The 54,326-nt window shown below is 70.4% G+C and carries 58 protein-coding genes and 1 pseudogene (2 of these 59 running past the window's edge); 34 read left to right on the top strand and 25 right to left on the bottom strand.

What is annotated here, in order from left to right; all coding sequences use genetic code 11:
- The 3 genes in view from ACFYZ8_RS37665 to ACFYZ8_RS37655 are tightly spaced (at most 35 nt apart) and all read left to right on the top strand, a layout consistent with a single transcriptional unit that may run on beyond the window.
- Positions 1-1,191, top strand: partial view of a putative T7SS-secreted protein gene (locus ACFYZ8_RS37665; RefSeq protein WP_388539958.1) — the 3' portion only. It extends 552 nt beyond the left edge of the window; only the last 1,191 of its 1,743 coding nucleotides appear in the window; its start codon lies off the left edge, out of view; its stop codon occupies positions 1,189-1,191.
- Positions 1,188-1,598, top strand: coding sequence for a hypothetical protein (locus ACFYZ8_RS37660; RefSeq protein ID WP_359038036.1), 411 nt, complete (start codon positions 1,188-1,190; stop codon positions 1,596-1,598). Before ACFYZ8_RS37665 ends, ACFYZ8_RS37660 begins: the two co-directional genes overlap by 4 nt.
- A 35-nt stretch (positions 1,599-1,633) precedes the next feature.
- The gene (locus ACFYZ8_RS37655; protein ID WP_388539960.1) at positions 1,634-4,207 is read left to right on the top strand and encodes a type VII secretion system-associated protein; all 2,574 of its coding nucleotides are present in this window, start codon (positions 1,634-1,636) and stop codon (positions 4,205-4,207) included.
- Between the two features lie 31 nt (positions 4,208-4,238).
- On the opposite strand, the gene mshD is transcribed toward ACFYZ8_RS37655, so the two are convergent.
- Positions 4,239-5,165, bottom strand: a complete 927-nt coding sequence (gene mshD, locus ACFYZ8_RS37650; RefSeq protein ID WP_388539963.1) for a mycothiol synthase — start codon at positions 5,163-5,165, stop codon at positions 4,239-4,241.
- Between the two features lie 156 nt (positions 5,166-5,321).
- On the opposite strand from mshD, the gene ACFYZ8_RS37645 reads away from it, so the two are divergent.
- The 5 genes from ACFYZ8_RS37645 (at position 5,322) to ACFYZ8_RS37625 (ending at position 10,718) form a co-directional block, all read left to right on the top strand.
- Entirely contained in the window at positions 5,322-7,121 is a 1,800-nt protein-coding gene (locus tag ACFYZ8_RS37645) for a bifunctional metallophosphatase/5'-nucleotidase (RefSeq protein ID WP_359038042.1), read from the top strand.
- Positions 7,122-7,215: 94 nt separating this feature from the next.
- Positions 7,216-8,325, top strand: coding sequence for a DUF2993 domain-containing protein (locus ACFYZ8_RS37640; RefSeq protein ID WP_388539967.1), 1,110 nt, complete (start codon positions 7,216-7,218; stop codon positions 8,323-8,325).
- A 155-nt stretch (positions 8,326-8,480) separates the two neighbouring features.
- Positions 8,481-8,603 carry a hypothetical protein gene (locus ACFYZ8_RS37635; protein WP_359038046.1) on the top strand — a complete coding sequence of 41 codons (123 nt, stop codon included), beginning with the start codon at positions 8,481-8,483 and terminating at the stop codon, positions 8,601-8,603.
- Positions 8,604-8,700: 97 nt separating this feature from the next.
- Complete coding sequence (locus ACFYZ8_RS37630; RefSeq protein WP_388539970.1) at positions 8,701-8,823, top strand: hypothetical protein; 123 nt, start codon at positions 8,701-8,703, stop codon at positions 8,821-8,823.
- 110 nt (positions 8,824-8,933) lie between these two features.
- Positions 8,934-10,718, top strand: coding sequence for an ABC transporter ATP-binding protein (locus tag ACFYZ8_RS37625; protein WP_359038050.1), 1,785 nt, complete (start codon positions 8,934-8,936; stop codon positions 10,716-10,718).
- A gap of 47 nt (positions 10,719-10,765) precedes the next feature.
- Here the strand turns inward: ACFYZ8_RS37625 and ACFYZ8_RS37620 are convergent, their stop codons facing one another.
- Positions 10,766-12,529, bottom strand: a complete 1,764-nt coding sequence (locus ACFYZ8_RS37620) for an immunity 49 family protein (RefSeq protein ID WP_388539973.1) — start codon at positions 12,527-12,529, stop codon at positions 10,766-10,768.
- A 91-nt stretch (positions 12,530-12,620) separates the two neighbouring features.
- Positions 12,621-14,666, bottom strand: a complete 2,046-nt coding sequence (locus tag ACFYZ8_RS37615; RefSeq protein WP_388539976.1) for a pectinesterase family protein — start codon at positions 14,664-14,666, stop codon at positions 12,621-12,623.
- 314 nt (positions 14,667-14,980) lie between these two features.
- Here ACFYZ8_RS37615 and ACFYZ8_RS37610 point away from each other — a divergent pair, with 314 nt between their 5' ends.
- From ACFYZ8_RS37610 to ACFYZ8_RS37595, 4 genes and pseudogenes are all read left to right on the top strand, one after another.
- Positions 14,981-15,550, top strand: a complete 570-nt coding sequence (locus ACFYZ8_RS37610) for a peptidoglycan-binding protein (RefSeq protein ID WP_388539979.1) — start codon at positions 14,981-14,983, stop codon at positions 15,548-15,550.
- Positions 15,445-15,735: pseudogene (locus ACFYZ8_RS37605) on the top strand (ABC transporter permease); the annotation flags it as partial. The gene ACFYZ8_RS37610 and the pseudogene ACFYZ8_RS37605, both read left to right, overlap by 106 nt.
- Positions 15,736-15,882: 147 nt before the next feature.
- Positions 15,883-16,392, top strand: coding sequence for a SigE family RNA polymerase sigma factor (locus ACFYZ8_RS37600; RefSeq protein WP_388539982.1), 510 nt, complete (start codon positions 15,883-15,885; stop codon positions 16,390-16,392).
- A 55-nt stretch (positions 16,393-16,447) separates the two neighbouring features.
- Entirely contained in the window at positions 16,448-17,476 is a 1,029-nt protein-coding gene (locus ACFYZ8_RS37595) for a hypothetical protein (protein WP_388539985.1), read from the top strand.
- 22 nt (positions 17,477-17,498) lie between these two features.
- On the opposite strand, the gene ACFYZ8_RS37590 is transcribed toward ACFYZ8_RS37595, so the two are convergent.
- From ACFYZ8_RS37590 to ACFYZ8_RS37565, 6 genes are all read right to left on the bottom strand, one after another.
- Entirely contained in the window at positions 17,499-18,938 is a 1,440-nt protein-coding gene (locus ACFYZ8_RS37590; protein ID WP_388539987.1) for a sensor histidine kinase, read from the bottom strand.
- On the bottom strand, positions 18,935-19,669 hold the full coding sequence (locus ACFYZ8_RS37585) for a response regulator transcription factor (RefSeq protein WP_388539990.1): 735 nt from the start codon (positions 19,667-19,669) through the stop codon (positions 18,935-18,937). Before ACFYZ8_RS37585 ends, ACFYZ8_RS37590 begins: the two co-directional genes overlap by 4 nt.
- 107 nt (positions 19,670-19,776) lie before the next feature.
- Positions 19,777-19,971, bottom strand: a complete 195-nt coding sequence (locus tag ACFYZ8_RS37580; RefSeq protein ID WP_388539993.1) for a hypothetical protein — start codon at positions 19,969-19,971, stop codon at positions 19,777-19,779.
- A 29-nt stretch (positions 19,972-20,000) separates the two neighbouring features.
- Entirely contained in the window at positions 20,001-21,053 is a 1,053-nt protein-coding gene (locus tag ACFYZ8_RS37575) for a trypsin-like peptidase domain-containing protein (protein WP_359038069.1), read from the bottom strand.
- Positions 21,054-21,184: 131 nt separating this feature from the next.
- Entirely contained in the window at positions 21,185-22,207 is a 1,023-nt protein-coding gene (locus tag ACFYZ8_RS37570; protein WP_388539996.1) for a LacI family DNA-binding transcriptional regulator, read from the bottom strand.
- A gap of 119 nt (positions 22,208-22,326) precedes the next feature.
- Positions 22,327-23,094, bottom strand: a complete 768-nt coding sequence (locus tag ACFYZ8_RS37565; protein WP_359038073.1) for a response regulator transcription factor — start codon at positions 23,092-23,094, stop codon at positions 22,327-22,329.
- Between the two features lie 118 nt (positions 23,095-23,212).
- Between ACFYZ8_RS37565 and ACFYZ8_RS37560 the strand changes: the two genes are divergently transcribed.
- Genes ACFYZ8_RS37560 through ACFYZ8_RS37550 form a run of 3 tightly spaced genes read left to right on the top strand, consistent with a single transcriptional unit; the run spans position 23,213 to position 25,531 of the window.
- Complete coding sequence (locus tag ACFYZ8_RS37560) at positions 23,213-24,085, top strand: alpha/beta fold hydrolase (RefSeq protein ID WP_359038075.1); 873 nt, start codon at positions 23,213-23,215, stop codon at positions 24,083-24,085.
- A gap of 37 nt (positions 24,086-24,122) precedes the next feature.
- On the top strand, positions 24,123-24,377 hold the full coding sequence (locus ACFYZ8_RS37555) for a MoaD/ThiS family protein (protein WP_007382997.1): 255 nt from the start codon (positions 24,123-24,125) through the stop codon (positions 24,375-24,377).
- Positions 24,378-24,379: 2 nt separating this feature from the next.
- Positions 24,380-25,531 (top strand): hypothetical protein, encoded by a 1,152-nt coding sequence (locus ACFYZ8_RS37550; protein ID WP_388540000.1) that lies wholly within the window; start codon positions 24,380-24,382, stop codon positions 25,529-25,531.
- Between the two features lie 249 nt (positions 25,532-25,780).
- Here the strand turns inward: ACFYZ8_RS37550 and ACFYZ8_RS37545 are convergent, their stop codons facing one another.
- From ACFYZ8_RS37545 to ACFYZ8_RS37520, 6 genes are all read right to left on the bottom strand, one after another.
- A complete protein-coding gene (locus tag ACFYZ8_RS37545) occupies positions 25,781-26,041 on the bottom strand; it encodes a DUF3099 domain-containing protein (RefSeq protein WP_359038079.1) in 261 nt (86 codons plus the stop codon).
- A gap of 78 nt (positions 26,042-26,119) precedes the next feature.
- Positions 26,120-26,407, bottom strand: coding sequence for a DUF1416 domain-containing protein (locus tag ACFYZ8_RS37540; protein WP_020122955.1), 288 nt, complete (start codon positions 26,405-26,407; stop codon positions 26,120-26,122).
- A 62-nt stretch (positions 26,408-26,469) separates the two neighbouring features.
- A complete protein-coding gene (locus ACFYZ8_RS37535; RefSeq protein WP_388540003.1) occupies positions 26,470-27,309 on the bottom strand; it encodes a sulfurtransferase in 840 nt (279 codons plus the stop codon).
- 109 nt (positions 27,310-27,418) lie between these two features.
- Positions 27,419-27,499 carry an Ms5788A family Cys-rich leader peptide gene (locus ACFYZ8_RS37530; protein WP_350751515.1) on the bottom strand — a complete coding sequence of 27 codons (81 nt, stop codon included), beginning with the start codon at positions 27,497-27,499 and terminating at the stop codon, positions 27,419-27,421.
- A 200-nt stretch (positions 27,500-27,699) separates the two neighbouring features.
- Complete coding sequence (locus ACFYZ8_RS37525; RefSeq protein ID WP_359038085.1) at positions 27,700-28,428, bottom strand: DUF2993 domain-containing protein; 729 nt, start codon at positions 28,426-28,428, stop codon at positions 27,700-27,702.
- Between the two features lie 132 nt (positions 28,429-28,560).
- Positions 28,561-28,923: a DsrE family protein gene (locus ACFYZ8_RS37520; RefSeq protein ID WP_356597652.1), complete on the bottom strand. Its 363-nt coding sequence runs from the start codon at positions 28,921-28,923 to the stop codon at positions 28,561-28,563.
- A 218-nt stretch (positions 28,924-29,141) separates the two neighbouring features.
- Between ACFYZ8_RS37520 and ACFYZ8_RS37515 the strand changes: the two genes are divergently transcribed.
- The 6 genes from ACFYZ8_RS37515 to ACFYZ8_RS37490 all read left to right on the top strand — a co-directional run bounded on the left by ACFYZ8_RS37515 (position 29,142) and on the right by ACFYZ8_RS37490 (position 33,884).
- Positions 29,142-29,861 carry a hypothetical protein gene (locus tag ACFYZ8_RS37515; protein ID WP_388540007.1) on the top strand — a complete coding sequence of 240 codons (720 nt, stop codon included), beginning with the start codon at positions 29,142-29,144 and terminating at the stop codon, positions 29,859-29,861.
- Positions 29,858-30,703 carry a hypothetical protein gene (locus ACFYZ8_RS37510; protein WP_359038090.1) on the top strand — a complete coding sequence of 282 codons (846 nt, stop codon included), beginning with the start codon at positions 29,858-29,860 and terminating at the stop codon, positions 30,701-30,703. The genes ACFYZ8_RS37515 and ACFYZ8_RS37510 overlap by 4 nt, the downstream gene beginning before the upstream one ends.
- Entirely contained in the window at positions 30,700-31,641 is a 942-nt protein-coding gene (locus tag ACFYZ8_RS37505) for a hypothetical protein (RefSeq protein ID WP_388540010.1), read from the top strand. The genes ACFYZ8_RS37510 and ACFYZ8_RS37505 overlap by 4 nt, the downstream gene beginning before the upstream one ends.
- A 225-nt stretch (positions 31,642-31,866) precedes the next feature.
- Complete coding sequence (locus ACFYZ8_RS37500) at positions 31,867-32,442, top strand: FABP family protein (protein WP_388540013.1); 576 nt, start codon at positions 31,867-31,869, stop codon at positions 32,440-32,442.
- Between the two features lie 28 nt (positions 32,443-32,470).
- Entirely contained in the window at positions 32,471-32,908 is a 438-nt protein-coding gene (locus ACFYZ8_RS37495) for a transcriptional repressor (protein WP_359038096.1), read from the top strand.
- A gap of 10 nt (positions 32,909-32,918) precedes the next feature.
- On the top strand, positions 32,919-33,884 hold the full coding sequence (locus tag ACFYZ8_RS37490; protein WP_359038098.1) for a folate-binding protein: 966 nt from the start codon (positions 32,919-32,921) through the stop codon (positions 33,882-33,884).
- 3 nt (positions 33,885-33,887) lie between these two features.
- Here ACFYZ8_RS37490 and dtd read toward each other — a convergent pair whose 3' ends face one another.
- On the bottom strand, positions 33,888-34,313 hold the full coding sequence (gene dtd / locus ACFYZ8_RS37485; RefSeq protein ID WP_359038100.1) for a D-aminoacyl-tRNA deacylase: 426 nt from the start codon (positions 34,311-34,313) through the stop codon (positions 33,888-33,890).
- A gap of 169 nt (positions 34,314-34,482) precedes the next feature.
- Here dtd and ACFYZ8_RS37480 point away from each other — a divergent pair, with 169 nt between their 5' ends.
- Positions 34,483-35,106, top strand: coding sequence for an aerial mycelium formation protein (locus tag ACFYZ8_RS37480; RefSeq protein ID WP_388540017.1), 624 nt, complete (start codon positions 34,483-34,485; stop codon positions 35,104-35,106).
- Between the two features lie 357 nt (positions 35,107-35,463).
- On the opposite strand, the gene ACFYZ8_RS37475 is transcribed toward ACFYZ8_RS37480, so the two are convergent.
- A complete protein-coding gene (locus ACFYZ8_RS37475) occupies positions 35,464-35,649 on the bottom strand; it encodes a hypothetical protein (protein ID WP_007382983.1) in 186 nt (61 codons plus the stop codon).
- Positions 35,650-35,834: 185 nt separating this feature from the next.
- Here ACFYZ8_RS37475 and ACFYZ8_RS37470 point away from each other — a divergent pair, with 185 nt between their 5' ends.
- A complete protein-coding gene (locus ACFYZ8_RS37470; protein WP_388540020.1) occupies positions 35,835-36,752 on the top strand; it encodes a winged helix-turn-helix domain-containing protein in 918 nt (305 codons plus the stop codon).
- Between the two features lie 52 nt (positions 36,753-36,804).
- Here the strand turns inward: ACFYZ8_RS37470 and ACFYZ8_RS37465 are convergent, their stop codons facing one another.
- Entirely contained in the window at positions 36,805-36,993 is a 189-nt protein-coding gene (locus tag ACFYZ8_RS37465; RefSeq protein WP_037710989.1) for a hypothetical protein, read from the bottom strand.
- 178 nt (positions 36,994-37,171) lie between these two features.
- Here ACFYZ8_RS37465 and ACFYZ8_RS37460 point away from each other — a divergent pair, with 178 nt between their 5' ends.
- Both ACFYZ8_RS37460 and ACFYZ8_RS37455 read left to right on the top strand, forming a co-directional pair.
- On the top strand, positions 37,172-38,053 hold the full coding sequence (locus ACFYZ8_RS37460) for a winged helix-turn-helix domain-containing protein (protein ID WP_359038107.1): 882 nt from the start codon (positions 37,172-37,174) through the stop codon (positions 38,051-38,053).
- Between the two features lie 29 nt (positions 38,054-38,082).
- Positions 38,083-38,796 (top strand): HAD-IA family hydrolase, encoded by a 714-nt coding sequence (locus ACFYZ8_RS37455; protein ID WP_359038109.1) that lies wholly within the window; start codon positions 38,083-38,085, stop codon positions 38,794-38,796.
- Here the strand turns inward: ACFYZ8_RS37455 and ACFYZ8_RS37450 are convergent.
- A complete protein-coding gene (locus tag ACFYZ8_RS37450) occupies positions 38,793-38,924 on the bottom strand; it encodes a hypothetical protein (RefSeq protein ID WP_359039635.1) in 132 nt (43 codons plus the stop codon). The genes ACFYZ8_RS37455 and ACFYZ8_RS37450 overlap by 4 nt on opposite strands.
- A 234-nt stretch (positions 38,925-39,158) precedes the next feature.
- Here ACFYZ8_RS37450 and ACFYZ8_RS37445 point away from each other — a divergent pair, with 234 nt between their 5' ends.
- Positions 39,159-40,025, top strand: a complete 867-nt coding sequence (locus ACFYZ8_RS37445) for a GntR family transcriptional regulator (protein WP_359039637.1) — start codon at positions 39,159-39,161, stop codon at positions 40,023-40,025.
- On the opposite strand, the gene ACFYZ8_RS37440 is transcribed toward ACFYZ8_RS37445, so the two are convergent.
- Positions 40,012-40,785 (bottom strand): HAD family hydrolase, encoded by a 774-nt coding sequence (locus ACFYZ8_RS37440; RefSeq protein ID WP_359039639.1) that lies wholly within the window; start codon positions 40,783-40,785, stop codon positions 40,012-40,014. The genes ACFYZ8_RS37445 and ACFYZ8_RS37440 overlap by 14 nt on opposite strands.
- Positions 40,786-41,027: 242 nt before the next feature.
- Here ACFYZ8_RS37440 and ACFYZ8_RS37435 point away from each other — a divergent pair, with 242 nt between their 5' ends.
- From ACFYZ8_RS37435 to ACFYZ8_RS37420, 4 genes are all read left to right on the top strand, one after another.
- A complete protein-coding gene (locus ACFYZ8_RS37435) occupies positions 41,028-42,125 on the top strand; it encodes an aminoglycoside phosphotransferase family protein (protein ID WP_388540025.1) in 1,098 nt (365 codons plus the stop codon).
- Positions 42,126-42,405: 280 nt separating this feature from the next.
- On the top strand, positions 42,406-44,490 hold the full coding sequence (locus ACFYZ8_RS37430) for a phosphotransferase (RefSeq protein WP_388540028.1): 2,085 nt from the start codon (positions 42,406-42,408) through the stop codon (positions 44,488-44,490).
- A gap of 29 nt (positions 44,491-44,519) precedes the next feature.
- A complete protein-coding gene (locus tag ACFYZ8_RS37425; protein ID WP_388540031.1) occupies positions 44,520-45,128 on the top strand; it encodes a TetR family transcriptional regulator in 609 nt (202 codons plus the stop codon).
- Positions 45,129-45,184: 56 nt separating this feature from the next.
- A complete protein-coding gene (locus ACFYZ8_RS37420) occupies positions 45,185-47,230 on the top strand; it encodes a HelD family protein (RefSeq protein ID WP_388540035.1) in 2,046 nt (681 codons plus the stop codon).
- Positions 47,231-47,256: 26 nt separating this feature from the next.
- On the opposite strand, the gene ACFYZ8_RS37415 is transcribed toward ACFYZ8_RS37420, so the two are convergent.
- The gene (locus ACFYZ8_RS37415) at positions 47,257-48,099 is read right to left on the bottom strand and encodes a nitroreductase/quinone reductase family protein (protein ID WP_388540038.1); all 843 of its coding nucleotides are present in this window, start codon (positions 48,097-48,099) and stop codon (positions 47,257-47,259) included.
- Positions 48,100-48,262: 163 nt separating this feature from the next.
- Here ACFYZ8_RS37415 and ACFYZ8_RS37410 point away from each other — a divergent pair, with 163 nt between their 5' ends.
- On the top strand, positions 48,263-48,886 hold the full coding sequence (locus ACFYZ8_RS37410; protein ID WP_359039651.1) for an RraA family protein: 624 nt from the start codon (positions 48,263-48,265) through the stop codon (positions 48,884-48,886).
- A gap of 193 nt (positions 48,887-49,079) precedes the next feature.
- Here the strand turns inward: ACFYZ8_RS37410 and ACFYZ8_RS37405 are convergent, their stop codons facing one another.
- From ACFYZ8_RS37405 to ACFYZ8_RS37390, 4 genes are read right to left on the bottom strand one after another with little or no spacing between them, the layout of a single operon-like run.
- Entirely contained in the window at positions 49,080-49,472 is a 393-nt protein-coding gene (locus ACFYZ8_RS37405) for a hypothetical protein (protein WP_359039653.1), read from the bottom strand.
- Between the two features lie 23 nt (positions 49,473-49,495).
- A complete protein-coding gene (locus ACFYZ8_RS37400) occupies positions 49,496-50,236 on the bottom strand; it encodes a VOC family protein (protein ID WP_388540042.1) in 741 nt (246 codons plus the stop codon).
- A gap of 54 nt (positions 50,237-50,290) precedes the next feature.
- Positions 50,291-50,776, bottom strand: coding sequence for a hypothetical protein (locus ACFYZ8_RS37395; RefSeq protein ID WP_388540045.1), 486 nt, complete (start codon positions 50,774-50,776; stop codon positions 50,291-50,293).
- 25 nt (positions 50,777-50,801) lie between these two features.
- On the bottom strand, positions 50,802-51,368 hold the full coding sequence (locus ACFYZ8_RS37390; protein ID WP_388540048.1) for a TetR/AcrR family transcriptional regulator: 567 nt from the start codon (positions 51,366-51,368) through the stop codon (positions 50,802-50,804).
- 154 nt (positions 51,369-51,522) lie between these two features.
- Here ACFYZ8_RS37390 and ACFYZ8_RS37385 point away from each other — a divergent pair, with 154 nt between their 5' ends.
- The 3 genes from ACFYZ8_RS37385 to ACFYZ8_RS37375 form a co-directional block, all read left to right on the top strand.
- On the top strand, positions 51,523-52,992 hold the full coding sequence (locus ACFYZ8_RS37385; RefSeq protein ID WP_359039661.1) for an MFS transporter: 1,470 nt from the start codon (positions 51,523-51,525) through the stop codon (positions 52,990-52,992).
- Positions 52,993-53,415: 423 nt separating this feature from the next.
- Positions 53,416-53,973 (top strand): helix-turn-helix domain-containing protein, encoded by a 558-nt coding sequence (locus tag ACFYZ8_RS37380; RefSeq protein WP_359039663.1) that lies wholly within the window; start codon positions 53,416-53,418, stop codon positions 53,971-53,973.
- Positions 53,974-54,089: 116 nt separating this feature from the next.
- Positions 54,090-54,326, top strand: partial view of a hypothetical protein gene (locus ACFYZ8_RS37375; protein WP_359039665.1) — the 5' end (the start) only. It continues 438 nt past the right edge of the window; 237 of the gene's 675 nt are visible here — the first part of the coding sequence; it begins with the start codon at positions 54,090-54,092; its stop codon lies off the right edge, out of view.

The following is a 54,326-nucleotide window of genomic DNA, read 5'->3' as shown; positions in this document are numbered from 1 at the left end:
CTCGCTCTCCAGGTCTCGGGTCTGTCCGGCGGCAAGGACGGGCAGCGGCCTCCGCAGGAGCCGGGACCGTTCGACGACCCCGGGGCCGAGGGCCGCGACATGGCGGAGCACCTGCTCAAGGCGGCCCGCAGGGAGCGCGACAGTGAGGGCGCCCAACTCGCCGAGAAGCTCGCCCGCGGCACGGACCAGGCGCCCGCCGAGCCCGAGGGCCTGGACCGGCTCAAGCGCGAACTCGGCAACACGCTGAAGAACCAGGTGGTCGGAGCCGAGCACAAGCTGGGCGGCGTCATCAAGACCGGCACCGGGATGCTGCGCCTGGCCCGCACGGTCAACCCCCTGGACCCGTACAACCTGACGCACCCGGCCGACTACGGCACCAACCTCACCGGCGTCGCCCGCGGCCTGGTGCACTCCGCCAACCACCCCACCGAGCTGGTCAAGGGACTGGTCGGCGAGGGCTGGAGCACCGACCGCAACCAGGCCATGGGTGCCTTCGCGACCAACTTCATCGGCGGCGGGGGCGCCCTGGGCAAGGCCGGCGCCAGGTCGGTGGCCCACGGTATGGAGGGCGCGGTCGCCCAGGACACGGCCAAGACCCTCGGCCAGGACCTCGCCGAGGACGCCGCCGGAGCCGTCAAGCATGTCGACGACGCCTCCGAGGCGGCCGGGAAGCTGGACCCGGACGACCCGCGCAGCCTTCCCGCGGCCGTCGAGAAGAACATCGACATCGACGGCATGACGCACAAGCCGGTGTGGCGCGAGACCCACGAACCGCTGTACCGCAACGACAACCGTCATCCCAGGGAGATCTTCGAGCACGGCTTCCATCCATGGGACCCGTCCAACAACGACCTGTTCGGCTACGTGGAGGGCAACCACAAGTCGGCCTTCGTGGGCACCACCACGGATCCGGACGCGAACTGGGTGAAGGACTACCGGTACGAGATCGACGCTCCCGGCGGAATCGACGTCAACCAGACCCTGCCGAACAACAAGTACGCCGACACCGACAAGGAGATCGCCTTCGCCGGTGGCATCGACCGCAAGCACATCAAGGGAGCCTGGGAGATCTTCCGCGACGGCACCAAGGGAGAATGGGTGCCCAACCCCCACTACGAGCCGCACGTCCCCCGGACTCCCACCCCCGAACCACCGCCCGCCAGTCGACTGCCCCAAGGATGGACCCGATGAGTGGCCTTGTTCCCGACCGCTTCGAGATCCTCGCCTTCAACGGTGCCTGGCAGACCGACGCGGTGCTGCGCTGGGAGGGCGACGACCGCGAGCACGACTACACCGTGACCGCCGAAGGCCCCTGGGGGCGGTTCTCCGGCCGGGCGGGTGACTGCTTCGAGGCGCTCGTCCGCGTCCGTGAGCAGCTCGAACCCCTGGGGTGGTTCCTGGGGGTCAACGGTTCCCGACGCGACACCTGGCCCTCCGGGATGTGCCGTGGCATGGGCGGTTTCCTGGTGTACCGCCTCAGCCTCGTCGCGCCGCTCACCAGCGCCGACCGCATCCAGACGTTCCACCCCGCACCCCGCGAGACGCTGGCCACCATCGCCGAGCAGACCGCCTTCGAGAAGTACTGGCAGACCCTGTGACCACTCCGCCCGCTTCCGCACCCGCTGTCCCTCCGGTGACCCCGGCCCTGCGCGCCCAGGCCGCACGGCAGCGCGGCGGCTACGTGTACGCGATCGACCCGTACTTCGACCCCGCCGGCGCGGTTCCCCCGTACGGCATCGTCGGCGGCTGGTCCGTCGACCACTCCGGGCAGCTCGTCTCCTTCACGCACAACCCGAAGTACCGCCCGTCGCCGGTCGCGCTGGAGTTCCCCGCCCCGCTCACCGCCCTGGACGCCGCCGTGCAGCGCGCGGTCACCGGATACGGCAGCGAGGCGGAACTGCTCGCGGCCTTCCACGACGCCACGCTCCTCCTGTTCGCCCAGGAGGGGCAGGACGGGCTCTACACGGTGGTCGACGACGACGGCAGCCGCTGCATCCCGGCCTTCACCCACCCCGACCACACCCCCGACGGCTGGCACCAGTGGCGGCAGGCCACCGGCCACTACCTCGCGGCCGCCGGCCTCCCGGTCAAACTCAACCCGGGACACCGCATCAGCCTGACCATCCCGGCCGAGGCCCAGGCCCAGGCCGGGGCTGAGGCCGGGAACGGAGCCGGTGTGGAGCAGGCAGGCCCCAACTCGTCGCCTCCCGCACCGCCGTCTCCCACCGCGCCCCCGTCGTCTCCCCCACCGGCGTCTCCCACCGCGCCCCCGTCGTCTCCCCCACCGGCGTCTCCCACCTCGTCCCCCGGTCTCCCCGACGCCCTCGTGGACGCGCCGCTGCTCGCCGCCGGTCTGCTCGCGGCGCTCGGCCGCCGACGCCGTACGGCCCTGTGGGAGTCCGCGATGAGCGCCGAGGGCCACCGCGCCCCGGAGCCTGCCCGGCCGACGGGTGCCGCCGCCGATACCCAGGACGCGCTGCTCGTCGCCGCCGACCCGCAGGCCGTACGCGATCTCGACCGTGCCCTGCGGGGACTGGCCGCCACTCTGACCGCGCAGTCCCGCAGCCTGCCGACCGTTTACGCCGCCTGGCTCACCGACAGCGAGCTCGACCTCCAGCTCGCTCAGCCGGCGCAGCAGCCCCCGGCACCATGGCAGCCCGGCCGGAACGACACGGTCTGGCGTCTCCACCTGGCCGACCTCCCGGCACACGAAACGGCCACCGGCGCCGCCGCCCCCTACCCCGGCCTGGTCAGCCTCGGCACCCACGGTCGGGCGCGGCTGCTGCTGAACCTCGAAGCCCTGCCCGGACTCGTCTCGCTGACCGGCGCTCAGGCGGACCGGACGGCGGTCCTCGCATCGGTCGCCGCGGAACTCGCCACCAGCGGCTGGGCGGACCGGATGACCCTCACCCTTGTGGGCCACGGCGCGGAACTCGCCGAGCAGGCCCCCACCCGGGTCCGCCAGATCGACGACCTCGACGACCTGCTGGAAGCCATGGCGGCCGAGACCGGCCGGCGACGCGACGCCCTCGCCATGGCAGGCCACGACTCGGTGCTCACCGGGCGCACCGGCCCGTCCCGGGACAGCTCGTGGGAACCCCACCTGGTTCTGCTGGCCGTCCGCCCGAGCGAGGACCAGGCGGCGAGACTCGCCGAACTCGCCGCGGACTCCGGCCGGCTGGGCATCGGCTACCTGGCCGCCACCGGGGACCAGGGCCTGCCGGGCACCTCCTGGGAACTCGAAGCCACCCCCGACGGACGCCTCCTCGCCCCACCGCTCGGTCTGGACCTCCAGGCACAGCTCCTGCCGCGGGACCAGTACGAGGCCGTGATCCGGCTCTTCGCGGACACCGTGCCCGACACCGCCGACCGCGCACCGGACCCCGGCCCCCCGCCGTTCCGGGTCGACCTCACCCCCAGCGGACAACCCGCGGTGTACGCACGGCTGATCGGCACCTACGAGATCATCGGCCTCGGCACACCCGACGCCGAGCACGGCCCGCTGCTCCACGAGGCCCTGGCCATGCTCCTGCTCCACCGCGAGGGAGTGCACCCGCGGGTGCTGGCCTCCGGCCTGTGGCCCCGTGGCGTGACCGAGGAGGTCCGCGACGCCTTCCTCGCACGCCTGCGCACCTGGCTGGGAACCGATCCCGACGGAAGCCCGCGGCTCGGCACCGGCACCACCGGACGGCTGCGCCTCGCGCCCTCCGTCGTCTGCGACCTCGACGTCCTGCGCACGCTCCACCACGAGGCCACCGCGGGCAGCGGATCGGGCGACGCCCGGCTACGGGAGCGCCTGCTCGACGACGCCCTGGCACTGGCCCGCGGCCCCCTGCTGGCCGACCGTCCGAAGGACCGCTACACCTGGCTCTCCCACGAGGTCGTGGAGACCCAGCTGTCCCTGCTGGTGGCAGACGTGGCACTGGCCCTGTCCGGCCACCACCTGGAGGCCGGCCACCCCGGACCGGCGCTCGACGCCCTCGACACGGCCCTGACCAGCGCACCGGCGGACGAGCGGCTCTGGCGCGAACTCCTGCGCGCCACGCACGCCACGGGCGACACGGCCAGGCTCGAAGCGAGGGCAGCAGCGCTCGTCGCCCGCCATCACGAGACCTGGGGCGGCGCCCGCGGCCTCCCTCCCCGCACCGAGGCACTGCTCGACACGCTCCTGCCGGACTGGCGTGAGGCCCGAGGCGCTACCGACTGACCCGCTCGCCATCAGCCGCGGGCCCGGCTCGTCACGTCTCCGTGCGGTACATGAGGTCCGTCTCGTACGTGGCGAACCCGAGCCGTTCGTACACCGACACCGCCGCCTTGTTGTCGGCGTCGACGTACAGCATCGCCGTCGGCAGACCCTGTGCGGCGAGATGGCGCAGCCCGATCGTGGTGAGGGCCTTGCCGAGGCCGCCGCCCTGGGTGCCGGGCCGGACGCCGACGACGTAGACCTCGCCGAGCTGCTCGGCCGCGTGGACCTTGGTCCAGTGGAAGCCGACCAGTTCGCCGTCCTTGAAGGCCAGGAAGAAGCCCGCCGGGTCGAACCAGGGCTCGGACTTGCGGTCGTCGAGGTCGCGCTGGGTCAGGGAGCCCTGCTCGGGGTGGTGGGCGAACGCGGCCGCGTTCACCGCGAGCCAGGCGGTGTCGTCCTCGCCGGGGACGAAGGTGCGGACCGTGACTCCCGCCGGGAGCACCGGGTCGGGCAGCTCCAGGCCGGTCAGGGGGCGCCGCATCTGCCGTAGCTCACGGAAGAGGGTGAGGCCGAGGACCTGGGCGAGATGGCGGGCGGCGCTGTGGCCGCCGTGGGCCCACACCCGCAGCCGCTTGCCGGAGGCGGCGAGCAGCGCCGAACCCAGCGCGCGGCCGTGACCGCGGCCGCGGTGGTCCGGGTGGACGACGAGTTCCGCCGCCGGGGCCTCCACCGGGTCGGTGTCCTCCAGCTGGGCGTAGCCGGCCAGTTCGCCGCCGACGTGCAGCAGCAGATGGGACACGCCCTCGCGGGCACCGCCGCGCAGCTGCAACCGGCCCTGCTCGGACACCGCTTGCCGGCCGTCGGCCTGCGCGGCCTCGGCGAGGAGCCCGAGGACCGCCTCGGTCTGGTCCGGGGAGAGTGCCGAGAGGGTCTCGATGGAGCGGGAGGTGCCGGGGCGTGCGATGTCGTCGCTGGTCATGGCTACGAGGGTAAGGGGAGGCGGGGGCAAAGCGGCGGCAAAGAAGCAACCAGGATGTAACCACGAAACCCCTGTCGCGCTACGCGCGTTGACCCTAGGCTGCGCCGGGAACGGAGCCACTCGCACCACTCTCACATCCGGAACTCAGGGGGGCGTATGCCAGCCATGTCCCAGCAGCAACAGCGCCACAGACGTATGTACCGACTCGTGGCCGCGGCCGCCGGTCTCGCCACCGTCGGCGCGCTCGCCGCCGCGCTGCCCGCCGGCGCGCACGACAACCAGCACGGCAAGCCGCTGCCGAGCCGCTACCAGGACGTCCAGCTGCTGTCCTTCAACGACCTGCACGGCAACCTGGAGCCGCCGTCCGGCTCCTCCGGCCGGGTCACCGAGCTCCAGGCCGACGGGACGACGAAGACGATCGACGCGGGGGGCGTCGAGTACCTCGCCACCCATCTGCGGGAGGCCCGCAAGGGCAACGCGTACTCCATCACCGCCGCCGGTGGTGACATGGTCGGCGCGTCCCCGCTCATCTCGGGCCTCTTCCACGACGAGCCCACCATCGAGGCGCTGAACAAGCTCGACCTGGACGTCACGAGCGTCGGCAACCACGAGTTCGACGAGGGGGCGCGTGAGCTGGCCCGGCTGCAGAACGGCGGCTGTCACCCCACCGCCGGCTGCTACACCGACGAGGGGTTCGCGGGCGCCGACTTCCCGTACCTCGCGGCGAACGTCCTGGACGAGAAGACCGGCAGGCCGATCCTCAAGCCCTACTGGGTGTGGAAGAAGAAGGACGTCAAGGTCGGCTTCATCGGCGTCACCCTGGAGGACACCCCGGGTGTCGTCTCCGCTGAGGGTGTCAAGGGCCTGAAGTTCAAGGACGAGGTCGAGACGATCAACAAGTACGCCCGGGTGCTCCAGAAGCAGGGCGTGAAGTCGATCGTGGCCCTCATCCACGAGGGCGGCCAGCCCGCCTCGGGCTCCTACAACTACAACTGCGACTCCCCGGGCGCAGGCGACGGCATCTCCGGCCCGATCGTCGACATCGCGAAGAACATCTCGCCGTCCGTGGACGCGCTGGTCACCGGCCACACGCACGCGGCGTACGTCTGCACGATCCCCGACCCGTCGGGCAAGCCCCGCATGGTCACCTCGGCCGCCTCCTTCGGCCGCCTCTACACGGACACCACGCTGACCTACGACCGCTTCACCGGCGACATCGCCCGTACGGCCGTGAAGTCCGCGAACCACGTGGTCACCCGGACCGTCGCCAAGGCGCCCGACATGACCCAGCTGATCAGCAAGTGGAACACTCTCGCGGCGCCCATCGGCAACCGCGCGATCGGCTACATCTCCGCCGACGTCCCGAACACCGGCACCGAGTCCCCGATGGGTGACCTGATCGCCGACGCGCAGCTCGCGTACGGCAGGAAGCTCGACCCGGAGACGGACCTCGCGCTGATGAACCCGGGCGGGGTCCGGGCGGGTCTGACCTACGCGGCCAAGGGGACCGAAGGGGACGGGGTGGTGACGTACGCCGAGGGCTTCACCGTGCAGCCGTTCTCCAACACCGTGAACCTCCAGGACTTCACCGGGGCGCAGTTGCTCAAGGTGCTCCAGGAGCAGGTGAGCGGGTCCAACGCGGCCTCGCCGAAGGTCCTTCAGCCGTCGGGGAACCTCACCTACACGCTGGACCTGACGAAGACCGGTGCCGAGCGGATCGTCCTCGACTCCGTGCGGCTGAACGGCGCGGCCGTCGACCCGGCGGCCACCTACCGCGTCGCGACCAACAGCTTCCTCGCGGGCGGCGGCGACGGCTTCACCACGCTGGGCCAGGGTACGAACGACCTCGTCGGCGGCGACGACCTCGCCGCGCTCGTGGAGTACCTGACGGCCAACTCGTCGGCGGGCAGCCCGATCGCGCCGCCGGTGGCGAACCGGATCACGATCGTTCAGTAGATCGTTCAGCAGATCGCCCGGTAGATCGTGAGCTGAGTCGCAGAGTCCCGGCACGGGTTGCGGGTGGGGGGCGTACGCATGATCGGATGGATCGATGCGCTCCCCCCACCACATACCCACGCATTCCTCCCCATTCGAAGCGCATCCGGCCCCGCCGACCACCCACCGCCGCACCCGGCGGAGGCGTCGGCGGGGCCGCCTCGCGCTGAAGGCCGTCGCCTCCCTGGCCGTACTCGCCGCCTTCCTCACCCTCGCCGACCGCTGGGCCGTCCTCTACGCCGAGCGGAAGGCCGCCGACACCCTCAAGGACCGGCTGCGGCTGACCGCGGCGCCCGAGGTGGAGATCGGCGGCTTTCCCTTCCTGCCCCAACTTGTCGGCAGGCGGCTGGACTCGGTGAAGGTGACCGTCCCCGACGTGGCCGCCGACCGGGTCACGCTGGCCGCGGTCTCGGCGACAGCCCAGGACATCCGGCTGGACGGCGACGGCCCGGTCTCCGTGCGCGGGGCGCGCGTTCCCGAGCTGCACGGTGACGCCCTGCTGTCCTTCGCCGACATGAACCGTGAACTCGGCGCGTCCCAGGTGACGTTCAGGGGAGCCGGCCGTGACCGGGTCGCCGTGCGCGGCACACTTCCGGTCGCCGGGCACGATCTGCGGCTGCGGGCCGACGTGCGCGTGGCGCGCGACGGGGAGCGGGGCGTGGACACCCGGATCGGCGGGATGCGCCTGGACATCGGGGACCTGGCGACCTACCGGCCCGGCAGCCGTCCTTCGGAGGGTCTGCATCTGTCCCGCGCGTCCGCCGACGCCCTGGCCCGCGAGACCCGCAGGGCGCGTGCCGTGCTGGCGGTCCCGTCCGTGGTCCGCGCGCTGGGCGTGCCCGACTCCTCCGTGCGCGAGGCACAGCGGTCCGACGCCGCGCTGTCCCGGCTGACCGGCCGCCCCGAGTTCGTACGGCAGGCCATGCGGCTGAACCTCCTCGATCTGGCTCTGGCCCATCCGGAGCTCCTGGACCGCCTCGGCCTGGACCCGGCGCTCCTCGAAGCGCTCTCCCACCTGACCCGCCCGGTGCTCGCCGACCGGCTCTTCCTCGGCTTCCAGCTGCCCGAACCGCCGAGCGGCGAACTGCGCCTGCGGGACGTGCGGGTGGTGAAGGACGGCATCCGGGTGCGCGTCGAGGGTTCCGGGCTGGCGGTCGGTCCGTAGATGTCCGCCCTTAAATTCTGTGTCAGCCTTTCGATTCTCAGGTGATGCATATCCAGTCTTATTGAGGTCTAAGGCGGAATGGCTTTTTTGGTCGCAGGAATGCCGTAGTGTTTTCCATGTCGACAGCGAACGACGCAAACGCAAAGGAGAGCACAATGAGTTTCCACAAGATCGTCCCCGTGAAGAAGGCCGCCAAGCCCGCCCCGGGTCCGGCACCCAAGAAGAAGGGGCACAAGAAGGCCGCGCCGAAGTGTCGTCCGGTCGCCCCCAAGGGCTGACACAGAATTCACTGAAGTAAATCTAATTCATTCATAAGTAACTGCAGCGGATCGGTAGAGGAACTGTTGCAGAACCATGACGGAGAAGGATGCAGACATGAGCTTCCACAAGATCGTCCCCGTGAAGAAGGCCGCGAAGCCCGCCCCGGGTCCGGCGCCCAAGAAGAAGGGGCACAAGAAGGCCGCGCCGAAGCGCCGCCCGGTCGCCCCCAAGGGCTGACGCCGCACGCCACGAGGCGGGGCCACCGGTCAGCGAGCGCGTCTCGCGCCGGGGGCCCCGCCCCGGCCGTCTCCGCCGCCCGGGACCGCCGTACCTGAAAGGGAGTCGTCATGAGGGAAGTCCGCGAGGCCTTCCGCCGTTTCTGGCCACTGACCCGCGGCGACCGCAGGTGGCTGGCGGCGATCATCGCGTGCGTGGTCGTGTCCGCGCTCGCCGAGACCGCCGCGATCCTGCTGTTCGCGGAACTCACCGACACCGCCCTGAAGGCCGGTTCGCTCGCCGCCTTCTGGGGCCCGGCCGGCGCCTGGCTGGGCGTGGCCGCGCTCGGCGCGCTCGTCGGTTACCTCGGCAACTCGCTGGCGACCTGGACCGCGGAGAGATTCGTGCTGCGGCTGCGCGCGAAGGTCTTCCGGCACATCCAGGACCTGCCCCCGCACTTCTTCCAGCAGCACCGCAGGGGCGACCTGGTCGAACGCCTCACCGGTGACGTCGAGGCCATCGAGCAGATGGTCGTGTCCGGCGTCGTCGGCACGGTCGCCGCCGCCTTCTCGGCCGTCTTCTACTCGGCTGCCGCCCTGTACCTGCGCTGGGACCTGGCGCTCGCCACCTTCGTCCTCGCGCCCCTGTTCCTGTTCGCCGCCCGCCGCTTCTCCGGCCGGATCAAGGAGGCCTCGCAGGACGAGCGGGTCGCGGACGGCGCGATCACCTCCGTCGTGGAGGAGTCACTGGGCAACGTCGTGCTGACCCAGGCGTACAACCGCCGCCGCGACGAGGAGCGGCGCCTGGACCGCGAGGCCCGCGCCTGGATGAAGGCGTCCGTGCGCGGGGCCCGGCTGAGCGAGATGTACGAGCAGTTCGTCGAGGTCGTCGAGACCCTGTGCGTCCTCGCCGTGATCGGCCTGGGCGTCTGGGAGATCTCGGCGGGCCGGATGACGCTGGGTCAGCTCCTCGCCTTCGCCGCCTTCATCGGCTACCTGTACCCGCCGGTCCGCAACCTCGGCCAGCTGGGTCTGACGCTCACGGCGGCCACCGCGGGCGCCCAGCGGCTGAACGAGATCCTGGACGCGCGCCCCTCGGTCGGAGACCCCGCCGACCCCGTCCCCACCTGGCCGGTCCACGGCTGGGTCGGCTTCCACGGGGTGCGCTTCCGCTACCCGGGCGCCCACCGCGACTCCCTCACCGAGGTGTCCTTCTCGGCCGCCCCCGGCGAACTGGTGATCGTCACGGGCCCGAGCGGCGCCGGCAAGTCCACCCTGTCCAAGCTCCTCACCCGCTTCTACGACCCCTGCGCGGGCGTGATCACCCTGGACGGCGTCCCGCTCACCCACATGGGCCTGGAGTTCCTGCGCGAACAGGTCGCCCTGCTCCCGCAGGAGACCCTGATCCTCAACGGCACGATCCGCGAGAACATCGGGACGGGCCGCCCCGGCGCGAGCGACCAGGAGATCGAACAGGCGGCCCGCGCGGCCGCGGCCCACGACTTCATCAGGGCCCTCCCCGAGGGCTACGACACCGAGATCGCCCCCGGCACCGCGGCCCTGTCCGGCGGCCAGCTCAAGCGGATCACCATCGCCCGCGCGATGCTCCGGGGCGCCCCCGTCCTCGTCCTCGACGAACCCACCGCCGGCCTCGACTCGGTGGCCGCCCGTCAGGTGATCCAGCCCCTGCGCCGCCTGATGTCCGGCCGAACGACCATCATGATCACCCACGATCTGAGTCTGGCCCCGGACGCCGACCGGATCCTGGTGGTGGACGGCGGACGCCTGGTGGAGGCGGGCACCCATGAGGAACTGGTGGCCCGCCGAGGCGCCTACGCCCGTCTGCTGGGCCCGCTCCCGGAGGACACGGTGATCCTGCGGACGCCGCCGGACGACACGATGATCCTCAGGCGCTGACGCGCGTGCCGTACGCCGCTCCGTGCCCTGCCGGGTCCCGGCCGGTGTCAGAACGGCTCCGCCGCCGCCACGATCCGCGCCGGCAGGTACGGCGAGCGCACTCTGATCTCCCAGCCCCTCCGGCGCGCGTGGCAGGCGAGGGCCAGGACGTCGAGGCTGAGGGCGGCCTCGGGGTCGGCCGGGCGGTCGGCGACGGCGTAGTGGTCGCGGTGGGCCGTGAGGGCGTCCAGGAGGGCCAGGTTGAAGCTCTCCTCGTCGCCCTCGACGAGCTGGGAGAAGAGCACCGCGGGCGGCGGCAGGAACCCCTGGTCACGGGCCTTGCCCGCGTCCCGCAGCGCCAGGTCCGTGGCGGGCTCGGGATCCTCGCCGCGCAGATAGTCGTGCAGGGCCCGGCGGTAGGAGGCCGAACCGGAACGGTCGGGGCCGACCCGCTCCGGCCCCGCCAGGACCAGCGGCGCCAGATGCTCCCGCCGGCCCGTGATCAGCGCGAGGTGCACCGCCCGGTGCCAGGCCCCCGGCCCGGCGTCCTCGTCCCGGCAGGCGGGGTAGGTCACGGTCCTGCCGTCGATCGTCACCGGCACGTCGGTGCCGGGCTCCGCCAGGGTCGTACGGAACAGCGCGGCCCCCAGCTCCGCGGCCAGCCGCAGGTTCTCCAGCTGGGCGTCGCTCGCGTCGGGCGAGTGCGCGGCGCGGGTGCGGAAGAGCAGCTCCTGGTAGGTGACGGCGTAGGCCAGCTCGAAGGTGGTGAGCGACTTGCCCGGCGTCGGGGTGATGGCGTCCCGGGTGTACCGCGCGAACTGCTCCTCGCTGTCCGGGTCCAGGGGACGCGGCTCCAGAGCCCGGCCGAACTCCACCACGCCCGCGGCGAGTTCGGCCGCCGCGTCCGGGCGGCGGTCCCGGCCGTAGGGCCCCACCCGCGGCGGGGTCGCCTTGAACCCGGTGACCAGCGCGTCCGGCAGATAGTCGCTGTCGGCGGCCGGCGGCCAGCCCTCGTCCCGGTACGCCAGCGCCGTCAGGGCGATCGGCAGGAGGGGGAGGAGACTGCCCGGCCGCGCTCCGGGGCCGGGGGTGCCGGTCAGCGGCCTCAGCAGGCGTACGACCGCCTCGCCGAACCCCTCCCGGTCGCCCGCGGCCAGCGCGCGCAGCGCCCGCAGGCCGATGCCGTACGGCTGGTCGGCGAGCTGCTCGCCGGTCTCCTTCTCCAGCGCCCGCACCCGGCCGAGCGCAGCGTCGAGCGCGGTGAGCTTCTGCTCGCGGGAGGGCGGTCGGCTGATGTCGTCGTCGCCGGTGTCGCCGATGACGTAGGCCATGAAGCCGTTGATCAGTTCGGCGTCGGGGCGTCCTGAGCGGTCCTGCTGGGCGGCCTCGCGCGCGAAGTGGAAGGCCTCGCCGTGCCATTGGGTCTTCTCGACGAGGATCGCCAGGCAGAAGGCGTCCAGCCACTTGGCGGCCGTGACCGGCTCCGGGGTGCCGCCGGGCTCGCGGTCGTAGACCAGGCCCCAGTCCGGGTAGGTGAGGAAGACCTCGAAGTGGTCGCGCGGGAAGTACGCCGCGTACGCCACCGCGCCGGCGGCGGCCTCGGCCGCGTCCTCCAGGACCGCCTTCGCCTCGGGGGAGTGGAGGTCGGGGGTCTCCACCGAGAGCGCGCCGAGGTACTCGACGAACTCCTGGGCGATCAGCCACCACTCCCACGCCGTCACCGGGCCGGCCTTGGACATGGAGTGGACCTGCGAACCGATCCTGTTCGCGAAGTCCTTCCGCACCGCCGAAACGGCCGCCTCGCCGACCCGATGCCTCTCGATACGCACCATTGTCCCGCTCCCCCGTCAGTCCTGCTCGATCAGTCCTGCTCGATCCGGACAACCAGCCTAGATCCAGGCACTGACAGGGGAGTGGGGCAGATCAGGACGCGCTCGGCGTCCAGTCGCCCAGCCAGTCCGCGACCTCCTGGCCGGCCGCCTGCGCGTCGGTCAGCTGCGGCCGGTTGGCGGAGGCGGCTCCCGATCCGGCCCCGGTGTTCTTGTACTCCGCGAAGCGGTCGTCCTTCCAGGAGAAGCCGCTCATGTCGGTCCAGGGAGCGGTCCTGATCGCGGCGCTCAACGAGGTGTTGCGCACCGTGGCCTGCGGGTCGAGGCTCGCGTCACCGCCCGCGTGCCAGGGGCGGCCCAGGTAGAAGCTCGCGGCCGACACGTCCCCGTTGACCGTCGAGTTGGTGATGAGGATGCCCTTGCGGTTCGCGGCGGTGCTGGGCGCGGTGATGTAACCGGCCGAGCTGCCGTCCCAGCGCTTCTTCAGCGTGATGACGGACTTGTCGATCACCGCGGTGGCCCGGCCGAAGATGAAGTCGACGTTGCCGACGACGTAGGAGTTCTTCATGTAGACGCGGCCCAGCTTGTCCTTGGACGCGGTGTCGACGAGCAGTGTGTCCTGGTCGCCGCTGACGACGACCCCGTCGAGGAACACCTTGTCGGCGGCGGTGCGCAGGGCGACGGCCTGCTGGGCGATGTCCTGGTGGGACTTCTCGTCGAAGTCGTTGGAGATCGACAGGTTGCGGGCCTGGAAGTCGTCGGCCTCCACGGCGACGGTGGCGCTGCCGCCCGTGCCGTACGTCCCCGAACCGTCCGGCTTCGGCGTCCCCGACGCGTTGTTGTAGACGATCACCGTGTCGTTGCGGCTGGAACCGGTGCCCTGGATGGTGACGTGCGGCTTGTTGGACGGCACCTTGACCAGTTCGCGGTACGTCCCCGGCTTGACCGAGATCACCACGCGGGAGGGGTTGTTCGCCGGTACGGCGTTCACCGCGGCCTGCACGGTCGAGTACTGGCCGCTGCCGTCCTTGGCGACGGTGAGGGTGGTGGCGGCCGCGGCCTTGGTCGACGCGGACGTGCTCGTCGTACCGATGGAACTACGGGGGCCCGCACCGGACTTGAGCAGGGCGGGGACGTTCGCGGTGGGGTCGAGCGTGTAGCTGTAGTAGCTCTTCGGATCGAACGCCGTCCCCCCGCTCTCGTTCCTGCCGCTCGTCCCCACGAAGGTGTTGCCCCTCTGGACGATGCTCGCGGTGCTGTCCTTGATGACCGGGTTCCTGAAGCCCTGGAAGTACGAGTTCTCCAGGACCATCTTCGTGGCGCCGCGCGAGTAGTTGCCGTAGGAGGAGGTGATGTCCGTCCCGGCCACGTCCTCGAGGAAGTTGTTGTAGAGGTGGGCGTGGGCGGCGTTGTCCGTCGACGGGTTCCGCTGCTCGGTCTCGCGGATCCAGTTGTGGTGGATGGTGATGTCGGTGACGACGTTCTCCGTCCAGCCGATGCCGAACGCCTTGTTGTCCTGGCTGAGTTTGTTCCAGGAGACCGTCACGTAAGTGCTGTCCTTGCGGACGTCGATGAGCCCGTCGGCCATGTGCCGCAGGTCGTTGTGGTCGATCCACACGTGGTGGGCGCCGTCCATCTGGATGGCGTCGAAGTCGTGTTCCTTGTCGTTCCACACACCTTGGTAGGCGTCCCGGATGGTGAGGTTCCGGATGATCACGTTGTGCACACCGGCCCCGAGGAAGAAGCCGCCACCGACGATCTGCCCGGAGGTCCCGGACCCGACGATGGTCTTGTCGCTCTGGACCTTGATCTCTTTCCCGACCGGGTTCATGTCGATGGTCGCGGCGACGACGATGACGTACGGCTCGCTCGCGGTCGCGTACTTCTCCAGATCGGCGAGCGTCCTCACGGTGACGACCTGACCGTCCCGGCCGCCGTAAGTGCCGTTCTGTCCCAGTGCGTTGACCGACGCGAACCCGTCCGCGGTGGCGGTGGCCCAGGCGGGGGCGGCGGTGGTGGCGGCGGAGGCCTTCGGCTGGGCGCCGGGGAGGAAGCCGTAGGCGAGCCCTCCGGCGGCCGTCAGGGCGAGCGGAACACCGAGGGCGAGTGCGGTGGTTCGGCGTCGACGATGCTGGGCCATGGGGTCATCCGTTCCGTGCGGGGGGGTAGGGACCGCAGTGCAGTCGCCGCCCCGGCCCGGAAGGTTGCCGCTGCCTGAGTGAAATCGGCCAAGCTTGCGGGGACTTGAGTCGCGGGGCGCATCCGCTCTCCAGCCCTCCTTGTCTTCCTCTTACCTTCCCCTCGTGGCGACCGAACAGGAGTTCGGTAATCCTGCGGGAGCCTCCGATTGGCGGCCATGCTTTACAGAGGTCGGCATTTGGTCAGCCGGAGTAACTGCCTTTCGATCAGGCAGTGTCCGAAGCAGAGCAGCCCGTCCCGACGTCGGGGTCCGAGATGTCCGAGAGATCCGGCCGATCCCGCCGCGCCGCGGACAACGGTCTCTCGCAGAAGCGCAAGTGGGTGGCCGCGGTGGCGGCGGCCGCGGTCCTGCTGACCGGTGCGGGCATCGCCGCCTCCTTCGTCGTGAAGTCACCGGCGCAGGCGGCGGCCGAGGCCGACCCGCCGCAGCAGGGTGTCCTGACCGCGCCGGTGGAGAACCGCGTGCTCAAGGACTCGGTCATCATCCGCGGCACCGTGGTCGCGGGACAGTCCGTGGACGTCGCTCCGTCCGGTTCGGGTGGTGAGGGCACGACCAGCGCGGTCGTCACCAAGGCACCCAAGGCCGTGGGGACGGAGATCAAGGCCGGGCAGGTCCTGGTGGAGATCTCCGGCCGCCCGGTGTTCGCGCTGAAGGGCCGGGTGCCGGTCTACCGGGACCTCAAGCCGGGTTCCACCGGCGACGACGTGGCGCAACTCCAGTCGGCGCTCGGCGCGTTGGGGCACGGCACCGGCAGCGACGCTCGTGGCACATCACCATCCAGTTCCTCGCCGAGTCCGGCTCGCTGGGTGCCCTCGGCGGGCTGATCGGCACCAGTCTCGGCACGCTCACGGTCGTGGGAGTCGCCGTGGCACGGGAGTGGACGCCCGTCGTGCATCCCACGACGGTGGCCGCCGCCCCGGTCATCGGATTGGTCACGGGACTGGTCGCCGGCCTCTACCCGGCCTGGCGGGCGTCCCGGATCCAGCCCGCGGAGGCGTTGCGCAGATGACGGAACCGGTGAACGACGACGCAGGCTCCCCGTTTTCGGGGAGCCTGCGTTCTTGTTCGCCTTTGTTCGACGCAGACGTAACGGAACCCAGGGCCCGAGGCGTCAAAGGCATGTGAGCGCGGGCGTGTTACCGGGAGGGGAACCCACATGGCCGGATCGGCACAACGGTCGGAAGAGATCGAGGAGTTCATGCAGTCGGTGAGTCCGCGTCTCTTCCGTGCCGCCCTGCTGGTCTGCGGTGACTGGCACCTTGCGGAGGACCTGGTCCAGACGACTTTGGGCAAGGTGTTCGTCTCCTGGAGACGAGTCCGCAAGGCCGACAGCCCGCACGCCTACGTGCGCACCATCCTGATGCGCACGTACCTCTCGCATGTCCGGCTGCATCGGACGTACGAGAAGCCCGTGGGCGAGCTGCCGGAGCAGACGGCCGCCGGTCACGACCCGGCCCTGCGGCTGGTGCTGGCCCAGGCGCTGGCGCGGCTTTCGCCGCAGGACCGGGCCGTGGTGGTGCTGCGCTACTGGGAGGACCGAAGCGTCGCGCAGACCGCGAAGGAACTCGGCATGAGCGCCGGGAATGTCCGCATCCGGAGCATGCGGGCACTGTCGAGTCTGCGCACGTCGCTCGGCGGCGAGCAGGACGTTCTCGCCGGTCGCTGACCGGCACCACATCATCGCCGCGGCACCGATCTCGGTGGGAAGGGCTGGAGAACTCATGGAGCACACAGGGCAGATGGAGCGGGACGAACGGGAGTTCGGCCCCCGCCTTGGCCGGATGCTGGACGCGTACGCCGACGTGCCGGCACCGGACCTGGTGAGCGGCGGGCTGGCCCGGGGACGGCGGCTCAAGCGGCGCAGGCAGACCCTGTGGGGAGCGGCCGTGTTCACCGTCGCGGCCGGGCTGACGGGCGGGATGGCCCTCACGGGGACGCTCCCGGGCGCCACAGGCGGCTCACCCGACGGCACGAAGAACCAGGCCACCGTCACCATCCCGGACTTCTCGCTCGCCGCGAGCGGGACCTCGGCACCGGACGGCAAGGCCGCCGTCACCGGCAGGGCGGCCGTGGCCACCCTGCGGGACCTGCTCCCGGGCAGGCCTCCCACCACCGGCTACCGGTGGTGGGACAGCAAGGAGGGCGCCGGCACGGTCAGCGCCGGGGGCCGCCTGCTCACGAGCGGCGGTAAGGCGGAGACGACGGTCAGTCTCCAGGGCACTTTCCAGCTCACCGCGTTCGACGCGCTGAGCAAGGACGCGGCGCGGGCGGCGGCCGAGGGCTCCGCGGGCGCGGACCAGGACAAGAGCGGCCAGACGGCACCGGACAAGTCCGCCGCCGCGAAGGAGGCCGGGGGATCGTCCAAGACCGGTACCGGCAAGGCCGGTTCGGAGAAGAAGGTGCGCCCCGCGACCAAGGCTGAGCTGGGGACCTTCTACTCCTGCGCAGGCCGGGCGGCGGCCGGGGCCAACCTGTCGTCCTGCTCCGCCCGCAACCTTGCCGACGGCTCCGTGCTGATCAGCTACGAGGAGAGGTCCGGCACCCTGACCCGCCGCACCGCCGACCTGCTCCGCAAGGACGGCACCCGGATCGTGCTCGTCACGGCCAACAGCGCGGACAGCAAGCGCGGCCCGGCCGACATCAGCGCCCCGCCGCTGACTCTGGCCCAGCTCGCCACCATCGCCGAGAGCGCGAAGTGGCAGCCGTGGGTGGAGCCGTCGGTGAACGACGGGGCGAAGAGCATCTCCTGAGGTCAGTCGTCCTCGGCCCGTTCTACGCCGTCGGCGTCTCCGGTGGCGGAGTCGGCGCCCCCGGCAGCCGTACGGTCGCGATCGTGCCGCCGCCCTCGGCGTGGTCCAGCGTCACCTGCCCGCCGGCCTGTTCGACCGTGCGGGCCACGATGGACAGGCCGAGACCGGAGCCCGGGAGGGCGCGGGCGCCGGGGGAGCGCCAGAAGCGGTCGAAGACGTACGGGAGTTCCTCGGCGGGGATGCCGGGGCCGTGGTCCCGGACGGTCAGCACACCGCCGCTGAGCCGCACCTCCACGGTGCCGCCCTCGGGGCTGAACTTCACCGCGTTGTCCAGGACGTTGACCACGGCACGTTCCAGAGCGGCCGGTTCGCCCCGCGTGAACCAGGGCTCCAGCGAGGCGTTGATCGTCAGCTCCGGGCCCCGCAGCCGCGCCCGGCGCAGCGCCGCCTCGACGGTGTCCTCCAGCGAGACGACCTGCACGCGTTCGCCGTGCTGGCCCTCCGAGCGGGACAGCTCCTGCAAGTCCCCTATGAGAGCGGCCAGTTCGGTCATCTGGGCCTTCACCGACGCGAGCAGAGCCTTGCGGTCGGCCTCGGGGAGGGGGCGGCCGGTCTCCTCGCTGCGGGTCAGGAGTTCGATGTTGGTGCGCAGGGAGGTGAGAGGGGTGCGGAGTTCGTGACCGGCGTCCGCGATCAGCTGCTGCTGGAGCTCGCGGGAGTTGGCGAGGGAGGAGGTCATCGAGTTGAACGACCGCGACAGCCGGGCCACTTCGTCCTCGGCGTCCTCCTCCACGGGGATGCGGATGCCCAGGTCCTCCGTCCGGGCCACGTGCTCGACGGCCTCGGTGAGCTTGTCGACGGGACGCAGCCCGGCGCGGGCGACGAAGAGACCTGCGGCCCCGGCGCCCAGGACTCCGATGCCGGAGACGAGGAGGAGGATGAGGGCGAGTTCGTTGAGGGTGGACTGGGTGCCCTTGAGGGGGGTCGCGAGAAGCAGGGCGACACCCCGGGAATCGTTCGTGTCGACGCCCAGGTACCGGGTCAGCACCCGCACGGAGTTGCCGTTCGTGTCGGTGCCGTTGCGGAAGTAGAGCGTGCCGTCGTTCGCGCGCTCGATGACGGTCTTGTCGGCGCCCGTCACCTTGACCGTGCCCGGGGAGGTCGGGTCGACGCAGGGGGCGCCCTCGGTCTTGATCGCCTGGACGTAGTTGTTCCGGCCGGGAAAGACCTGCGTGATCTTCTCCGGGGTCTGCGTACACCTCGCGATCAGCGAATCGACCGTGCCGGGCCTGCTCGCCATCTCCTTCAGATCACCGTCGACCTGGTCGTACAGCTTCCCCTGCACGATGAACCAGCACGTCACCGAGACCGCCGCCACCGCGAACGCCACCGCCGCCGCCACCAGCAGCGCCAGCCGGGACCTGAGCGGCAGGGACCGGTACCGCCGGACGAGCCTCTTCACTCCGCGCCACCCTGCCGCAGCACATACCCCACGCCCCGCACGGTGTGCACGAGCCGCGGCTCGCCGCCCGCCTCCGTCTTGCGGCGCAGGTACATGACGTAGACGTCCAGCGAGTTGGACGAGGGCTCGAAGTCGAAGCCCCAGACCGCCTTCAGGATCTGCTCCCTGGTGAGCACCTGGCGCGGGTGGGCCATGAACATCTCCAGGAGGGTGAACTCCGTACGGGTCAGCTCCACCGGCCGCCCGGCCCGGGTCACCTCACGCGTCGCGAGATCCATCCGCAGGTCGGCGAAGGTGAGCGCCTCGTCGTCCTCGGCGGCCGCCGCCGCTGCGGCCGCGTACGAGCTGCGCCGCAGCAGAGCGCGGACCCGGGCGAACAGCTCGTCCAGCTCGAACGGCTTGACCAGGTAGTCGTCGGCGCCCGCGTCGAGCCCGGTGACCCGGTCGCCGACGGTGTCGCGGGCCGTCAGCATCAGGATGGGGGTGGTGTCGCCCGCGCCGCGGATCCGCCGGGCGGCCGTGAGCCCGTCCATGCGGGGCATCTGGATGTCCAGGACGACCAGGTCGGGCCGGTACGCCGTCGCCTTGTCGAGGGCGTCGGCGCCGTCCACGGCGACCTGCGTGTCGTAGCCCTCGAAGGCGAGGCTGCGCTGGAGTGCTTCGCGCACCGCCGGCTCGTCGTCGACGATCAGGATGCGCTGGGGGTCACGGTCGCCTTCGGCGGGGCTCATGGCTGGGGATTCCTCGGGTGCGGTGGGTCGACAGGGGACTGCGGGAAGTGAAGGCTTTCAGCCTCGCACGGTTCCCTGCCGGCGCTGAAGGACGTGCTCTCAGGGGGTCAGCCGCGTACGGCACGGCGGCGGCCGCGGGCGGCGCTCACCGCGCGGCGGGCCCCCGCCGTGGACGCGGCCGCCGTGGCCGCCACCTCGGGCGCCCGTGCCATCGGCGGATGCAGCTCGTACGCCACCTCCAGGGCCAGGGCGAACCCGGCCGGGTCGGTGCCGTTCACCGTGTGCGAAACCTGCTCGATCATGACGTACTCCTTGCGAGGGTCCGGAGGTGTCAGCTGTCCGCGCCGCCGGCCCGCAGCGTGGCCAGGTCGGACTTGACGGTGTTGATCGGGATGGAGAAGCCGAGGCCCGCGCTTCCGGCCGTGGAGGAGTCCGAAGTGGCCGAGTACATCGCCGAGTTGATGCCGATGATGTTGCCGTTCATGTCGATCAGCGCGCCGCCGGAGTTGCCCGGGTTCAGGGACGCGTCCGTCTGGATCGCCTTGTACGTCGTCGTGGACGAGCCGGTGTCGCCGTTGAACTGCTGGCCGCCGAACTCGAACGGCCACTCACCGCGGCCGCCGCCCTGCTCCTGGCCCTGGCTCTCGTCCGTCGAGACGGTGACGTCCCGGTTGAGGGCGGAGACGATGCCGCTGGTCACGGTGCCCGTCAGGCCCTCGGGGGAGCCGATCGCCACGACCTCGTCGCCGACCTGGACGCCGTCGGAGTTGCCGAGCGTGGCCGGGGTCAGACCGGAGGCGTTCTCCAGCTTGATCAGGGCGAGGTCCTTCTTGCTGTCGGTGCCGACGACCTTCGCGGTGTACGTCCTGCCGTCGCTGGTGCTCACCTTGATGGAGTCGGCGCCGGAGATGACGTGGTTGTTGGTGATGATCTCGCCGCCGCTGGTGATGATCACGCCGGAGCCGGTGGACTCGCCGGCGTTGGAGGTGGCGTTGATCTCGACGATGCTCGGGCTGACCGCCTTGGCGACCCCGGCGACCGTGCCCTTGGCGGAGGACGGCACCACGTTGGTGCTGGTGCTGCTGCTGGTGGCGACGGTGTCGTTGCCGGTCAGCTCCTGGATGCCGTAGGCGGTGCCGCCGCCTATCGCCGCGGCGACGATCGCCACGGCGGCGAGCAGGGCGAGCGGACCGCGGGTGCGCCTCTTCGGGGGGAGGAGAGCGGTTCCGCCGCCGTCACCCGGCTGCGGGGGCGTGACCGGCGGCTGGGCCGGCGGGGGCGGCCACTCGGGGTTCACGGGCGACGAAGCGTGCTGCTGCTGGGCGCCCTGGTAGGGGTTCTCGTACTGCTCGTACTCGCCGTCGCGGCGGAAGCTCTCGGTCATGACACACAGCCTGTCCCGCGACCATGAGAGCTCCCTGAGTGCCGGCTGAGAAGCCCGGCAGAACCTCGTATGCCCGATATAAAGCCGCCGCTGGCCTCCGGCCGGGTGTTCTCAGACGGCTTTAAGGCACCTCACTCGCAGCCGCAGGACCGGCGCACGACCAGCTTCGACGGGAACACCTTCAGCCGCTCCCGGCGCGACCCGGCGACCCGCAGCCCGTCGTCGAGCACCAGGTCCACCGCGGCCCGGGCCATCGCCGACCGGTCCGAGGCGATGGTCGTCATCGGCGGATCCGCGAGCGCGGCTTCCTTGATGTCGTCGAACCCGATGACCGCCAGCTCGCCCGGCACGTCGATGCGCAGCTCGCGCGCGGCCCGCAGCAGGCCGATCGCCTGGTCGTCGGTGGAGCAGAAGACGGCCGGCGGACGCCGCGGCCCGGCGAGGATCTCCAGGCCCACCTGGTACGCGTCGTAGCGGTTGTACGGCGCCTCGAAGAGCCGTCCCTCGGTCGGCAGCCCGGCCCCGGCCATGGCCTGCCGCCAGCCCTCGACGTGGTCGGAGACCGGGTCACCCACGGAGGGGGTGTCGGCCGTACCGCCCATACAGGCGACGTAGGGGTAGCCGTGCCCGAGCAGATGCTCGACGGCGATCTTCGCGCCGGTGACGTCGTCCAGGACGACGGCGACGTCGTCGATCGCCTCCGGCCGCTCGTGCAGCAGCACGACCCGGGCGTCCCACGCGTCGATCTCGGCGGCCGCGTTGTCGTTCAGCGCGTGCGAGACCAGGATCAGGCCGGAGACCCGCATCCCGAGGAACGCCCGCAGATAGTGGACCTCGCGCTCGCCGATGTAGTCGGAGTTCCCGACGAGGACCATCTTCCCGCGCTCGGACGCGGCCTGTTCGACCGCGTGCGCCATCTCCGCGAAGAACGGCTGGCGCGCGTCCGGCACGATCAGGCCTATGAGATCCGTGCGCCGGGACGCCATCGCCTGGGCGACCCGGTCGGGCCGGTACCCCAGCTCCTTGATCGCGGCGAGGACACGCTCGCGCGTGGCCGGGGCGACCGGCCGGGGTCCGTTGTTGATGACATAACTGACTACGGCGGTGGACGTCCCCGCGAGTCGCGCCACGTCATCCCTGGTTACCTTGGCCACGCGCGGAGTCTACGCGGATGGACCGCCTCTGGGCAGGGCGTGAAGGACGTCCCCGTACTGCCGCGGTGGGCCGTACGGGGGTGCGTCGGTGCGAGAGCCATGCCCATCCGCGGGACCCGCTATGCCTCTACGTCCTCGAGGGCGGCGCTCTCGTCCGCATCCTCCGTCTTTGCCCGGTCCGCGGTGGCCTTCGCCTCGTCGGCGGCCCGGTCGCCCTTCTCGGGCGTAACGAATCGATAACCGACGTTCCGGACGGTCCCGATCAGCGACTCGTGCTCGGGGCCGAGCTTCGCGCGCAGCCGTCGTACGTGCACGTCGACCGTCCGGGTGCCGCCGAAGTAGTCGTAGCCCCAGACCTCCTGCAGCAGCTGCGCGCGCGTGAAGACGCGGCCCGGGTGCTGGGCGAGGTACTTGAGGAGCTCGAACTCCTTGAAGGTGAGGTCGAGGACCCGGCCCTTGAGCTTCGCGGAGTAGGTCGCCTCGTCGACCGACAGGTCGCCGTTGCGGATCTCCATGGGGGAGTCGTCGTTGACGATCTGCTGGCGGCCCATGGCCAGGCGCAGCCGCGCCTCGACCTCGGCCGGCCCCGCGGTGTCGAGGAGGACGTCGTCGATGCCCCAGTCGGCGGTGACGGCGGCGAGGCCGCCCTCGGTCACGACGAGGATGAGCGGACAGCCGGGCCCGGTCGAGCGCAGCAGCTGGCACAGGCTGCGGACCTGGGGCAGGTCACGGCGTCCGTCGATGAGGATGACGTCGGCACCGGGGGTGTCGACGAGGGCGGGGCCCTCCGCCGGAGCCACACGCACGTTGTGCAGCAGCAGGCCGAGGGCCGGCAGCACCTCCGTCGACGGCTGGAGGGCATTGGTCAGGAGCAGCAGAGAACTCATATGTCTGGTTCCTCCTCGGTCCCGCGAGGTCACGGCTTTCGTATACGGGGGTATCCGAAAGCACAAAAGGACCCGGGGGCTGCGTTGCCCGAGTCCTCTTCCCAGGAGAATAGCCCACATGAGCATGGATCCGGCAGGTCGTGTGGCACGTTCCACGGTGAGTCCGCACTCTGAGACGCGCAGACACGCACCTATACGGACGTTTCTGCACACCGACGACGGTGTGACGATCGATTCCGTATACGACCCGCCCGCCTTCGTATACGACTCCTCCCGGCCACCCGCGCGTGACCTGGTGTTCGTGATCGCGCACGGTTTCACGGGCGATGTGGATCGCCCACACGTTCGCCGGGTGGTGAAGGCGTTGACACGGTACGGCGCCGTGGTCACGTTCTCCTTCCGCGGCCACGGAGCCTCCGGCGGGCGCTCCACCGTCGGCGACCGCGAGGTGCTCGACCTGGCCGCGGCGGTGGCGTGGGCGCGCGAACTCGGCCACACGCGCGTGGCGACCGTCGGCTTCTCCATGGGCGGTTCGGTGGTGCTGCGGCACGCGGCGCTGTACCGGCAGGAGACCGGCGAGGGCACGCCGGGGCAGGTGGACGCGCACCCGGACGCGGTGGTCTCGGTCAGCTCACCGGCCCGCTGGTACTACCGCGGCACGGCCCCCATGCGCAGGCTGCACTGGCTGGTGACCCGCCCCGCGGGCCGTCTGGTGGGCCGCTACGGATTCCGCACCCGTATCCACCACCGGGACTGGGACCCCGTCCCCCTCTCCCCGGCCGAGGCGGCTTCGAGGATCGCCCCCACCCCCTTGCTCGTCGTCCACGGCGACCGCGACGGCTACTTCCCCCTCGACCACCCGCGGATGCTCGCGGAGGCCGCGGACGGCCACGCCGAGCTGTGGATCGAGCCCATGGGCCACGCCGAGCACGCGGTCGGCGACGAGCTGCTGGACCGTATCGGGGACTGGGCTGTCGCAGCGGGCGGCTAGCCTGGCCCCGTACACCACCGAACGATTGAGGAAGCGGATGCCAAAGGTCACGGTGCGCTACTGGGCCGCCGCGAAGGCCGCGGCCGGGATCGCCGAGGAGCCGTTCGACGCGGCCACGCTCGCCGAGGCGCTGGACGCGGCACGCGAGCGACACCCCGGCGAACTCGTGCGGGTCCTGCGGCGATGCTCGTTCCTCGTCGACGGTGACCCCGTGGGCACCCGCGGACATGAGACGGTACGGCTGGCCGACGGCGGCACGGTCGAGGTGCTCCCGCCGTTCGCAGGAGGGTGACGATGACGAACCAGCCGTACGAGGGCTACGAGGAGTATCCGCAGCAGGGCTGGCCCGCCCACGCCCAGCAGGGCTACGAGGACCCGCAGGCCCCCCAGCACCACACCCAGCAGTGGCAGGGCCAGACCTGGGAGACCCAGGTCCAGGCGCCGGTCACGGGGGCGGCAGGCCCGGCAGGCCCGGCTGAGACGGCGTATCTGCCGCAGCAGGCGTACGAGGGCGAGGCCCAGGGGTACGGCGGCTGGCAGCAGCAGGCCGCCGCCCCCGGGGCCTACGGTTCCGCGCCGGTGAGCCCGGACGCCGGCCGGCCGCACCCCGCGCATCCTGGAGGGGCCTCCCCCGCCGCCGCTTCCTCCTCCGCCGGCTACGGTCCCGCCACCGTCGCCGGCAACGCCCGCGTCACCGACGCCCAGCGTGCCCGTCTCGAGGGCCGGTCCCCGGTCATCGAGCCCGGTATCCAGCCCGCCGCGCTCACCGCGCTGCTCGGCCTGCTGCTCTCCGGCACGGCGGCGATCGGGTCGTACGCCCTCCTCGTCCCCCTGGTCGTCCTCCAGGCGGTCACCGCGGCCGGCTGGTTCCGGCTGAACGGCATGTGGCCCGCCCGGCAGGGCATCGCGCTGGCGTTCCTCGGCGCGCTGGTGGCGGACGCGGCCCTGCTGACCGCGGGCCGGGAGAACGCGCCCGCGGCGATCCTCGGCACCCTCGGCGTCTGGGTCCTGCTCAGCCTGGTGATGCAGCTGCGCTCGCACGCCGACCCCGACGAGCGGATGTACGGCCTGATGGCGACCGTCGCCTCGGCCGCGCTGGCGATCGTGGCGACCGGCCACCTCGCGGCGGACCCGGACGCGGTGACGGTCGGCGCGGCCGCGGTGGCCGTGGCGGTCCTGGCCCGCGCGCTGCCCCTGCCGACCCCGGTCTCCGTGGTCGTCGCCCTGCTCGCCGCGGCGGGCGCGGGCATCGCCGTCGGCGGGATGACGGGCCTCGGAGCGAAGGGCGCCCTGCTCGGCGCGGGCGCCGCGGTGTGCGCGCTGATCGGCCACCGGGTCGCGAGCTACGACTACCCGTCCCGCTTCGTGCACTTCACGGCGGGCGTGGCCCTGCCCCTGTCCGCGGCGGCCCCGGCGGTGTACGTGCTGGGCCGGGCGATCGGCTAGACCCCGGGGGCGGCCCCGTCCAGAGGCAGAAGGGGTGCCCGGACGGGTCGTACAGCACCCGTACGCCGTCCTGCGGCTGCCCCGGCGAGCCAGGCGCCCGGTCAGCGGTGAGCGGGGTCGGCAGCACGTGTTCGGCGGCCGGCGCTTTCCAGCCCGCCCGGCGTTTGAGGCGAGGCCGTTCAGGCCGATGAGGGTATGGGGCGCGGCCCCGGCCACGGTCACGCCGACGCCGCTCGGTCCCCCGGAGGGTCACCGCCGCCGCTTCTTCCCGTCCAGCTCGTCCCACCACTCGTCGGACTTGGGGTCGCCGGACGGGTCGTCCCACCAGCGGTCGTCGGGGCCGCGCCGGTTGGCGACCATCGCGGCGAGGGGCGGGATCACCATGGCGACCACGCACATCCCCACCGCCACCGGCATCGACCAGAGCCGCACGACTCCCCAGGCCAGGACGAACAGCCCGATACAGGTGCCCATCATGGCGAAGTAGACACGCCGTCGTCGCGCCAGCATGGGTCCAGCGTAGGCCCGGAAAGGCCGGAGGGCCGTACCCCGAGGCAGGGGTACGGCCCTCCGGTCGAGCTGGATGCCTCAGACCGCGATCGCGACCTCGGCGAGCCCGCCCTGCTGGGCGACGACCGTGCGGTCGGCGGTGGCGCCCGGAACCAGGGCGCGGACGGTCCAGGTGCCCTCGGCCGCGTAGAAGCGGAACTGGCCCGTCGCGGAGGTCGGGACCTCCGCCGTGAACTCGCCGGTCGAGTCCAGGAGGCGGACGTAGCCCACCACAGGCTCGCCGTCACGCGTCACCTGGCCCTGGATGGTGGTCTCACCGGGCTTGATCGTCGAGGCGTCGGGGCCGCCGGCCTTCGCTCCACACATGTCTTTCTCCAGATTCAGAAGGTCTGACCGGAAGGAAGGCCGGTCGGGTTGGACGGGGTGTCTTACTTGTTGGCGCCGAGCTCGATCGGAACGCCGACCAGGGAGCCGTACTCGGTCCAGGAGCCGTCGTAGTTCTTGACGTTCTCGACACCGAGCAGCTCGTGCAGCACGAACCAGGTCAGGGCCGAGCGCTCACCGATGCGGCAGTACGCGATGGTGTCCTTGGCGAGGTCGACCTGCTCCTCGGCGTAGAGCTCCTTGAGTTCCTCGTCCGACTTGAAGGTGCCGTCGTCGTTGGCGTTCTTCGACCACGGGATGTTGCGCGCGGACGGGACGTGGCCCGGACGCTGGGACTGCTCCTGCGGCAGGTGGGCCGGGGCGAGCAGCTTGCCGGAGAACTCGTCGGGGGAGCGCACGTCGACGAGGTTCTGCGAACCGATGGCCGCCACCACGTCGTCACGGAAGGCGCGGATCGAGGTGTCCTGGGGCTTGGCCTTGTAGTCGGTCGTCGGGCGCTCGGGCACCTCCTCGACCAGATCGCGGGCGTCCAGCTCCCACTTCTTGCGGCCGCCGTCGAGAAGCTTCACGTTCTCGTGGCCGTAGAGCTTGAAGTACCAGTAGGCGTAGGACGCGAACCAGTTGTTGTTGCCGCCGTACAGGACCACCAGCGTGTCGTTGGCGATGCCCTTCGCCGACAGGAGCTTCTCGAAGCCCTCCTGGTCGATGAAGTCGCGGCGGACCGGGTCCTGCAGGTCCTTGGTCCAGTCGATCCGAATGGCATTGCGAATGTGGTTCTTCTCGTAGGCGGACGTGTCCTCGTCCACCTCCACGATCGCGATGTCGGCGTTGTCGAGGTTGGCCTCGACCCAGTCGGCGTCGACCAGGACGTCGCTGCGGCTCATGCTCGTTCTCCTCCGGGGCAGTTGCGGCGGGGCGTGCGGAAGGGTGCGCGGGGCGCACGGATGCCCTGGGGCGCCAGGGCGAGGGGATGCGGAGGCCGGTGCCGTCCGCTCAGAAGGGGCGACAGAGCATGGCGGCGACGCGGCACAGGTCTACTGCCCGCCGCTTCGTGAGATCCGCCTGTCGCTTCATGTCGTCGATCGTAGGGACGGACATACCGGCATGTCACCGGTGTGTCGCATGCTGAGACGCTATCGTCCGGGATGTGGGACCAGAAAGCCGCCCGGGCCGTGGTCCCACGGTTCCCGGGCGGATGCAGCCGTCATCACATCTGCGGTACGGACGTCACCGTCTCGCCTGTCGGACGAACCGTGTCCGGTACGAGGCTCGTCCTACCCGGCGAGCTTGACGTCCGAACCCTTCACCGTGATCTCCACACCGTTCGCACCCGCTTCCACCTTGTCGAGCTTGATGCCGCCCGGCAGGCCCTCGATCTTCTGGTCGAAGTCGGCGATCGAACGGAAGTCCGAGTCGGCGAGGGTGAGGTTGCCGAAGCTCGGGATCGAGTCGGCGTGCACCCGGACGGTGTCCCCGTCGACGACGGAGACGGTGCTCAGCACGGTGACGGGGTTCTTGAGGGCGCTCACCTCGATGTCGACCTTGATCTTGCCGTTCCCGCCGTCGGAGAGGCCGACGACCCTGGCGGTGACACCCAGCGGCAGCTGGGTCTCCTGCGACTTGGCCGCCTTCAGCAGCTGGCTGTAGGCGATGTTCGCCGAGCCCAGGGCGGTGGAGGCGGTGGCGGAGCTGTAGTCGCCGGAGAACGCGACGCCCTTCATGGCGGCGTTCAGGTCGTCGATGCGGATGGTGCCGCCGCTGGTCCCGGTGTCCGCGTCGTAGTCCTTCATCCCGACCTCGACGTCGTCCAGCTCACCGCCGGCCACCTGGGTCAGGAACGGGAACCCCTTGATGTCCACGCTCGGCGTCGTGGTCAGCCCCTCCTGCGTCTTCAGCCGGTCGGCGACCTCGCCCTCCGCGAAGTGGACCGCCAGACGGTCGGCGGCGACGAACAGGCCGCCGAGAATCACGGCGGTGATCAGAAGTATTCGCAGGGCGCGCATGCGGTGGATTCCCCCAGAGCGGCGGTGGTGTCGACGGACGGGTGGCCGTCGAGCGTGAGAGTAGTCCCGCCCGGTAAGGAGACCGGGAAATTGTCGATCACCTGTGACAGGCCCGACCGGTGTCCGCCCCGCTCAGTAGACGAGCGCCTGCGTCCCGTCCGCGAGCGCCTCCTGGACGAACACCTGCGCGCCCGCGATCCGTACGCCCTCGATGACGTCCTTCTCCGTGATGTCCCGGCGGGCGGCGCACTGGGTGCACAGCGTCACCCGCCCACCCGCCAGAAGCGCCTCGATGAGCTCCGGCAGCGGCGCCGCGTGCGGCAGCTCGAACTCCGCGGCCCGCCCCGGCAGCGCGAACCACGCCGACTCCCCGGTCAGCCACAGCGAGACGTCCACCCCACTGGCCACGGCCACCGCCGCCACGGTGAACGCCTGCGAACAGCGCTCGGGGGCGTCGGTCCCGGCGGTCACCTTGATCACGAGCTTCTTCGCCATACGGGCAGCGTAGCCGGGGTGCGCATCCCGAAGCTGATGCCGCCCGGGCCCTGTGCGTTGCGGATGTGTCCGGATCGTGATCAACCTCCAGCGCAACTCTGGGGGTTGACCAGCAGTCTCCTGTGAAGCGCGCATACGGAATGCGCGCTTCACGTCTTGTGGGGGACGCGTTGGAAGTACCCGAGGTACCGGTGGTACCCGAAGCACCCGAAACTCCCGTGGCGAGAACCGGTGGGCGCCGCCGGGGTCGTACGACACTGCTGATCGCCGCCGCGGCCGTACTCGGGGTCGTCGCCGGAAGCTGTACCGGCTATCTGATCCAGGCCGACCGGGAGCCGACGAAGCTGCCCTCGCTCTCCCAGCCGGCCCTCGCCCAGGCCAAGGGCCCGGCGCCCGATCCGCTGCCCGCCTCCCAGGACCGTCGGGTCAAGACCGACGGCGACCTGCGCAAGCTGCTGCTGAAGAAGCCGTCCGGGGCCAGGACGGCCGACTGGGCGAGCGATGACGGCTGGATGACGCTGGCCGACCTGGCGGAGACGTACGACGATCAGGCCGGGGCGTTCAGCGACCTCGTCGCCGAGGAGTTCCGCCGCGCGGCCGACACGGGCTGGGAGGTCGGCGGCACCTACAACGTCGAGATCCGCCTCGCTCAGTACCGGCAGGAGGAGCAGCTGCAGGCCTCCGACCTGGCCGACGGCGAGAACTACTACGAGGACTCCGAGGCCGGCACCAGGAGCTGGCCGGTCCCGGGCAGCGACAACGGCATGGTGTACGTCCACACCAAGCCGGACACGAAGCCCGGTTATCTGCCGCAGTACAACGCCACGGCCGTCGCCTGGCGTGGGGACATCGTCATGAAGATCTTCGTCTGGGACACCAGGCCCATCCCCAAGGCGAAGATCATGGACCTGGCCGAGCGGCAGGTGAAGAAGCTGTGAGCGAGACAGAGAACCAGCGGGTGGGAGAGGTCGGTCCCGCCGAGCTCACGGCGTCCAGCGAGCCCGTCGAGCCCGTGGCGCCCGCGAAGAAGCCGGTCCGTCGCGGCCGTGTCGCCGCGGTGGCCGGGTCGGTGGTGCTGGCCGTGGCGGTCGTCGCCGGGGTCGGTTACACCGTGGTCACCGTCGACGGTGCCGACCGTGACGCGGGTGCGCCCGTGTGGAAGTTCCCGAAGCACCGGGCCGCCGAGGAGAAGGCGGCCCCCGCCAAGGGGCTGTCGGCGATGCTCGTGCCGTACGGCGCCGACGGCTGGAGCCGGGGACCGGACATCGGGGAGTACGGCTACGACGCCGAGCTCAGCGGTGCGAAGGCCACCGCCCTGCGCAAGGAGTCGCTGGCCGGGCTGCCCCGTACCCAGCGCAAGGAGCTGGAGAAGCAGATCGACAAGCAGCGCCTCACGGGTATCGCGATGCGCAGCTACCTGAGCACCGACGAGCTCTCCTCCGTCTACACGGACAAGGCCTCCACGGTGACCATCGAGCTGGTGCAGCTGGACAACAAGGCGGCGGCGCGGGGGATCACCAGGTTCCAGAACGAGTTCCTCGACGCGTTCGACGATGTCCTGCGTGACGGGCCCCGGATCGAGGGCCACAAGGACGCCCGCTGCTTCCTGCTGCCGACGGACAAGGCCGAGAAGCTGGACTCGATGCTCTGCTCCGCCCTGCAGGGCAACGTCCTGGTCAGCCTCAGAGCGGACAGCGCGAAGCCAATGCAGCAGCACGGGGTCGCGATGCTCATGCGCGAGCAGCTCGACCGCATCGCGGAGCCGGGGGAGTCGGTATGACCGAGCAGACGGAAGACACGACCGACCGGGTCGGGGTGGCGGAGCCGGCCGGCAGGGCCGATCAGAGTCATCTGGCGAAGACGGCGGAGCAGACCGCCGAGAAGGAGCGCGCCGTCCGGCCCGAGCCGGGCGAGCCGCAGGACGGCGTGCCGTCCCCGGCAGCCCCGACTGCCCAGAACCGCCGCGTCCTACGAGCAGCCCTCCGCTGGACCGCCGCCCTGGTGACCTTCGCCGCGTTCGGCGCCGGGACCGCGTACGGGATCGCCGGGATGGAGCGGACGGACGTGCCGGGACTGGCGACGGTGTCGGACGGGCGGTGGGTGTATCCGACGTTGACGAAGGCGCCGCTGCCCTCGGGCAGTCCTGGTCCGCTCGCCGCGGAGAACAAGGCCGGCAGTCACTACGCCGATCTGCGGGCGCTCGTGCTGCCCGCGCCCGAGGGCGCGACCGTCGACAAGGCGCTCAGCGGTACCGACGGCTGGTCGGCGACCAAGGACCTGCTCTCCGAGTACGCCGGGAAGGAAGACCGCGAGGAGCTCGGGAAGAAGCTCTCCGAGAACGGTCTGCGGCACATCGCGGCCCGCGGCTGGACCACCCCCGACGGCACGCACACCAGGATCTACCTGCTCCAGTTCGACACCGCGGCCGTCGTGGACGACCTGTTCGGCAAGGACATCGCCCCCTACGGCAGCCCCGGCTACGCCCTGCGCGGCGCCCCCGACTCCGTCTCGGACGAGCACTTCCCGGACGCGGCCCGGATCACCGACATCACGGCCTCCGTCTACGTCGAGTCCAAGCCGTACGGCGAGGAACAGACCCGCCACGCCTACCTCGGCGCCGGCGACGTACTCGCCCTGGTCGTCCAGTCCCGCAAGGGCACCGCGAACCCCGTCCCCTTCCAGCAGACCGTGACCCTCCAGGCCCAACTCCTGGGCTGAGTCCCGGCAGGGGAACCTCGCACGGTCCCCCGGGCCCCGGCCGCGTAAGCTGGGGCCCGGCCCGTGTACATGCACCGCACTCCGCTCATCCGAGGAGCACCCCGTGGAGATCTTCTTCGAAGCCCTGCTGGTCCTGGTCTGCGTCGGCGTCCTCGCCTTCGCCGGACTGACCGTGAAGAAGCTGTACCAGGGCCAGCGCTGACCCCCGTCTAGGAACCGCCACTCATGATCGAGATCCCGTCCGACCTCCACAAGGACCTCGTCCCGCTCGCCTTCCTGCTCGGCAACTGGGCCGGCGCGGGCGTGCACGACTTCCCGGGCTCGGAGAAGTGCAACTTCGGCCAGGAGGTGACCTTCAGCCACGACGGCCGGGACTTCCTGGAGTACGAGTCCCACACCTGGGTCCTGGACAACGACGGCAACAAGGTCCGCCCGCTGGAGAGCGAGCACGGCTTCTGGCGCATCGACGCCGACCGCAAGGTCGAGGTGACGATGGTCCGCGACGACGGTGTCGTCGAGATCTGGTACGGCGAGATGGCCGCCCAGAAGCCCCAGATCGACCTGGTGACCGACGCCGTCGCGCGTACGGCCGCCTCGGGGCCGTACAGCGGTGGCAAGCGCCTGTACGGCTACGTCAAGAGCGACCTCATGTGGGTCGGCGAGAAGCAGACCCCCGAGGTCGAGCTGCGCCCCTACATGTCCGCCCACCTGAAGAAGGTCGTCACCCCGGAGGAGGTCGAGCGCTGGGCCAAGGCCCTGCCCGACGATATGCCGGACGACGGGATCGCTTTCTTCAAGTAGTTCCGCCGAGTGGTCCTAGACTTCCAGTGTGGTGAGCACCGACTGGAAGAGCGACCTCAGGCAGCGCGGCTACCGGCTGACGCCGCAGCGCCAGCTTGTCCTCGAAGCTGTGGACACCCTGGAGCACGCGACCCCCGACGACATCCTCACGGAAGTGAAGAAGACGGCGTCGGGGGTCAACATTTCCACGGTCTACCGGACCCTGGAGCTCCTGGAGGAGCTCGGCCTGGTCAGCCACGCCCACCTCGGGCACGGGGCGCCGACCTACCACCTCGCCGACCGCCACCACCACATCCACCTGGTCTGCCGCGACTGCCAGAACGTCATCGAGGCGGACATCGGGGTGGCCGCCGACTTCACCGCGAAGCTCCGGCAGGAGTTCGGCTTCGAGACCGACATGAAGCACTTCGCGATCTTCGGCCGCTGCAAGGACTGTTCCCTCAAGGCTTCAACTACCGAGTCGTAGGCTTGTGCATATGAAAAGCCCCCTGTTGTCCCTGCCCGGCGCCGTCCCCGCCGAGGGCGTGGACGAAGGCGTAGCCGCGCACTACGGCGACCTGTTCCGCGAGCAGCGCGCCCTCGCCGACGGCAACGGCTTCGTCGACCTCTCGCACCGCGGGGTCGTCTCCGTCACCGGCGACGACCGCCTCAGCTGGCTGCACCTGCTGCTCACCCAGCACGTCAGCGACCTCCCCACCGGTCAGGCCACCGAAGCGCTGATCCTCTCCGCGCACGGACACATCGAACACGCCCTGTACCTCGTCGACGACGGCACGACCGTCTGGGCGCACGTCGAACCCGGCACCCAGGACGCGCTGATCGCGTACCTGGAGTCGATGAAGTTCTTCTACCGGGTCGAAGTCGCCGACCGCACGGACGAGTTCGCGATCGTCCACCTCCCCGCCGGTTCCATCGCCGAGGTGCCGGAGGGGGTCGTCGTACGCGAGACGCCGTACGGCCGCGACCTGTTCCTGCCGCGCGCGGAGCTGGAGCCGTACGCCGAGAAGTCCGGTCCCGCGGCCGGTCTGCTGGCCTACGAGGCGCTGCGCGTCGAGCACCACCGCCCCCGCCTCGGCTTCGAGACCGACCACCGCACGATCCCGCACGAGCTGGGCTGGATCGGTACGGCGGTCCATCTCCAGAAGGGCTGCTACCGCGGCCAGGAGACCGTCGCCCGCGTCCAGAACCTCGGCAAGCCCCCGCGCCGCCTGGTCTTCCTGCACCTGGACGGCAGCGAGGTGCACCTGCCGCCCGCGGGCGCCGACATCCGGCTCGCGGACGAGGGGCCCGACGGCCGCAAGATCGGCTTCGTGACCACGTCCGTACGGCACCACGAGCTCGGCCCGGTCGCGTTGGCGCTGGTCAAGCGGAACATCCCTCTGGACGCGCGGCTGATGGCCGACAGCACGGCCGCCGCCCAGGAGGTCGTCGTCGAGCCGTAGAGCTCACATCTCCAGCAGGACCGTGAACGGGCCGTCGTTCGTCAGGGACACCCGCATCTGCGCCCCGAAGCGCCCGGTGGCCACCGTCGCGCCCAGGGCGCGGAGCTGGGCGACCACCTCGTCGACGAGGGGCTCGGCGATGTCGCCGGGGGCGGCGGCGTTCCAGGTGGGGCGGCGGCCCTTGCGGGCGTCGCCGTACAGGGTGAACTGGCTGATCACCAGCAGCGGGGCGTCGATGTCGCTGCACGACTTCTCGTCGTGCAGCATCCGCACCGACCAGAGTTTGCGGGCGAGTTGGGCCGCCTTCTCCTTGGTGTCCTCGTGGGTGACCCCGACGAGGACGCAGAGCCCCTCGCCGCTGATCTCCCCGACCGTCTCCCCGTCGACGACGACGCTCGCGCCGTCCACCCTCTGCACCACTGCACGCATGGGCCCCATCATGCCGGTCCCGCGGGAAGGGGCCGTGTTCGGGTTGGTATTTGATCCTTAACCCCCCATCTGGGGCTGTTCGGGGCCGTTCGGGGGCACTCGGTCACATAGCGGCCACTTGGGGTGGCACGATGCTTCCACACGCCGGTCGAGGGGACGGTAGAGGCGCATGAGCACACCGAGTACCGGGCAGCATTCCGGGCCCGTCCGCGTTGCCCGCAGGGCGGAGCCGGAGCCACCCCGGCCGCCCGCGCAGCGTACGGACAGCCACCTGCTGCCCCCGGAACCGTCCGAGCACGATCTGGCCGCACTGAGCCTGCCCGAACTGCGCACCCTGCGCCGGGACGCCCAGCGGGACGAGGCCGACCTCAGTTACGTCCGACGGCTGCTGCAGGGCCGTATCGACATCCTCCGCGCGGAACTGCTCCGCCGGTCCCCGACAGCCTCGGTGCCGGACCGCCTCCCGGAGGCCTCGGTGGTCGAGCGGCTCTCGGAGATCCTCACCGACGCCCCGGCCCGCCACCGTTCCTCGGCCCGCCACGTCACGCTGGGCACCCCGCACAGCGAGGAGTACCGGCTGCTGGCCGCCGAGATGCTCGCCGAGGTCGAACTCTCGGACCTCTCGGCCCGCACCGACCTGGAACTGAGCACCGCGATGGGCCGGCTCGTGCGGTACGAGCAGCAGGTGTCGGGGCGCCGGCAGCGGCTGCAGCGGACGGCGGACGAGTGCAGCGGGGAGATCGCACGGCGGTACCGGGAGGGGGAGGCGCAGGTGGAGGATCTGCTGACTTAGGGCGCGGTGCGGGTGCGGGTGCGGGAAGAACGAGTGGGCGCCGGCCGGGAGGCCGACGCCCTCTGCGTACGTCCAGGCGGCCTTGGTGCCCGGACCTGTTCTGGGACTCCCTTCCGGCGGGGACGGGTGGACGGTGTTCTTTCCGGGGTCTTTCCGGACGGTCTTTCTGGACGGCCTTCCTGGCCGTGCTTTCGCATCCGTAGCGAGAGCTGTTCAGTTGTGGCTGTGCGGGTGGTGCGGCGGACGCCGCTGTTCGGTTGTCGGTGTTCAGTTGTGGCTGTGCAGACCGACCGGGCTCCCGGCTCCCCTCCAGGGGGGAGCCCGGTCAGCCGGATCCTGGGCCCGGCGGGGCGGGCGTCATCCGGACTGGGCGAGCAGCATCACGAGGATGACCGCTCCGATGCCACCGATCGCGACGTTCTTGGACTTCACGCCGATCGTCAGGGCGAGGAACGCGATGATGCCCATCGCACCCCACTTCCACTGGACGAGCGCCTCGAAGCCGACGGCGAGGGCGGCGATGGCGACAGCTAGGAACGGCATGACGGTCCCCCCTTCGGGACGGTGGCACCTGTCGACCACCGACGTGGCCAACCCTGTGAAGTTTTGACCATGTTTCCCAAGGTTGCTCAAGTTGGCGACCAACTTCACTGTACTTATCTCCGCTTGGATGCGTCTCATAACCACCTTCCAGTGAACTGCCCAAAGATGGCGGGAAGTTGTAGTGTTTGGTCGTGGACCCGAAACACGCCCCCGTCACTGGACGGAAGAGGTCACAGCGGCCACAGAAGTCCCACCGTGAGGTGGCCGACGAGCTCCGCGCCCGGATCCGGTCCGGCACGCTGCGGGCAGGTCAGCGCATGCCCACGCAGGCGCGGCTGGCCGACGAGTTCGGCGTCGAGCGCGGGGTCGTACGGCAGGCGCTGTACCTGCTGCAGACGGAGCACCTGCTCACCAACGTCTCCAAGGGAAGCCCGGCCACCGTCGCCCCCGACCTGGGCCTCAGCAGGTCGCTCACCGGCCCGGGAGCCCCGCCGCAGCCCACGATGGTCTCCCTCGGCCCCCGGATCACCACCGCGCTCGCGGCCCCGCACGTCGAGATAGACGCCCTGTGCCTGACGTCGGTGTCCCTCAACCTCGCCCTCGGTGAGGGCTTGCGTCAGATCCACGCCGGGCGACTGAATCCGGCCAAGATCGACGTACGTATCCTGCTGCCGGGCCGGGACATCGACCTCGCCTTCCCGGTGCCGGTCGAGGGCCGCGGCGAGGACGACCCGGTCCACGAGCGCTGGCTGGCCCAGCGCAACGCACAGGGGCAGGTCCTCCAGCACAACCTCCTGGCCCTGCGCGCCACGCACGGCATCGACGTCCATGTCACCTTCCGCGCCCTGCCGTTCACCCCGCCGGTGAAGCTGTACCTGCTGAACGGCTCGGAGGCGCTCTTCGCGTACTACACGCTGAGCCGTCGCAAGGAGGAGATCGACGACGAGCACCTCGAGCTCTACGACTCCGAGGGCACCCAGTCGATGCTGTTCGCCTTCGAGCAGGGCGCCGGCCTGCGGGACACGACGTTCGTGGAGCAGTCCCATCTCTGGTTCAACGCACTGTGGGAGACCATCAGTTCGGAGCTGGCGCTCACGAGCTGAGGTCTCCCACAGCGGCGATCCGGTTGCCCGGTGATCCGGTTGCCCTGTTCCGTCACAGGGCGGGCCCCGCGACCAGCAGAGCGAGGACGACGGCCCCGGTCGAACTGATCGCGGGGTTCTTGGCCTTGAGGCCGATGGTGAGCAGGAGCATCCCGATGATGCCGCTGGCTCCGTACTTCCACTGCAGGGTCTGCTCGACACCGACGACGAAGACGGCGGAGAGGAGGGCGAGGGCGGGCATGGTGGTTCCCCCTTCAGGCTTCGGGGCGGGCGAGGCGGGCGAGGCGAGCAGTGCGGAGGCAAAACTTTCACCAACTCAACCAAGTTGGCAACCAACTCTAACTATGTTGTCCCCACTTGGTGGCAGTTGATAAACAACTTCAGAACAACTCCCCATAGATGGATTGGAGTTGTAACGTTTGGTCGTGACCCAGGAGAACGTGGCAGTGAACGGCAACAGAAGGCTCTCGCCCCAGGAAATCGCCGACACTCTGCGGGAACGCATCCGCACCGGCGACCTCAAGGCCGGCGACCGCCTCCCCACCCAGGCCGAACTCGCGGAGGAGTTCGGGGTGGAACGGGGCGCGGTCCGCCAGGCGCTGCGCGCCCTCCAGGAGCACGGGTTGCTCAGCAACGTGAGCAAGGGGAGCCCGCCGCGGATCGCGGAGCGGGTGCCGGGCCATTCGGGGGAGCCCCAGCCGACGATGGTCGGCCTCGCCCCCCGCCTCACGGAGGCCTTCTCCAGTCCGCACGTCCGCGTCGACGCGGCCTGCCTGACCTCGGAGACCCTGATGGTGGCCCTGAGCGAGCCGGTCCGCCTCATTCACGAGGGCCGGATACACCCCGAGTCCATCGACGTGCGCATCCTGCTGCCCTCCCGCGACATCAACCTCGCGTTCCCGGTGCCGGTGGAGGCCCCCGACGACGACAACCCGGTCCACCAGCGCTGGCTGGACATGCGCAACGCCCAGGGTCACGTCCTGCGCCACAACCTCCGCTCCCTGCGCTCCTCCCACGGCATCGACGTCAAGGTCACGTTCCGCGCCCTGCCGTTCACCCCGCCGGTGAAGCTGTACCTGCTCAACGGCTCGGAGGCGCTGATCGCGTACTACATGGTCGCCCGCCGGGAGGAGGCCACGGACGCGGGACTGCTGGACATGTACGACGTCCTGGGCACGGAGTCCCTCCTGTTCTCCTTCGAGAAGGGGGCGGGCGAACGGGACGCCGCGTTCGTGGACCAGTCGCAGAAGTGGTTCGACGCCCTCTGGGCAACCATCACCACGGACCTGACACTCTCCTAGTGACTTCTGATACGACGGAGACAGATCAGGTGGCATCGCACACCGAGAACGAGACCGGGAATCTGCAGGACCTGATCGCCCGCGCGCGGGTGGTGCTCTGGGACTTCGACGGGCCGATCTGCAGCCTGTTCTCCGGGCACTCGGCCGAGAAGGTGGCCATGGAGCTGGTGGCCTGGCTGGAAGGACGCGGCTTGCACGGCCTCGTCACCGACAATGAGCGGCAGACCCTGGACCCGCACGCCGTGTTGCGCGCCGTGGACGCCCGGCACCCGGGCAGCGACCTGGTCGCGGAGCTGGAGGAACGTCTCACCAAGGAGGAGCTGAGAGCGGCGGCATCGGCGATGCCGACCGCCTACGCCGACCCTCTGATACGTACCTGGACGGCTGTGGGCTCTCGTCTGGCCATCACGACGAACAACTCACCCCGTGTGGTCCGTACGTACCTGGCCGGCCGCGACCTGGTCAGCTGCTTCGCCCCCCACATCTACGGACGTACCTCCGACCTGCACCATCTGAAACCGCACCCGCACTGTCTCAACCGGGCCCTGAGCGCGATGGGAGCGGCCCTCCCCGACGCCCTGATGATCGGCGACACCCCCTCCGACTACCTCGCCGCCCGGAGCGCCGGCGTCCCGTTCCTCGGCTACGCGCGTAACAAGCGCAAGGAGAAGCTGCTACGGGACGCTGGAGCCACGTCGATCGTGGGTTCGCTGTTGTCCGTCCTCGAAGTGCTCCAGGCCTAGGCCTGGAGCATCAGGACGACGAAGATCACAGCTCCCGTGGACACGCAGGCCGTGCTGCGCGCTTTGAGACCCGCGCCGACGAGAAGCAGGCACATCACGCCGAGCATCCCGAAGCGTGAGGTGAACATCTGGTCCACGCTCAACGCGAGGACGGCTAAAAGCAGTTGCGGAACGACCACGACTCCCCCAGTTGACGCTGCCGGACACCCATTCCCGATACCGATCAACTTTCAGTCCAATTGGACTGGTTGACTCAGTGGAGTGATTCCCGGAAGTGCTGATCCAGTAACTGGCAGCAAAACTGGGCCACTTACTTGACTGGAAGTGGCCTGCTGGATGGAGATGCGCGGTACGGTCGAGATGTGAGTGACGGCAACAGCGGCGAGGGCGGCGGCAAGGAGTTCGAGCGCGTCGCGGGTGATCTGCGGGCGCGGCTGACCGACGGCACCTACCCCGTGGGTTCGCTCCTGCCGTCCCAACGCGCGCTCGCCGAGGAGTTCGGTGTCTCCCGGGACACCATCCAGCGGGTGCTGCGGGAACTGTCCAGCGAGGGCTGGATCGTATCGAAGCAGGGCAGCGGGTCCAGGGTGGTGAGAGGGCAGCGCATCCAATCACCGACGAGCGACCGCATGGTCACGCTGCGGCCACTCATAGACCACGCCTTCGAGCAGCCCGACGTCATGCTCGACGTCTTCACGTTGACGTCCGAGTCGCTGGACACCCATATCCGCCTTCAGGCCGAGCGCATCCGGCTCCGTCAGATCGCCCCGCAGCGCATCGTCGTACGCATGCTGCTGCCCTCCGAGTCGCTGGTGCCGCCCTACTGGCGGACCGGCCGCGCCGCGGACGACGAACTGCTGAAGCAGCGATACCTGGCCATCTCCCGGCGGCACACCGCGTCCGTCCGTTCGGTGCTGCGCAATCTGGAGGCGGAAGAGCTGGTGTCCTCGGTGGACGTGCAGATCCGTCATGTCGAGCTGATCCCGCACGCCAAGCTCTACCTGCTCAATGGAGTCGAGGCGGTGTCCGGCCCCTACAAGCCGTACCGGCGCTCCATCGTGCTGGACGACGGCACGGAGATCGAGGGCGCCGTGGACGTGGTGGGCCTGGGCGCCGGACTCACCCACCACGTCAAGAACCCGGACGATCCGTACGCGCCGGGAACGGTGTTCGTGGACGGTATGCGGGAGTGGTTCGAATCCACCTGGGAGATCCTCACCGGCCGGTAGGCGACAGGGGCCTCGCGGGCGCCACCCGGTCGAGGAGCTGCTCGGCGGCCGCGATGACAGGGGCGTACGAGGTGACCACGGCCTCGGCTCCGCGGGCGCTCATCTCCTGCGCGCGCGAGCGGTCCTGGGTGAAGCCGATGAACGGCGTTCCCGCCTTCTGGGCGGCCTCCAGGTCGGTCAGCTGGTCGCCGATCAGCACGCAGGCGGACGCGTCCAGGGAGAGCCGGACGAGGGCCCGCTCCACGCAGTCCGGATCCGGCTTCATGAGCCCCGCGTTCCTGGGGTCCCTGCCGCATACATGGACGAACTTCTCCTTCAGCTCAGGAGCTTTGAGGTACTTCCGGATGGGGCCCTCGGCGTTGTTGCTCACGACGGCCAGCGGCAGGCCGAGGTCGTGGAGCAGGTGCACCAGGGTGACGACGCCCGGTGTCCGCACGGCCTCTCTGACCGCCCCCCGCTCCTGCCGGGCCACGATGCGTTCCGCGAGGGTGAGCGGCCGCCGGAAACGAGGCTTCGGGTCCGACCGGTCGTACATGTCCCTGAGCCGCCTCAGGATCTTGTGGGAGTCGTCGCACTCTTCGACTTCCTGGTCGAGCGTGCGCCAGTACCACCGTGCCCTGCGCTTGATCTTGTCCGCCACGCCCTTGGTGGACGCTCCGTCGAAGAGATCACAGACGGGCCCGTCGAAGTCGAAGAGCACCGCCCGCGCTTCGGTGAGCAGCTGGAATACGGCTTCCTGATCGTCGATCGCGTCGCTCATGGGCCTCCCTATGTCCCGACTGTCCCTACCCGTGAGTGACTTGGGCTACCCCCGGGGTGTCGGCCTGGCAACGATCCGAGGCCCCGGAGGGATCCGGGTTGCGCCCGGAGCACGCTCGTTCGGGGCAGGGCGTCCGCCGGGCGGGTCCGATGGACGAGTTCTCCCTCGACGCGGCTCGACGATGGAGTAACGTGCCTCATCCCTTACACCTGCGGCTCCACCGGAACGGCTGAACCCAGCGAATGACTCCCCAACTGGTCTCCGAGGCCAGGCGTCTCGCCGACGTCCTGGGCGGCGGCTCCAGCGTGGTGAAGGGCCCGCTCAAGGGCTACCACCACGAGACGTATGTGCTGTTCCTCCCTGGCGGAAGCCGGATCGTCAAGGTCCGTGAACCGCGTGCGGAGATCCTTTGGTTCGACCGCCGGTGCTTCCGGTCGGAGGAGGATCTGCTGCGTGCCCTGCAGGGGCGGATCACCCGTATCCCCGACATCGTCGATGTCGAGGGCATGGGGCTTCAGGGCTTCATCGAGGGACGGACGGTCGGCGGTGGACCCCTGTGGTGGAGGCGGCGTGTGCCCGCCTCGGTCTTCGGTCAGATCGTCGACCTTTTCCGCGAGATGGCGCGGATCACCCCGGACACGCTGACCGTGGACCGGCGGTGCGGGAACAGGGATCGCGCGGAGGAAGGCGACTGCAACGGCTTTCTCGACCGTCTGATCGTTTTCTGCGAGGACCAGGTCTTCGACAAGAACAGCGAGCGCTTCGGTGAGCTCTTCGGTGAACTGGGCGTGGAGAGAGAATCGTTCAGCCATCTCCGCAAGCATGTTTCCGGGTTGGGAGAACGCCCTTTCTGTCTTCTTCACGGCGACCTTCACCGGCAGAACCTGATCGTCGACCCGGGTGGTCGACTGTGGGCGATCGACTGGGAACTGGCGATGTTCGGTGATCCGTTGTACGACCTGGCGACCCATCTTTACCTGATGAAATACCCTGCGGCCCAGGAGCGCGGCATGGCCCGGGCCTGGTGCGAGGTCGTGGAGCAGGCCCGGCCCGGCAGCTCGCGCGGATGGGCGGAGGATCTGCCGAAGATCCTGGCCTTCAAGAAAGCGCAGTCTGTGTACACGGACATCGTTCGGGTGTCGCAGTCGTTGCTGGGGCCCGAAGGTGCGGCGTTCAGCCGTGCCGGGATTCCGTGGGCGGCGCTGAAGTTGCAGAAGGTGCTGGGGGACGCCGCCGGGACACTGGGACTGAAGCGGGTGCCCAGTCACTCGGAGATCGCGGGGGCGCTCGTGCGATGGAGCCGGGCACAGGATGCCTACGGGATGAACTCGACCGCGTAGGACAGGTTTTGCCGTAGTGGCGCAGTAGCCTGTTCCAGTTTATTGCATGTCGTGTGCGGCATGAGTCTCTCTGTTTTCACGTGCTGTCAGAGTCGTGCGTGTACTAACGTGCTGATCCTGCTTTCCGAACAGTTCACGTTCAACGGAGCAACCAGTGCGTGCAACTCCCGCCTCCCGTTTGACGCTTGTTGAGTCTGTTGTCGCTGCCGATTTTCTGAAGCGCGCAGAACAGACCGGGAAACCGAGCAAAGGTCATCACAACAACAACTTCGTACTGCCCTTGTCCTACGAGATGGCGGACTTGATCGGGATCCCGCCCGGCACCGATGTCGTCGTGAGGGTTCCTCGCAAGGGCGCGTTGCGGGTCGTCACCCGTACCTGGAACGACGAGTCGGCGATCCTGAGGGCCGTCGGCCGCGGAGACTGGAGTGTTCCCGAGGTCCTGTACGCCGGCGACGGGTTCGATGTGCACAGCTATGTGGACGGCATCCCGCTCTCCCGAATGTGCCGAAACGATCGGCCAAAACCTCAGGCGCTCATCGTCGCGCTGTGCAGGCTGTTCGCGTTGATGCGGCTGGTACCCGAGCACGTGCTGCCGCCCCGGCCGGTCACGTGGCCCAAGGATCACTCGGACTCCCAGGGGTACCTGCGGACGTTCGCGCTGGAGGCGGATCGGCAGATCAGGCAGTACAACTGGCCCGAGTTCGGGGGCTTGTTCGAGGCGCTCTGGGTGCCCGAGAAGGCTCTCGTGCGATTCGCCGAGCGGGTAACGGTCATGACCGAGCGCCCCTTCGGCCTCCTGCACGGTGATCTGTACGGCGACAACGTGATCGTGTCGTTCGGCGCCGAGGAACCCCTGATCTGCGTGGACTGGGAGCTGGCGTCCTACGGGGACCCGCTGCACGACCTCGCGACGCACCTCGTCCGGATGGGGTATCCGCAAGGTCAGTGGCACCAGGTCGTCAACTCGTGGGTGGAGCAGATGTCGTTGGTCTGCCCGGAGGCGGTTGCCGGAGTGGAAGAGGACCTGCGCCACTACGTGGCCTTCGAGCGGGCCCAGTCCGTCTACCCCGACGTCATGAGGGCAGCGATATCACTGCGGGAGGGCCCCGTCGACCGGCGGCGTCTGGACCAGGCGGTGACCGAGATCCACGCGGCTCTGGAGGCGGCCAAGCGCCCGCTGAAGCTCCGGAGGACTCCCGGCAAGCGCAGGATCGAGCGGGTTCTGACCGACTGGCTGGGCAGCCGGGGGAAAGGGAGGGGCCCTGGTGGGCCGAGCGGGACCGGGAAGCCGGTCGTATGGCTGCCGGACCGCCGCGTGCCGGAGCACCCCGACTTCCCGCGCGGCGCCGTCACCGAAGCTCTGGAGCGGGAGCGACAGGTCTCGGCCCGGCTGGTCTTCGTCGGTACCACACATGTGAACTCGGTGGTCAGGGTTCCGGCAGCCGACTTCGGTGTCGTGGTGCGGCGCAAGCGCAGCGATGCCGTCCGGCTCGAACGCGGTCACCTCAGCGAGCACGCCGTACTGCGGTTGATCGAGGAGGCGAAGGCTCCTGTGGCGGCGCCCCGGGTCCTGGCGTTGGGGGAGGACGGCCGGGGAGAACGGTTCGCCATCCACACCTATGAGGGAGACCGGCGGGGCAGGACGCCGCCCGAGCATCCCGCGGGCGGACTCACCGCGCGCGAGGGGGACGCGCTGGTCGATCAGCTCGTGGCCCTGCGGCAGATCGACGGGGCGTACCTCGATCCGACCGTGTGCGCGGCCGGCTACTTCTACGCGGCACAGCTCGACCAGCTCGTCGACATGGTCCGCGGTCTGCCGGAGGAGACACGGCACCTGGCGGATCTTCTCGGCCTGCCGCCCGCGGAGCGCCTGCGCGAGATCCTCTGGACGCACGTGAAGGGCCGGCCCCCGTCCCTCCTGCACGGTGATCTCCGCCCGCAGAACCTCGTGAGGCGCGACGACGACCTGGCCCTGACCCTGATCGACTGGGAGATGGCGATGGTGGGTGACCCCCTGTACGACCTGGCCCGCCACCATCACCTCACTCCGACCCGGCCGGACATGCGTGAGCGGATGCTCCGCCGCTGGGCGCTGCGGATGGAGGAGCGGTTCCCGGGGACCCTGTACGAGAAGGGGTTCATGACGAACCTGTACGAGGACTACTCGACGTACCGCCGGCTTGAGGTCGCCCGCTCCGTCTACCTCGACCTCCATCGCCTGGTGACAGGTGCGGGGTGCGACGTTCCCCACGTCCGGGGGGCTGTGGACGCCTACCTGACCACGCTGGCCCAGGCGACCGCGGCCCTGGGCCTCCTGGACCGCCGGGACGTCAACGGCTGTCTCACCCTCGCGCTGCGCTAGAGGCGGTCCCACTCCGTAGGCTCACCCCCATGACCCACCCCGGCCTGCGCGAGCGCAAGAAGCAGCGGATGTACGAGACCCTCTCCGAGATCGCCATCCGCCTCTTCCTCGAGAAGGGCTTCGACGCCGTCTCCGTCGCCGAGATCGCCGCCGTCGCCGGGGTCTCCAAGCCCACCCTCTTCCGGTACTTCCCGGCCAAGGAGGACCTCGTCCTGCACCGGATCGCCGATCACGAGGACGAGGCGGCGCGGGTGGTCGTCGCCTCGGACGAGGCGCCCCTGGTCGCGCTGCGGCGGCATTTTCTCGACGGGCTGGAGCGGGGCGATCCCGTCACCGGACTCAGTGACCATCCCCAGGTTCTCGCCTTCCACCGGCTTCTCTACGGCACTCCCGCCCTCGTCGCCCGTGCACACCGTCACCTGGAGCGGCAGGAGGCCGCGCTCGCCGAGGTGCTCGGGGGTGATCTCGACGCTCGGCTGGCCGCCGGGCAGATCATCGCCGTGCGGCGGATTCTCGCCATGGAGAACTGGGGGCGGATCGCCCGGGGGGAGTCCGTCGAGGACGTGCGCGGGGATGCCGTGGCCGCGGCCGAGCGGGGGTTCGGGGTGCTGGCGAGCGGGCTGGCCTGGCTCGCCTGAGCGTGACTGGGTAAAATATTTAACTCGGTTACATTTTTTCGCGTACGCTCGTCCCCATGACGTCAGCCGACCCCGCCGCTCTCGTTCCCGCGCTGAAAGAGGCCCTGCACCGCGAGCGCGTCCACCACGACCGTTGCCGCGCCGCCCTCGCCGCCATGGTCGACGGTGCCCAGCGGCAGGTCGTCGTCGGTGAGGACGTCTCCGCCTCCGGGGCGGATGCCGAGGTGCTCGGGTATCGGCTGCGAAGTCAGGCCAAGGAGATGCGGGAGCTTCCCGAAGGGCCTTTGTTCTTCGGCAGGTTGGACTTCGACCACGGGGAGCACGCAGGGCAGGGCTACCACCTCGGCCGGCTCCGGATCACCGAGCACCCCGCCGCCCCGCCCCTCGTGGTCGACTGGCGCGCTCCCGTCTCCCGGGCCTTCTACCAGGCGAGCGCCCGCGATCCGCAGGGGGTCGCCGTGCGGCGGCGGTTCGGCTGGGCGCCGGGGAGCGAGGGGGCCTCCGCCGACCTCACCGGACTAGAGGACGAGTACCTCAAGGACGGAGAGACGCCCCAGGTCAGCGACATCGTCACCCAGGAGATCGAACGGCCCCGGGTCGGGCCCATGCGGGACATCGCCGCGACCATCCAGCCCGAACAGGACGATCTCGTACGAGGGGACCTCGCCCTCTCCGTGTGTGTCCAGGGCGCTCCCGGCACCGGCAAGACCGCCGTCGGGCTGCACCGGGCCGCCTATCTGCTGTACACCCACCCGCAGCGGATGCGGCGGGGCGGACTCCTCGTCCTCGGGCCCAACCGGACCTTCCTCTCCTACATCTCCCAGGTGCTGCCCGCGCTCGGGGAGACCGGCGTACGGCAGTCCACGCTCCAGGACGAGATTGCCCGCCACCCGGTCACCGGCACCGATGCCCGCGCCGCCGCCGTCCTCAAGCACGACCCCCGGATGGCGGAGGTGCTGCGCCGGGCGCTGTACGCGCGGGTCACGACCGCGCGGGTCGACTCCGTCGAGATCAAGGACGGTTCGTACCACTGGCGGGTCGGGGCCGGTGAACTCACGCGGATCGTGGCGGACGTACGGGAGGAGGAACCCCCGTACGCCGTCGGGCGGGAGCGGGTGCGCAGCCGGGTGGTGCGGTGTGTGCAGATGCAGGCCGAGCGGCGCGCGGGGCCGCAGAACGGCGCCTGGGTGCAGCGGGTTTCGCGGGCCCGGGTGCTCGGGGCCTTCCTCGACGCCGTGTGGCCCAAGGCGAGGCCCGAGGAGGTCCTTGCCGAACTGCTGAGTGACGGAGAGGAGTTGGCGGCCGCCGCCGACGGGATTCTCGACGCCGAGGAACAGCGGCACCTGCTGTGGGCCAAGCCGCCGAGGTCCTGGAAGTCGGCGCGCTGGTCGGCGGCCGATCTGGTGCTGCTCGACGAGGTCGCCGGGCTGATCGAACACCCTGAGGGGTACGGCCATCTCGTCGTCGACGAGGCGCAGGACCTGTCTGCGATGGAGTGCCGGGCGATCGCGCGCCGGGCCCGTTTCGGGTCGGTCACCGTGCTCGGTGACCTGGCTCAGGGGACCACGCCCTGGGCGGCCCGCTCATGGCACACCGTCCTGCGGCATCTCGGCAAGCCGGACGCGGCCGTCGTACCGCTGACCCTCGGGTTCCGGGTGCCACAGGCCGTCGTGGGGCTTGCCAACCGGCTGCTCGGGCAGCTGGATGTGGAGGTGCCTCAGGGCCGGTCCCTGCGCAGGGACGGGGAGTTGAGCGTCGTCCCGGCGGCCGGTGACCTGGCGGCCGCGGTCGTGGAGGCCGTACGGGACTCGCTCGCGCATGAGGGCTCCGTGGGGGTCGTCGCGGCCGACGCCGACGTGGAACGCGTACGGCGGGCCCTCGACGCGGCCGGGATCGCCGCCGCCGGACCGGACGAGCTCGGTGCGCGGGTGAGCGTCGTACCGGCCGCTGTGGTCAAGGGACTTGAGTACGACCATGTCGTGGCCGTCGAGCCCGCGGCCATCGCGGAGGCCGAGGAGCGCGGGCTGCACCGGCTGTATGTCGTGCTGACCCGGGCGGTGTCGCGGCTGGTGGTGGTGCACGGGCGGCCGCTGCCGTTCTAGCGCGCCGGCGGCCGCCCGGGGGTAGGTCAGGCGGGTTCCAGGAGGGGCAGCAACTGCTCTTCCTCGTACGTCAGATGAGCCTCCAGCTCGGTCGTCAGACGGTCGGCCTCCGTGCGCACGGAATCGAGGTCCGTGCCGGAGAGCGCCTCCCGCAACTCCTCGACCAGCGCGGCGATGTGCTCGTGCTCGGCACGCAGACGGGCGAGAGCCGGGGCGGCCTCCGGGTGGCGGTCGGCCAGGAACGGGAACATCGCCACGTCCTCACCGGTGTGGTGGTTGTGCAGGCCCTGGCAGAACGTCAGGCAGTTGACGCGGAGCTGGGCGCCGAGGACCGGGCCGCCCGCCGCCATCTCCTTGCGGATCAGGGTGAGTTCGCGGCGGAAGACGTCGTGGACGAGCCTGATGGCCTCGCCGGGGGAGGAGGCGTTGATGTTCGGCGGGCCCGGCCGGGCGATCTCGTGCAGGGCGACCACGGGCAGGACGCGGTCGGTCTTCTCCTGGTAGGCGGCCCAGCCTCGGTCCGACTCCACGGCCCGTGCGAAGGCTCGGTCCCGCTCCTCGCCCGCCAGGACGACCGCCTTCGCCTCGTACGTGAACACCCCGCTCTCGACGGTGACTTGGGGGTGCGCGACGAGGTTGCGGTACCAGTCGGGGTGGCGGGGCGAACCCCCTGCCGAGGCGATCACGAGGATGCGGTCGCCGCCGTCGGGGAGGTAGCCGACGGGGGTGGTGTGCGGGGTGCCGGTGCGGGCGCCGGTGGTGGTGAGGAGGATCAGCCGGCCGCCCTCGAAGGGGCCGCCGACACGGCCGTGGTGGGCGCGGAACTCGTCGATGATCTTCTGGTTGAAGTCCTGGATGGGATGGGGCACTCTCTCTGCTTTCTCTGGTCTCCGGTCACTTCCTGACGACTCACGACTCAGAAAAAGCGGAGGGCTCCTGGCCCTCCCCGGCCTCACTCAGAGGCCGGGCACCCAACTCGCTCACGGCACAAGGCCGACCCGGCAGTCATACCCGCACGGTAACGTCCGGGGCATGATCGAGACCACTGAGTTTGCGGACGTTCCCACGACCACCCTGGCCGATCTGCTCGGCCGTGACCGGGTCATGGACATCGGGATCCGGCCACTGTGGGGGCCGGTGCCGAGGATCGCGGGACCGGCGTTCACCGTACGGTGCCCTCCCGGCGACAACCTCATGCTGCACGCGGCGATCCACCGGGCGCCGGCCGGCTCGGTGATCGTGGTCGAGTCGGGTGACCTCGACTACGCCCTGGCCGGCGGGAACGTGTGCGCGGTGGCGCAGCGGCGGGGCATCGCGGGCTTCGTCCTCGACGGGCTGATCCGCGACCTCGCCGAGGTGCGGGAGGCCGGGTTCCCGGTGTTCGCCCGGGGGGTCATCCCGATCCCGGGCGCGAAGAAGGCCGTGGTGCCCCTGGGGGAGCGGGTGCGGTGCGGTGGGGTGCCGGTCGAGGCCGGGGACGTGGTGGTCGCCGACGAGGAGGGGGTCGTCGCGGTCCCGGCCGCGCGCCGGGCCGACGTCCTCGCCGCCGCGCGCGCCAAGCTGGCGAAGGAGGCGGGCGAGACGCTCGACGCGTGGGAGGCGGCGCATCGGGCCCGTATCGACGAGATTCTCGCGGCGGCCGGCTTCGAGGGCTGAGGTGCTGCTCTTCCCGGACGTCGGCGGGACGCTGCTGCCGTTCGGGGCGGTGGGGGCGTATCCGCTGTATGCCCTTCCGGGGAGCGGGAGGAGATCGAGGCGCGGCGCCGGTCGTGACGGGATCAGGTGGTCTACCTGGCCACGCTCCCGCCCGGAGGCCGGGAAGACCACACGGCTCCCGGAAGGTCTCGGGTCAGCGCTGAAGGCGGGACGGCAGGGCCGCCCAGCGGCGTGGGGCGCGGGGGTCGATCGCGTCGCGGGCGTCGGTGATCCGTAGGCCGGCCGCGGAGCAGCCGTAGGCGAAGGTGTCGGCGCCGTAGGGGAAGGCGTGATTGCGCTGCCAGAAGCGGAACGTCCAGTAGGCGTCCGGGTCGGAGGCGTGCGGACCGACGCGGATCTCGTCGTACGCGACGATCTCGCCGTCGCGGGCCAGGGTGCCGAAGGTCCCGCCCTTCGGGTTGAAGTAGACCCCGTAGGCGCTGGTGCCCGCCGATATCGCCTGCAATACGGCGTTGTCGCTCGGCATGTAGCCGTTCTGCGTGATCACACAGCCGCCGGGGGTGCCCTCGACGCCTTTGAGGCCCACGTGGCGCAGGGAGCTGACGCGCGTCAGTGCGGTGCGAGGACGCAGAACTCGTGACCCTCCGGGTCGGACAGGCACGTCCACGGGACGTCGCCCTGGCCGAGGTCCAGGTCGGTGGCGCCGAGGGAGCGGAGGCGGGCCACCTCGGCGGCCTGGTCGTCGCCGGGGTACGGCAGCAGGTCGAGGTGGACGCGGTCCGGCACGGTCTTCGCACCGGGCACGCGGAGGAACTCGAGATACGGGCCGTCGCCCCGGGCCGAACGCAGCGACGCCTGGTCGTCGGTCACCTCGTGCAGGGTCCAGTCCGTCGCCCGGCCCCAGAACCGGGCCATGGCCCGCGGATCCTCGCAGTCGACCACCACGGCGGCGATCGGCCCGGTGTCCCGGTAGACCTCCCTGGGCTCCAGCACGCAGAACTCATTGCCCTCGGGGTCGGCGAGGACCGTCCACGGCACGTCGCCCTGGCCCACGTCGGCGGGCGTCGCGCCGAGGGTCTTCAGGCGGGCGACCAACTCCGCCTGGTGGGCCGTGGAGGTGGTCGCCAGGTCGAGGTGCACGCGGTTCTTCGTCGCCGTCCTGGCTTCCGGGACCGGCACGACGTCGATGCCGAGGCCCACCGGGGCCGGCCACACGAGACCGCCCGCGGGGCCGACGTACGTGGTCACACCGGGACGGTAGGCACTCCACCCGAGCGCCTCAGCCCAGAACCGGCCGACCGCCGACGCGTCAAGGGCCTTCACGTTCACCTGAACGGGTCGCAGCGCCATGCCGGCGATCCTATGCAGCCGTTCCGCACGCCTGGGTGCCGTCCGGCGGAGCGCTCAGTCCTCGCCGACCTGGAGGAGCACGACGACGAATCCGCGTCCCCGGCCCGCGACCACGCCGTCGAAGGTGTGCCTGGTCACCGGATTCCACGCCCCTGTGTTCGGCCAGGAACCGTCGAGGTTGGAGAACCATTCCGACCCCGGGCCGAGAATCGAGATCGCCTTCGCCGCGGTCTGCCTCACACGCGTACGGTCGCGCCGCGGGTGTCCTGAGAACACCAGGCTGTCGTTCGAGAGACCGACCAGCAACTCGGTGGCCGTGTCGCGCGGGACCGGATGGAGGGCCGACTCGATCTCCCCGGTCCCGGTCGGTCCGGTGGCACCCTTCGCCGCCTCGTGGGCCCAGTCGGCTTCGGCCGCCTTGGCGAGGTCGTGCACATGATGGGCGAGGTCGGCTCCCGAACTCCGGCACCAGCGCGCGTACACCCACTCGTCCTGGGCCAGGGAGGAGATGAGCTCATCGAGGAGGTCCGCGTCGTTCATGCGGGGCATCGTCGCAGGGCCGAGGTCACAGCAAGCGGTCGACCAGCCCGTCGACGTAGTCCGGGGTGAGCGGGCCCACGCCGAGCAGGACGCGGACATACATCGGGGCCAGGATGTGGTCCAGCACGTCGAACGCGTCGGGTGCGCGCTCGCCGCGTTCGCGGGCGCGATCGAGCATGGACTGCAGTTGCCGGGTGCGTTCGGCGAGGAGGTCGTCACCCGCCAGCCGGCCCTGCTGACCGCTGCTCGACAGGGCGACGGCCAGCCGCAGCAACGCCAGGCCGTCGGGTCCGGTGATCTCTCGGGCCACTTGGGCGGCGTAAGCGCGCAGGTCGCCGGCCAGACTCCCGGTGTCGGGCATCGGCGACCGCTCGTTGAGGCGGGTGAGTGCCACGTCGGTGAGCAGGTTTTCCAGGCTGCCCCACCGGCGGTAGATGCTGCTGTCGGCCACACCCGAGCGGGCCGCGACGTCGCCGACGGAGAACTTGCCGTAGCCGCGTTCGCTGATCAAGTCGGTGACGGCCTGGTGCACCGCCGCGCCGACTTGGGCGCTGCGCCCGCCGGGTCGCCGGGCTCGCTGTCGCTCGTCCATGCCTCCACCTTAACGCAGTAGTTACTTGCGTTTACGGAAGGGCTCCCTTACGGTCTCCTAATGCAGTCAACGACTGCTTTAGTGCGCCGGGGGTCGACTGAGGCTGACCACGTCGGCCGTGGAGAGGCGCAACCACCGATGGAGAGGAACCCTCATGGCTGCATCGCCTGCGGCCCTAGGCGGTCGACGGAACCGGGCTGTGCTGCTCACGGTGACCTGCCTAGGCCAATTCATGGTGCTGCTCGACAACACGATCGTCGGAGCAGCGCTGCCCGACATGCAGCACCGGCTGCACACCCAGCTGACCGGTCTCCAGTGGATCGTCGACGCGTACGTACTGCTGGTCGCCATGCTGCTGCTGTCCGGCGGTATCTTCGCCGACCGGTTCGGCCGCAAGCGGGTGTACCTGGCGGGCGTTGCCGTGTTCACCGCCGCATCGGTGCTGTGCAGTCTCGCGCCCACGGTCGGCTGGTTGATCGCCGGCCGGGTGCTGCAGGGCATCGGGGCCGCGGCGCTGAGCCCTGCCTCGCTGGCCCTGCTCGCCGCCGCGTATCCCGTGCCGCAGGAACGAATCAAGGCGATCGGACTGTGGGCCGGATTCAGCGGAATCGGTCTCGCCGCAGGCCCCGTGGCCGGCGGCGTGCTGACAGAGGCCTTCGGCTGGCCCGCCATCTTCCTGGTCAATCTGCCCATCGGCGTGATCCTCCTGCTGGTCGGTCTGCGCAGCCTTGAAGAGGCCCGCAATCCGGGCGCCCCCGCGATCGACATCCCGGGAACGGCGTTGTCGGTCCTGGGGGTGGGGGCGCTGACCTTTGGGCTGATCGAGGGGGGCGCCCGCGGCTGGACGTCGCCGGTGATCCTGGGCAGCTTCACCGCCGGGGTGCTTCTCCTCGCCGCCTTCGTTGCCGTCGAAGCGCGTCGGGCCGCTCCGATGCTGCCGCTGCGGCTGTTCCGGCAGCGGCTGTTCACCGTGTCCAACACCGCCATGGTCGTGGTGGGGTTCGCGCTCATGGGCTCGTCGTTCTTCTTCTCCCAGTTCTTCGTGTACGTCCAGGGCAGCTCGATCCTGCGCGCCGGTCTGCAGACCCTCCCCGCCACCCTCGCCATGGTGATCGTCAGCCCGTTCGCGGGCCGGCTCGCCGCCCGGTACGGCTTCCGGATCGTGGTCACCGTCGGCCTGGCCCTGGCCGGAGGAGGGCTGCTGGCGCTGGGCACGGTGCACGCCGACACCGGTTACGGGAACGTGTGGTGGCGGCTGGGAGTCGTCGGCATCGGCTTCGCACTGACCATGTCTCCCCTGACAGGCGCCGCCATCCAAGCGGTCGGCCCGCAAGAGGGCGGCCTCGCCTCCGGCGTCAGCAGCACCACGCGGCAGATCGGCGCGGTGCTCGGCGTGGCGGTACTCGGAGCCGTCGTCCGCACCCGGCAATCCGGCGGCGCCTCCTTCGAGACCGGCCTCGACAGCGCCTTCCTCGCCGCCGGGGCGGTCACTTCGGCCACCGCCGTGTTCACCGGCCTGTGGCTGGCGAGGTCCAAGCCCGTGGAAGGCTCCGCGGCGCCACACCGTTCTACCGAACCAGATGCGGTCACCACGTCGAACGAGGCGTCCGCGAACAGCCGTTGACGGTGACACCGACCTTGGCCAAGAGGCCGATCTCGGCCACACACCGTCGTCGGAACCGTCCGCGACCCGGACCAGATCGCCACCTTCGACCGAAGAGGCCGCCGAGTTTGAGCGAGCCGGGGGCGGGTCGGCTGTCTCGCTCAAACCGAGGTGTCGCCTGGCCAGAGCGGTGCCAAGTACGGCACATCACCTCAAGCGGCCCCTCATGCGGGTCACCGCCGGCGTCGACGTACTCCAGCCGGACGTCCTCAGCTTCCACCAGACACCCCCACCCGGCGCTGACCATGTACGACGACCGTAGACAGCCACGTACGGCGGCGTGTCACCTGTCGTGCTCAGCCTCACTCCCCCGTCCGAGTGGCGTGGCGCACTATTGCAAGCGGCTGCTTGCAATAGTTAGCGCGGGTGGGGCACAGTGGGGACATGGCATCGCTCAACGTCGGCAATCTCGGTGAGTATCTGCGTGAACAGCGGCGCACCGCGCAGCTGTCGCTCAGGCAGCTCGCCGATGCCGCCGGGGTGTCCAATCCGTATCTGAGCCAGATCGAGCGCGGGCTGCGCAAGCCGAGCGCGGAGGTGTTGCAGCAGGTCGCCAAGGCCCTGCGGATCTCCGCCGAGACGCTGTACGTGCGAGCCGGCATTCTCGACGCCGAGCGCGACCGGGACGACGTGGAGACACGTGCGGTCATCCTCGCCGATCCCACGCTCAACGAGCGGCAGAAGCAGGTGCTGCTCCAGATCTACGAGTCCTTCCGCAAGGAGAACGGCTTCGAGATCGCCCCGTCGGACGCGGCCCCCGCGCCGGACGACGGTACGGCGGACGCCCAGGAGGAACTTCGGGACAGTGACGTCCCTGCCGGTGACGTCCCGTACGGCGAGACCGCCGTACGGGAGGCCCGCCGGCCCCGCAAGCCCCGCACCACCCGCAAGACCCCGAAGACCGACGGCAGCGACGCCGACCCGCAGCAGACGGCCAGTTGAGAGCTGAGTCGACCTGGTACGACCGACCCGGTACGACCCACCTGGCTCGACAGCCGCCGACACGCACCGCGGGACCCAAAACCCTCATCAGAAAGCGACCCGGGAGGACCATCACCATGGCCATCACCGACGACATCCGCAAGGCCGTCACGGACCCGACCCCGCTCTACTTCCTCGCCGGCGCCGGTGATCTGGCCCTCCAGGAGGCCAAGAAGGTTCCCGGCCTGGTGGAGCAGCTGCGCGCCGAGGCGCCGGCTCGTATCGAGGCCGTGCGCGGCACCGACCCCAAGGCCGTCCAGGAGAAGGCCCAGGCCCGTGCCAAGGAGGCCGGCGCCAGGGTCAAGGAGACCCAG

This window comes from Streptomyces sp. NPDC001668 (assembly GCF_042893155.1).
GTDB lineage: Bacteria > Actinomycetota > Actinomycetes > Streptomycetales > Streptomycetaceae > Streptomyces.
This window is presented reverse-complemented; position numbering and strand designations above follow the sequence as displayed.

Bases quoted from the DNA above. Each gene is read 5' to 3' on its own strand.
- ACFYZ8_RS37465 (WP_037710989.1), bottom strand. From the start codon at position 36,993: ATGCCCGCCCTCGCCCTCCTCTCCGCCGTCTTCGTCGTCGGTGTCGAG.
- ACFYZ8_RS37425 (WP_388540031.1), top strand. From the start codon at position 44,520: ATGACCCACCCCGGCCTGCGCGAGCGCAAGAAGCAGCGGATGTACGAG.
- ACFYZ8_RS37545 (WP_359038079.1), bottom strand. From the start codon at position 26,041: ATGCTGGCGCGACGACGGCGTGTCTACTTCGCCATGATGGGCACCTGT.
- ACFYZ8_RS37645 (WP_359038042.1), top strand. From the start codon at position 5,322: ATGCCAGCCATGTCCCAGCAGCAACAGCGCCACAGACGTATGTACCGA.
- ACFYZ8_RS37600 (WP_388539982.1), top strand. From the start codon at position 15,883: ATGGCCGGATCGGCACAACGGTCGGAAGAGATCGAGGAGTTCATGCAG.
- ACFYZ8_RS37435 (WP_388540025.1), top strand. From the start codon at position 41,028: ATGACTCCCCAACTGGTCTCCGAGGCCAGGCGTCTCGCCGACGTCCTG.
- ACFYZ8_RS37595 (WP_388539985.1), top strand. From the start codon at position 16,448: ATGGAGCACACAGGGCAGATGGAGCGGGACGAACGGGAGTTCGGCCCC.
- ACFYZ8_RS37565 (WP_359038073.1), bottom strand. From the start codon at position 23,094: ATGAGTTCTCTGCTGCTCCTGACCAATGCCCTCCAGCCGTCGACGGAG.
- ACFYZ8_RS37575 (WP_359038069.1), bottom strand. From the start codon at position 21,053: ATGACCGAGAGCTTCCGCCGCGACGGCGAGTACGAGCAGTACGAGAAC.
- ACFYZ8_RS37380 (WP_359039663.1), top strand. From the start codon at position 53,416: ATGGCATCGCTCAACGTCGGCAATCTCGGTGAGTATCTGCGTGAACAG.
- ACFYZ8_RS37450 (WP_359039635.1), bottom strand. From the start codon at position 38,924: ATGTTCACCTCACGCTTCGGGATGCTCGGCGTGATGTGCCTGCTTCTC.
- ACFYZ8_RS37500 (WP_388540013.1), top strand. From the start codon at position 31,867: ATGATCGAGATCCCGTCCGACCTCCACAAGGACCTCGTCCCGCTCGCC.
- ACFYZ8_RS37520 (WP_356597652.1), bottom strand. From the start codon at position 28,923: ATGGCGAAGAAGCTCGTGATCAAGGTGACCGCCGGGACCGACGCCCCC.
- ACFYZ8_RS37630 (WP_388539970.1), top strand. From the start codon at position 8,701: ATGAGCTTCCACAAGATCGTCCCCGTGAAGAAGGCCGCGAAGCCCGCC.
- mshD (WP_388539963.1), bottom strand. From the start codon at position 5,165: ATGACCAGCGACGACATCGCACGCCCCGGCACCTCCCGCTCCATCGAG.
- ACFYZ8_RS37560 (WP_359038075.1), top strand. From the start codon at position 23,213: ATGAGCATGGATCCGGCAGGTCGTGTGGCACGTTCCACGGTGAGTCCG.
- ACFYZ8_RS37610 (WP_388539979.1), top strand. From the start codon at position 14,981: ATGTCCGAGAGATCCGGCCGATCCCGCCGCGCCGCGGACAACGGTCTC.
- ACFYZ8_RS37535 (WP_388540003.1), bottom strand. From the start codon at position 27,309: ATGAGCCGCAGCGACGTCCTGGTCGACGCCGACTGGGTCGAGGCCAAC.
- ACFYZ8_RS37480 (WP_388540017.1), top strand. From the start codon at position 34,483: ATGAGCACACCGAGTACCGGGCAGCATTCCGGGCCCGTCCGCGTTGCC.
- ACFYZ8_RS37385 (WP_359039661.1), top strand. From the start codon at position 51,523: ATGGCTGCATCGCCTGCGGCCCTAGGCGGTCGACGGAACCGGGCTGTG.
- ACFYZ8_RS37410 (WP_359039651.1), top strand. From the start codon at position 48,263: ATGATCGAGACCACTGAGTTTGCGGACGTTCCCACGACCACCCTGGCC.
- ACFYZ8_RS37475 (WP_007382983.1), bottom strand. From the start codon at position 35,649: ATGCCGTTCCTAGCTGTCGCCATCGCCGCCCTCGCCGTCGGCTTCGAG.
- ACFYZ8_RS37505 (WP_388540010.1), top strand. From the start codon at position 30,700: ATGACCGAGCAGACGGAAGACACGACCGACCGGGTCGGGGTGGCGGAG.
- ACFYZ8_RS37580 (WP_388539993.1), bottom strand. From the start codon at position 19,971: ATGATCGAGCAGGTTTCGCACACGGTGAACGGCACCGACCCGGCCGGG.
- dtd (WP_359038100.1), bottom strand. From the start codon at position 34,313: ATGCGTGCAGTGGTGCAGAGGGTGGACGGCGCGAGCGTCGTCGTCGAC.
- ACFYZ8_RS37625 (WP_359038050.1), top strand. From the start codon at position 8,934: ATGAGGGAAGTCCGCGAGGCCTTCCGCCGTTTCTGGCCACTGACCCGC.
- ACFYZ8_RS37640 (WP_388539967.1), top strand. From the start codon at position 7,216: ATGCGCTCCCCCCACCACATACCCACGCATTCCTCCCCATTCGAAGCG.
- ACFYZ8_RS37395 (WP_388540045.1), bottom strand. From the start codon at position 50,776: ATGAACGACGCGGACCTCCTCGATGAGCTCATCTCCTCCCTGGCCCAG.
- ACFYZ8_RS37490 (WP_359038098.1), top strand. From the start codon at position 32,919: ATGAAAAGCCCCCTGTTGTCCCTGCCCGGCGCCGTCCCCGCCGAGGGC.
- ACFYZ8_RS37530 (WP_350751515.1), bottom strand. From the start codon at position 27,499: ATGAAGCGACAGGCGGATCTCACGAAGCGGCGGGCAGTAGACCTGTGC.
- ACFYZ8_RS37660 (WP_359038036.1), top strand. From the start codon at position 1,188: ATGAGTGGCCTTGTTCCCGACCGCTTCGAGATCCTCGCCTTCAACGGT.
- ACFYZ8_RS37635 (WP_359038046.1), top strand. From the start codon at position 8,481: ATGAGTTTCCACAAGATCGTCCCCGTGAAGAAGGCCGCCAAGCCCGCC.
- ACFYZ8_RS37400 (WP_388540042.1), bottom strand. From the start codon at position 50,236: ATGGCGCTGCGACCCGTTCAGGTGAACGTGAAGGCCCTTGACGCGTCG.
- ACFYZ8_RS37555 (WP_007382997.1), top strand. From the start codon at position 24,123: ATGCCAAAGGTCACGGTGCGCTACTGGGCCGCCGCGAAGGCCGCGGCC.
- ACFYZ8_RS37620 (WP_388539973.1), bottom strand. From the start codon at position 12,529: ATGGTGCGTATCGAGAGGCATCGGGTCGGCGAGGCGGCCGTTTCGGCG.
- ACFYZ8_RS37550 (WP_388540000.1), top strand. From the start codon at position 24,380: ATGACGAACCAGCCGTACGAGGGCTACGAGGAGTATCCGCAGCAGGGC.
- ACFYZ8_RS37540 (WP_020122955.1), bottom strand. From the start codon at position 26,407: ATGTGTGGAGCGAAGGCCGGCGGCCCCGACGCCTCGACGATCAAGCCC.
- ACFYZ8_RS37440 (WP_359039639.1), bottom strand. From the start codon at position 40,785: ATGAGCGACGCGATCGACGATCAGGAAGCCGTATTCCAGCTGCTCACC.
- ACFYZ8_RS37585 (WP_388539990.1), bottom strand. From the start codon at position 19,669: ATGAGCCCCGCCGAAGGCGACCGTGACCCCCAGCGCATCCTGATCGTC.
- ACFYZ8_RS37525 (WP_359038085.1), bottom strand. From the start codon at position 28,428: ATGCGCGCCCTGCGAATACTTCTGATCACCGCCGTGATTCTCGGCGGC.
- ACFYZ8_RS37615 (WP_388539976.1), bottom strand. From the start codon at position 14,666: ATGGCCCAGCATCGTCGACGCCGAACCACCGCACTCGCCCTCGGTGTT.
- ACFYZ8_RS37420 (WP_388540035.1), top strand. From the start codon at position 45,185: ATGACGTCAGCCGACCCCGCCGCTCTCGTTCCCGCGCTGAAAGAGGCC.
- ACFYZ8_RS37390 (WP_388540048.1), bottom strand. From the start codon at position 51,368: ATGGACGAGCGACAGCGAGCCCGGCGACCCGGCGGGCGCAGCGCCCAA.